This window comes from Pseudomonas nitroreducens NBRC 12694, from assembly GCF_002091755.1.
Taxonomy (GTDB): Bacteria; Pseudomonadota; Gammaproteobacteria; order Pseudomonadales; family Pseudomonadaceae; genus Pseudomonas; species Pseudomonas nitroreducens.
On sequence record NZ_BDAI01000004.1, the window covers coordinates 168,363 to 224,108 of the forward strand.

Here is a 55,746-nt window from a genome sequence, read left to right on the forward strand (position 1 = left end):
GTACCGCGAGCATGAAGATCACCGCCTTGGGGTTGCTGGCGTTGACCAGAAAGCCGCGTAGCACCAGGGTCAGCGGCCGGCCGATAGGGCGCTCGCCGCTCGCCGCCATCACCTGCGGGGCAGCGGTCCACTGGCGATAGGCGAGATAGACCAGGTAGACCACACCGAACCACTTGATCGCGCTGAAGGCCACCGCCGAAGCCGAGAGCAGCGCGCCGACGCCTGCGGCGACGATGGCGATCTGCAGGGCGAGGCCGATCTGCAGGCCCAGGGCATTCCAGTAGCCGCGCCAGAAGCCGTATTGCAGCCCACAGGACATCGAGGCGATGGCCCCTGCGCCGGGCGACAGGCTGATCACCCAGCAGGCGATGAAGAAGGCGAACCAGGTACTGGCGAGCATTGCGGACCTCACGGCGCCCAGGCAGGCGCAATAACTTGTTACGGAGGCCCAGTGTGCCTCAGTCAGGCTGCGCCGCCCAGCGTTGCCGACGAAGGTCGAGGGAGCCCTGAAGAAGCGAGCTGGATCGCAAACAGAGCCTCCAGGGGCTCCAGCGAAGAGGCGATTCGCGAGCGAGCTGGCTCCGGCGAAGAGCCAGAAGAAAGCCCGGCACGAGGCCGGGCTTTCTTCATCCGAATCGAGTGATCAGCTCGGGATGTCCCTGCGCAGCTTCACCGGCTCCTCGCCACGCTTGCGCGCCAGGGCGCCGCGCAGGCGGATGTTGATCGCCTCCACCGCCAGCGAGAAGGCCATGGCGAAGTACACATAGCCCTTGGGCACGTGGATCTCGAAGGCTTCGGCGATCAGCACGGTGCCGACCACGATGAGGAACGACAGCGCCAGCATCTTCAGCGACGGGTGCTTCTCGATGAAGGCACTGATGGTGCCGGCCGACAGCATCATCACACCCACCGAGATGACGATGGCCGCAACCATCACCGGCACGTGCTGCACCAGACCCACGGCGGTGATCACCGAGTCCAGGGAGAAGACGATGTCGATGATCGCGATCTGGATGATGATGCCCATGAAGCCGCGGGACTTGCCGCCCTGCTGGCCGCCCTCCTCCGCGCCTTCGAGGCTGTGGAAGATTTCCATGGTGCTCTTGAACAACAGGAACAGGCCGCCGAAGAACAGGATCAGGTCGCGCCCGGAAATGCCATGGTCGAACACGGTGAACAGGTCCGCGGTGAGGCGCATCACCCAGGTGATCGAGAGCAGCAGCAGGATCCGCGTGCCCATCGCCAGGGCCAGGCCAAAGAAGCGCGCCTTGGGTTGCTGCGCGGGCGGCAGGCGGCCGACCAGGATCGAGATGAAGATGATGTTATCGATGCCCAGTACGATTTCCAGGGCAGTCAGGGTCAGAAAGGCAACCCAGATCTCAGGGCTTGTGAGCCATTCCATAGTGGGAGACGTCCGTCAGGGGGTGGTGGGAAAGTTCGGCCCGCGCCAACGGCGAATGGCCTTCTGGAAGAACAGATTGTTCGGTACTTGCAGCAGTGCGCCGGGCGCACCGTCCTCGGCAACTTCTTCCAGCGTGGTGTAGAGCAGGTTGATTGCCACCACCCGGCCTTTCACACCGGGCTTGTCGGCGGACTCGATGACTTCCACGCGGTCGCCCAGGCGGAAGGGCCCCATGGTGAAGATCATCAGGGCGCAGAACAGGTTGGAGAGCACGCTCCAGATGGCGAAGAAGGCCACGGCGGCGACGGCCGCAAAGCCGGTCAGCGCAGCCCACAGCACGTCCGCAGACACACCCAGGCGCTCCAGCACCAGCATTACCGCCGAGCCCATGATCAGCCAGCGCAGGCTGCCGCGCAGGGGCAGCAGCAGTTCCGGCGGCATCGGATAGCGCTCGCCGAGGCGGCTGATGGCGCGCGTCACGATGCGCTGCACCACCCAGGCCAGCAGCAGGATGAGGATGATCTGCCCGCCACGCAGCAGTGGTTCGCTCCACGCCACCAGCAGGTTCACGTCACCCATCACTCACTGGCCTCAAGTTGGCGCTGCAGTTCTTCGAGGGTTTCCAGGGCCATCAGCCAGGATTCTTCCAGCTCGCTTTCGCGGGTCTTTAGAGTTGCCTGGCGAGCCAGCAGGTCACGCAGTTCGTCCTTGCGCGCAGCTTCGTAGAGGGCGCTGTCGCCCAGGCGCTCCTCCAGTTCGGCGAGCTGCTCGTGGACCTTGCCCAGCTCTTTTTCCAGCTTGTCGGCTTCGCGCTTGTGCGGGGCGAGTTGCTGGCGCAGCGCAGCGGCCGCCTGGCGCTGAGCGCGCTTGTCGGTCTTGTCGCCGGCGGGAGCCGCGGGTGAGGACGGCGTCTGGCGGGCGCGGAAGTCCACCAGCCAGCGCGCGTAATCGTCGAGGTCGCCATCGAACTCGCGGATGCGCCCGTCGGCCACCAGCAGGAACTCATCGGTGGTGCTCTTGAGCAGGTGACGATCGTGCGACACCACCACCACGGCGCCGGAGAACTCCTGCAGCGCCAGGGTCAGCGCCAGGCGCATTTCCAGGTCGAGGTGGTTGGTCGGTTCATCGAGCAGCAGCAGGTTGGGCTTCTGCCAGGCGATCAACGCCAGCGCCAGGCGTGCCTTCTCGCCACCGGAGAAGTTCAGCACCGGTTCGTCGCAACGCTCGCCGCGGAAATCGAAGCCACCGAGGAAGTCGCGCAGGGTCTGCTCACGCTCGGCCGGCGCGATGCGCGCCAGGTGCAGCAGCGGGCTGGCCTTGGGGTCCAGCGAGTCGAGCTGATGCTGGGCGAAGTAGCCGATGGCGAGGTTCTCGCCACGGGCGAGCTCGCCGGACAGCAGCGACAGGTCGCCGGAGAGGGTCTTGATCAGCGTGGACTTGCCAGCGCCATTGGGGCCGAGCAGACCGATGCGCGCGCCGGGCACCAGTTGCAGCTTGACCTTCTCCAGCACGGTCTTGTCGCCGTAGCCCAGGCGGGCCTCGGAGAGGTTGAGCAACGGGCTGGAGATCTTGTCGGACTCGCGGAAGGCGAAGTCGAACGGCGAATCGACGTGGGCCGGCGCCAGCTCTTCCAGGCGTTCCAGCGCCTTGATCCGGCTCTGCGCCTGGCGAGCCTTGGTGGCCTGGGCGCGGAAGCGGGCAATGTACTTTTCCATGTGCGCGCGCTGCGCCTGCTGCTTCTCGTACGCCTGTTGCTGCTGGGCAAGGCGTTCGGCGCGGGTACGCTCGAAGGCCGAGTAGCCGCCGCGGTAAAGGGTCAGCTTGCGCTGTTCGAGGTGGGCGATGTTGTCCACCACGGCATCGAGGAAATCGCGGTCGTGGGAGATCAGCAGCAACGTGCCCGGATAGCCCTTGAGCCACTCTTCCAGCCAGAGGATGGCGTCGAGGTCCAGGTGGTTGGTCGGTTCGTCGAGCAGCAGCAGTTCGGACGGGCACATCAGCGCCTGCGCCAGGTTCAGGCGCATCCGCCAGCCACCGGAGAAGTCGCCGACGCGGCGGTCCATCTGCTCGGGCGTGAAGCCCAGGCCGGCCAGCAGCTTGCGCGCGCGGGCGTCCGCGGTGTATCCGTCAGCGCTGTCCAGTTCGCTGTGCAGGCGCGCCAGGGCAGTGCCGTCGTGGGCGTCTTCCGCCGCGGCCAGATCCGCCTGGATCTTGCGCAGGTGCACGTCGCCGTCGAGCACGTAATCGACGGCGAGGCGGTCGAGGGTATCGACCTCCTGGCGCATGTGTGCGATGCGCCAGTCCGCAGGCAGGTAGCAGTCGCCGGCGTCCTGGCCGAGCTGGCCGCGCAGCAGGGCGAACAGGCTCGACTTGCCGGCGCCGTTGGCGCCGATCAGGCCGACTTTCTGTCCGGCGTGCAGGGTGAGTTCGGCACCTTCCAGCAAGCGCTGGGGGCCACGCTGTAGCGTAAGATTTTGTAGTCGAATCATGGCGGCGGAGTTTATCAGCTTCGCCTGGCAATCGCTGTGGGTGCTCTATGTCTGATGATGTCTGGTCGTATGCGCTGAAACTCTACGCCTGCCCTGGGGTTGAGCCGGCTTGCCTGGCCCTGCAGGAAGGCGGTGCGGATGTCTGCCTGCTGCTCGCTTCGGCCTGGCTGGGAAGCACTGGCGTGACCTTCTCGCCATCGCGGATGAGCGCGCTGGAATGTGCTGCGCGGGAGTGGCGCGAGGAAGTGATAGTGCCGCTACGTTCGCTGCGTCAGCGCTGGCGCGATCCGGCGAAGCAGGATGCTGGGCTGGCGCCGCTGCGGGAGCGGATCAAGCAGGTCGAACTGGAAGCGGAAAAGGTGCTGCTGGGAAGACTGGAGGCGGTGGCAAGGGGTTGGCCACGAGGTGAAGCGCAGGAACTGGTGTACTGGCTGGAAGCTGCAGCCGGTGAAGCGGGCGGCTTGCGCCGCGATGCGCAGGAAACCCTGCGCATCGCGGCGAGCCTCTCCTGAGCCTCAGGAAGCGCTGGATGAGGTGCTGCTGACCGGCGTCGCCGGCGCCGCAGTAGCGCTGGAAACCGGGGTGGCGGCCGGAGTGCTCGGCTGGGCAGCCGATGCGCTCGGGGCAGCCGGAGCGGCCGGCTTGGCAGCGGCGGCGGGCTTGGGCGCAGCAGGCTTGGCGGCCGGCTTTGCGGCTGGCTTGGCAGCGGCTTTCACCGCAGGCTTGGCAGCTGGTTTCGCGGCGGGCTTGGCAGCGGCGGCAGGCTTGGCAACCGGTTTCGCGGCGGGCTTCGCGGCAGGTTTGGCAGCAGCGGGCTTGGCGGCAGCAGGCTTCGCAGCGGCTTTCGCGGCGGGCTTGGCGGCTGGTTTGGCAGCGGCTTTCGCAGCAGGCTTGGCAGCCGGTTTCGCGGCTGGTTTGGCAGCAGGCTTGGCGGCAGCAGCGGCAGGCTTAGCAGCGGGTTTGGCTGCCGGCTTGGCGACAGCTTTCGCAGCAGGCTTGGCGGCTGGCTTCGCGGCAGCTTTGGCAGCCGGCTTGGCAGCAGCGGGTTTTGCAGCGGCAGTTTTCGCAGCCGGTTTGGCAGCGGTTTTAGCGGCAGGCTTGGCGGCGGGTTTCGCAGCAGGCTTGGCAGCGGCTTTGGCAGCAACAGGCTTGGCAGCGGCAACCTTGGCAGCCGGTTTCGCAGCAGGCTTGGCAGCGGCTTTCACGGCAGGCTTGGCGGCGGATTTGGCAGCGGCTTTAGCGGCCGGTCGGGCGGCGGCCTTGGCAACCGGCTTGGCAGCGGCAGCGACCGGCTTGCGGGTAGCGAGGGACTTGCCAGCGGCTTCCTTCACCTTGGTCACGCCCTGGGCGAGCTTCAGGCTCTCCTGCACATCACGCTTGAGATTGGCGATGTAGGCACGGGTTTCGGTCTGACGGGTCTTCAGGACATCCAGGGCGCCATCGATATCGGCGATGGTCGACTTGGCTTTTGCCTGCGCCTTCGCCTTGCCGGCCTTGGTCGCGTCCTGCAGTTTGGCGCGAGCCTTGTGCAGCTTCTCCTGTGCCTTGCCGCGTTGTTTCTCGAGCTTGGCGAGCAGCTTTTCGGAATCGACCAGCGCCTGCTTGCAGGCACCTTCGAGGTGTTCGATCAGACTGTTGGACAACTGGTGCAGCAGATGCAACGGAGTGGTGACGGGTTTCTTGTTGGCCGACATGACGTGCCTCCTGGCGGACGTGGTTGCGCCCATACTAGCCCCGCTGATGGCCTCTCGCCAATGTCCCGATTGTGCTGCAGGCCGCAGCGGGCATCGGCTTCAGAGGTTTTCAGCAGTGCGCGAAGGCGCGTTTTCTCACTCACCCAGTGACGCTGCAACTTACACTTGGTTCCCTGGAGTGCGTGCTTCGCTGCGCGCAAAGCCGCATGGCGCTTGAGCTTGAGTGCAGAAAAAATATTTTCTGCACACGCTGCAAAAGCCCATTGCAGAGCCTCCCACGCTACCACGCAGAAGACAGCCAGGCTCGCTCGAAAAGTCGCATCACCTGCCACGATGCAGCGCCAGATGATCGCGCGTGAAGCAGCGAATCGGTGTTCGCTCCCTCTTTGTACGCCGGCGGAAACCAGCCAGCGCGAGCGTCGACTTCACCCCAAAAAAACCATGCATCACCCTCTTCGGGAGCCGCCGGACGGCAGGAGTTTTCGTTGCGGTGCGCGCACTCCGAATCACAGCCTGAAGCTCGAGAACATCGCTGGCAGAAACCGCCCTTGCAGGAGAGACAAGCACCGCATGGAAGCAGCTCCGTTCGCGATTGCCCGGAGCCGCGCGAGCCCAACACCCAAACGAAAACGGCGCCAGTGCCTGAAGCACTCGCGCCGTTGTCGGACTTCCCTTCGCTCAGGCCAGGACGGCTTTCTGCTCGTGGGCGTTGTGCAGTACTTCGATCAGGCAGTCTTCCAGTTCGAAGCGTTCGTGCAGTTGCTGGCGCAGACTCTTCAGTTCGCTGGTCAGGCAGGTGCCTTCGCGGCAGTCGCCATTGTCGCAACGATCATTGAAGTTCAGCGCGTTGGCGGTGATGGTTTCCAGGCGCGGGTAGATCTGCTTGGCCAGTTCCAGGCCCCGCGTATCGCCGAAGGCCTGCGCCTCGTTCATCAGCTGTTCGTAGACTTCGAAGTGGCCCGCCGACACGTAGTCGAGCAGGAGCTGACAGAAGTTCTGGAGATTCTCGGCGTTGGTCTTCGGCGCCTGGACACCGTCCAGGGAATCGAATGCCCGGACCAACTCATGTCGATCCCGCAACCAGCGGTCGATCAGCTGGTGTACGCCTCCCCAACGTTCCTGGGCATTACGGCAGCTCTCGAGCATGTTGTCCTCACTTCCCTTTTCGCCGTCCCGGCAAGGTCCGCCCCGGGACAATATTCTGTCGAATCTCGACATCCGCGATGTGTGAAGCTTGTTCGGCGGCGGCTTTCCGACGGAGTGGAAATCCAGAGTATGCCCCCCCGTTATCGCCTTCAAGACACCGGTAACGGGAAAATTCATACGAGCGTTTAATCGACAGGCCCCGACGCCTCTGGCCTGCGCCGATGCGGCGCAGGCCATGGCGATTTGAGATGCGACGCTCAGCCGCGGCGGCGGAAGAACTGCACGATGGCGAACAGGGCGAAGCCGATGAAGGCCAGCAGGCTCCACTCCGGGATGCTCATGCCGAGCAGGGTCCAGGAGACTTCGGCGCAGTCGGCCGAACCGTGGAACATGGTCCAGATGATGTCGGCGTAGGGCATGCTCTCCATCATGTATTCCAGCGGCGGCAGGCAGGACGGCAACTGGTCCGGCGGCAGAGTCTGCAGCCAGACCTGACGGCCTGCGGTGCCGGCGCCACCCAGGGCGCAGAGCAGGATCAGCACCGAGTACAGCCGCGGAGCACGGCCATGCAGCGCGGCGATCAGCGAGAACAACCCGCAGCCGGCAAAGAAGATGCGCTGCAGAATGCACAGCGGGCAGGGCTCCAGCCCGATCATGTATTGCAGGTAGAAGCCCGTGCCGAGCATGGCGACGCAAGCGAGGAAAGCGAGGAAGAACAGGGACCGAGGGCTGGCCAGATTCATGGCGGCTCCGCTGAAAAGCGCTGTTGCAGGAAAGGCCGCTACGGTAGAGGAAACACCGCGATCAGTTCAAGGCAAGTGTCTAGACTGGCCGTGGCACTCATCCGGGAATCCATGCCATGCGTCGTCATTTCCTGCTTTGCTCGCTGCTTTCCCTGACAACAGTTCCAGCCATCGCCGCCACAGACCTCAGCCACATCCGCTTGCCTGAGGGCTTCCATATCAGCCTGCTGACCGACCAGGTTCCCGGCGCGCGCGCCATGGCCTGGGGTGACAAGGGCACGCTGTTCGTGGGCAGTCGCTCCTCCGACAAGGTCTACGCGGTGAAGCCCGACGGCCAGGTGAAGGTGCTCGCCGATGGCCTGCAGATGCCCGTAGGCGTGACCTTCCATAAGGGCGACCTGTACGTGTCCTCGCTCAGCCGCATCGTCGTGCTGCGCGATATCGAGGCACATCTCGATGCTCCCCCAAAGGCTGAGGAGCTGCGCGCACAGTTTCCGAAAGAGACTGCGCACGGCTGGAAGTTCATCGCCTTCGGCCCGGACGACAAGCTCTATGTGCCGGTCGGTGCGCCGTGCAACATCTGCCGCCCGGATCGCGAGCAGTACGCCAACCTGCAACGCATGAACGCCGATGGCAGCGCGCGGGAGGTGGTCGCCTACGGCATTCGCAACACCGTCGGTTTCACCTGGCACCCGCAGACGAAGCAGCTGTGGTTCACCGACAATGGGCGCGACCTGCTGGGCGATGACAAGCCCGACGACGAGTTGAACAAGGTCAGCACGATGGGCGAGGATTTCGGCTATCCCGACTGTCATCAGGGCGACATCGCCGACCCGGAGGAAGGCAGGAAACCCTGCTCCGCCTTCACCCCGCCAGTGGCCAGACTCGGCCCGCACGTGGCCGCGCTGGGGCTGCGTTTCTACACCGGCGAACAGTTCCCGGCCGAGTACCGCAACAACCTGTTCATCGCCGAACACGGCTCGTGGAACCGCACGCAGAAGATCGGCTACCGCGTGGCGCGGGTCGAACTCAACGAAGACGGCACGCTGAAGCGCCAGGGCGTCTTCGCCGAAGGATGGCTCGACAAGGACGGCGAGGTGCACGGGCGGCCGGCGGACGTCTTGGTAGCGCCGGACGGCTCGCTGCTGGTCAGCGACGATCAGAATGGCGCGATATACCGCATTCGCTACGGCAACCCCTGAAAACGAAAACGGCGCCCTCGGGCGCCGTTTTCACCGCAGGCGGCGGGATCAGGCACGCACCGCCAGCGCCGACGAAGTCGGCGGGGCCAGCAACCCCAGGCCTTCCTGGAACAGCTGGTTGCTGCGCTCTACTTCACCAAGCTGCGCCAACAGGCGCGCCAGTTCGGCGCAGGTTTCCGCGCTGCGCTGGCGGTCCAGGCTGGCTTCCAGGTATTCGCGCGCCTTGCCCCACAACTTGTTCTGCAGGCAGAGGCGACCAAGGGTGAGCAGCAGCTCCGGATCGTCGCCGTGCTGCTTCAGCCAGCCTTCGGCGGTCTTCAGCTGGTGGGCACCATCACGGCCACGGGCACGGCCATAGAGGTGCACCAGACGGCTGTCGTAGCCCTCCTTGAGCGCCTTGCGCAGTACTTCCTCGGCCTCTTCCGGCGCCCCCAGGCGCAGCAACTGATCGGCGTATGCGGCCACCAGCGGCGGTTGCGCACGAAGGTTGGTCGGCACGTTCTGCCAGCGCTGGGTCAGCGGCTGCAGGCTGCCTTCGCCCTGGCCAACGCCCTGCTCGCCCGCCTCCCCCAGCGCGGCCATCCAGGTACGGCGCTCCAGATCGGCCAACTCGGCGTTCTGCAGCACGCGCTCCTTGCGCAGCTCGGGCAGCAACACGCACAGCGCCTGCCACTCGTGGAGGCTGACGTACAACTGCTGGAGCAGGCGCAGCACAGTCGGGTGACGCGGGTGATCCTGGTGCAGCTTGTCCAGCACCACGCGGGCGCGGGCGAAATCGCCCCGGTTGATCAGCAGCTGCGCGCGGGTCAAGCCCACGGCGAGCTCGGTGCCGGGCTCGCGCTCCTGCGCGCGGTCCAGCAATTCGTCGCATTCTTCGGTCTTGCCCAGCTCGTTGGCCGCGCGGGCGGCGCCCAGGTAATGCGGCAGTGGGCGATCGCTCAGCTCCGCGGCACGACGCAGGTGACGCAGCGCCTGCGCCCAGTGGCCTTCAGCGAGATCACGCTGGCCATGCTCCTCGGCCAGCTGCGAGCGGCGGCGGCGATTGAAGCGCGACCAGGGATTCACCACCCGCCCGGACACGCCCAGCAAGCGCAGTACCAGACGCACGGCGAGATAGATCACCCAGAGCACCACCAGCAGCGCGAGGAAGGTCCACAGGCTGGATTCGTAGCGGAAGCTCTTGTAGGCGATCAGCACGTAACCCGACTGCTCGGCGATAGCCAACCCGACCAAGGTGGCCGCCAGGACCACGGCGAGGATCAGGACATAGACGCGGCTCATGGCTGGGTCCCCGCGTCCGGCGCCACCGCCTCCTGCTGCTGCACCGCGCTTTCGCGGCGCGACAGGTAGGCCTGCAGCGAACTCAGGGCCGGGCCGAGGTCCGGCGTCTGCACGGTGACGGCCTGGCCGCTGAGCTCATCCAGGCGCGCAATCAGCGCACGGCTGTCGGCGAGGTCAGCGTTGAAGAAGTCGCCGACGATCTGCTTGGCCTGCTTCAGTGCCTGCTCGTAGACGTCCTGCTTGCCATTCAAAGCGGCCCACTGCGCCTGTTCCAGGGCGAGGCTCAGAGCCAGGCGCACACGGTCCAGTTGCTGGCCGGAGAGCAGCGGGCGGATGTCCTGGCCGGCGTTGAAATCGATGCGCACATAGCGAGAGATGCGTTCCCACCACTGGTCCCAGGTGCTGCTGCCATCACCCCAGGCGGTGCTCGGGCCGGTGCCGCCCTCGGAGGGCTTGAACGCCGGATTCAGCGGTTGCAGCTGGGCAGCCTGGTCACGCAGCGCGCCCAGTTGCAGGAACAGCCCGGTGCGGTCCGGGCGCGGCAGGGCGCGCAGCGCTTCGAGGCTCTTGGCCAGTTGCGCACGAGCGGCGAAGGCGCCCGGATCATTGTTCACGCGAAGAATGTCGTCCGCGCCCTGGACCAGCTCGGTCGCGCTGTCGATGTCCTGCAGCGCGGAGAGGCGCAGCGCGGCCAGACGCAACAGGTGCTCCGATTCGGCCAGTCGCCACTGCTGGCGGCTCTGCCCCAGCACCTGCTTGACCTGCTTGGCCAACTGCTGCTGGTCGCCCTGCAGCTCCACCACCAGGCGGCGACGGGCTTCCAGCTCATCGGCGTTGGGCAGGGTGTCCAGGCGCTTGCTCAAGTCCGCGTTGGCACTCTGCACACCCTGCGCCTGGGCGCGGGCATCTTCCAGTTGCGCAGCGCGCTGCTGCTCGGCGCCTTTGAGCTGCTGGACCTGCCAGATGCCCCAGCCGCCTGCGGCGAGGCCAGCGGCGCCGACCAGCAGGGCCAGCAGCGCGATACCCGTGCCACCCTTGCGCGGGGCCGGCGCGGGGGCCGGACTGGGCGATGTTGGTGAAGTCTCTTGGGGAGTGACGGCTTCGCTCACAGATCCATCCTTCGCTCAGAAATTATTCTATTCGGCGCTTCTCAGCGCCTCCATCAGTGCCACAGCGCTGGCGCCCCGACAATCGATCACTCGCTGCGCACCCATCTCCCGCGCCTGCTCAGCCACACGCGGGCTGGGCACGAACAACGGCATCGCACTCACCTGCGGCCAATCCTGTGCGGCGAGCAGCTGCAGATGTTCCAGCCCCTGCCCACTACTGACCGCGATGGCATTCAAACGCTCCCGCTGAATTCGCCGCAGCAATTCGCCTTCGGGGTAGCACGGCATTTCGCGCCGGTAGAGTTCCAGATAGTCCACCGCCACGCCTTGGCCGCGCAGGCGCTCGGCAAGGAATTCTCGGCCACTCTCGCCACGCATGATCAATACCTTCGGATCATGCACCTGCAGGGCCTGCTCGAACGCTGGCAGGGCCAGCAGGGCTTCACTGTCGTCACCGCCCTGCGGGCAGACCACATCCAGGCCGTAGTCTTCGAGGATAGCCGCCGTGGCCGCGCCCACGGTAAACCAGCGCTGGGTCAGCGGCGGTTGCGGCCAGTAGCGGTCGAGCCGCTCCAGGCCCAGGCGCGCCGCGGGCTTGCTGACCACGATAACCGCGCAGTAGCGGTCCAGGTCAAGGATCAGGCTGCGTTCGGCGGGTGTCTCTTCGCGAGGCGTGATCGTCAGCAAGGGCAGGCAGTCGCCGTGGATACCGTACTCGGCGAGGGTGGCGGCAAGTGCCGCGCAGTCCTCTTCGGGACGGGTCAGCAGCAGCCGCCAGCGGCTCACGGGTGACCGGCCTCGCCGTAGACCGCGGTGAGGATTTCCTCGGCGCCCTGACCCAGCAGGTCTTCCGCGACCTTCACGCCGAGGGTTTCGGCTTCGGCCAGCGGGGCGCGAGCTTCGGCGCGCAGCAACTGGCTGCCGTCGGGCTGGCCGACCAGACCGCGCAGCCACAGTTGCTCGCCTTCGAGGATGGCGTAGCAGGCGATAGGCACCTGGCAACCACCGTTCAGGCGCTTGTTCAGCGCGCGCTCGGCAGTGACGCGCAAGGCCGTCTCACGGTGATGCAGCGGCTGCAGCAGGGCGTGTATTTCCGCGTCGGCAGCGCGGCACTCGATGCCCACCGCACCCTGGCCGCCGGCCGGCAGGCTGGCTTCGACGCTGATGGAGGAGCGGATGCGGTCTTCGAAACCGAGGCGGATCAGACCGGCGGCGGCAAGGATGATGGCGTCGTATTCGCCGGCATCGAGCTTGGCCAGTCGGGTATTGACGTTGCCGCGCAGGAAGCGGATCTGCAGGTCCGGGCGGCTGGCCAGCAGTTGGGCCTGGCGGCGCAGGCTGGAGGTGCCGACCACGCTGCCGGCGGGCAGGTCGTCGAGGCTGGCATAGGTGTTGGAGACGAAGGCGTCGCGCGGGTCTTCACGTTCGCAGATGCAGTACAGGCCCAGGCCTTCGGGGAAATCCATCGGCACGTCCTTCATGGAGTGCACGGCGATGTCCGCGTCGTTCTCCAGCAGGGCGGTTTCCAGCTCCTTGACGAACAGGCCCTTGCCACCGATTTTCGCCAGTGGCGCATCCAGCAGCTTGTCGCCGCGGCTGGTCATCGGCAGGAGGGTCACGGTCAGGCCGGGGTGGGCCTGCTCCAGGCGGGCCTTGACGTATTCGGCCTGCCAGAGTGCCAGGGCGCTCTGGCGCGTGGCGATACGGATTTCGCGAGACATGGGCATTTCCAGGCAAAGGAAGCGTGCAAGAAAGTGCCCGCATGATAACAGCTCACGCAAACGAAAAGCCCGGGGGGCGCCCCCCGGGCTTCAGGCGCTGCGGCACTGTGTCGCTACAGGTTGTGCATGAGCCGCCGGACACCGGCGACATGACGGCGGCTGACAGTCAGCGCATCGCCGTTGAGTCCTTTCAGGTACAGCTGGAAGTGCCCCAGCGGGGTGCGCTGCAGGCGCTCGATACGTTCGCGGGAAACCAGCGCGTTGCGGTGGATGCGCACGAAGCGATCACCGAACTCGTCTTCCAAGGCTTTCAGCGGCTCGTCCAGCAGCACTTCGCCGCCAGCGTGGCGCAGGGTCACGTACTTGTGGTCGGCGATGAAGAAGATCACGTCTTCCAGCGGAATCAGCTCGATGCCCTTGCGGGTCCGCGCGCTGATATGGCTGCGCGGGCCGGGGCCGCCGGCCGCCGGGGGCTTGGTCAGCGCCGCCAATTGCACGCGATTGGGCCGCGAGGCCTTCTTCAGGGCCTCGGCCAGGTCCTCGCTGCGGACCGGCTTGACCAGGTAGCCGACCGCACTGACCTGGAACGCCTCCAAGGCGAATTCATCATGGGCGGTGCAGAAGATCACCGCCGGCGGGGCTTCGCGCTCGCACAGCTTGGCGGCGACCTGAAGCCCGTCCAGGCCGGGCATGCGGATATCCAGCAGGACAATATCCGGCTTCAGGCTGTCGATCAGCGTCAGCGCTTCTTCACCATTGCTGGCGGAGGGCTCGAGGACACGATAGCCGTCCAGTTGCCCCACCAGCCGGGCCAGGCGCTCTCGCGCCAGGGGTTCGTCATCGACGATCAGGACATTCATAAGATCAGGCTTCCTGCATGAGACGCGCACATGGATAGCGTAGACAGGTGAAGTGCCGTCCGTCACGGCGCTCGACGCTGAGACTAGCTTTTGGCCCGAAAAGTGCCGCAAGTCGCGCTGCAATATTTTGCAGGGCCTGCTTGGTCCCCTTCGTGGGCAGCGTCTCGGTCGATTCGTCGTACGGGTTGCTCACGCAGAGCTGGAACACACCGTCACGGTAGTCCGCCTCAACTTTCACCAGCCCGCCTTCGATGCGCGGCTGGATGCCATAAATCAATGAGTTCTCGAGCAATGGCTGCAGCGTCAGCTGGGGAATCGGCACGCCGTCGGGCACACCGCTCACCTGCCAGTCCATTTGCAGCCGGTCGCCAAGACGGAACTGCTCAATGGAAAGATAGCGTCTGGCCAGCTCAAGTTCCTCTCCCCATGAAATTAATGTTCCAGGTTTGGCCAGGCTGGCGCGAAAAAGATCCGAAAGATTCAGCACCGCCAGCTCGGCCTTGGCCGGATCGATTTCGATCAGGCTGGCGATGCTGTTCAGGCTGTTGAACAGGAAGTGCGGACGGATGCGCGCCTGCAGCGACTCGATCCGCGCCCGCAGTTCGGCCTGTTCCTGCCGCCGCCACTGGCTCTGGAGATAAAAGTAGCGTAGCAAGAGCGTGGACATGATGAGCGCAATCAACGCGTGGCGCAGGTAGAGGTTGACTTCGCCGGTGCGCGACATGGGGCCGCCGAGGGAGAAATAATCCGCCACCGCCGTGCAGCCCAGCGTCAGCAGGACCACCAGGGCGCAGCTGAGCAACCCGGAGAACCACGCCGGCCAGCGCGCCATCAACGGGCGCAACTGGCACAGCAGGCCGGCCGAGAGCAGCACGATCCACTGCACGAACAGCGAAGACAGCGCCAGGCGCACCCAGTTGAAGCTGGGGGTCATCGGCTCGGCGAGCACCAGCACGAGTACCAGCAGCTCGGCGAGCAGCACGAGGCTGAACAGCGCTTCGGGCTGACAGAGTTCGGGGATGAAGAAGTCTTCGTTGGGCGCCGGCTGGTCGCCGGTCTTCGTCAGTCTGGGCATCGACGCAGTTTCCGTAAGCGCCTGCACGGCGGCAAGCACCGCATGCGACCAAAAGCCTGGAATTGTCGGCCAGCGCAAGGATCGGCGACCGACCCCGCGGCAATTCGCCGCCGCTAGCCTGCCGCAACCCGCCAAAGCGCCGCCGGTTTTGTCCCTCAGCCTGCTATTATCGTCGCACTTTGCCCTTCATGCAGGCCGCGCGCCGCGCCTGCCCGTTTCAGCGAGAGAGATTCATGAGCGTAGAGAAGACCAACCAGTCCTGGGGCGGCCGCTTCAGCGAACCCGTCGATGCCTTTGTCGCCCGCTTCACCGCTTCCGTCGACTTCGACAAGCGCCTCTACCGCCACGACATCATGGGCTCCATGGCCCACGCCACCATGCTCGCCAAGGTCGGCGTGCTGACCGACGCCGAGCGCGACACCATCATCGATGGCCTCAAGCAGATCCAGAGCGAAATCGAGGCCGGCACCTTCGACTGGCGCGTCGACCTGGAAGACGTGCACATGAACATCGAAGCGCGCCTGACCGACCGCATCGGCATCACCGGCAAGAAACTGCACACCGGCCGTTCGCGCAACGACCAGGTGGCCACCGACATCCGCCTGTGGCTGCGCGACGAGATCGACCTGATCCTCGCCGAAATCACCCGCCTGCAGCAGGGCCTGCTGGGCCTTGCAGACGCCGAAGCGGACACCATCATGCCCGGCTTCACCCACCTGCAGACCGCGCAACCAGTGACCTTTGGCCACCACCTGCTGGCCTGGTTCGAAATGCTCAGCCGCGACTACGAGCGCCTGGTGGACTGCCGCAAGCGCGCCAACCGCATGCCCCTGGGCAGCGCCGCGCTGGCCGGCACCACCTACCCGATCGACCGGACCATCACCTGCGAACTGCTGGGATTCGAAGCGATCTCCGGCAACTCGCTGGACGGCGTATCCGACCGTGACTTCGCCATCGAATTCTGCGCCGCGGCCGCCGTGGCGATGATGCACCTGTCGCGCTTCTCCGAAGAACTGGTGCTCTGGACCAGTGCCCAGTTCCAGTTCATCGACCTGCCCGACCGCTTCTGCACCGGCTCCTCGATCATGCCGCAGAAGAAGAACCCGGACGTACCAGAGCTGGTGCGCGGCAAATCCGGCCGCGTGTTCGGCCACCTCGCCGGCCTGCTGACCCTGATGAAGGGCCAGCCGCTGGCGTACAACAAGGACAACCAGGAAGACAAGGAGCCGCTGTTCGACGCTGCCGACACCCTGCGCGACAGCCTGCGCGCCTTCGCCGACATGGTTCCGGCGATCAAGCCCAAGCGCGAGATCATGCGTGAAGCGGCCCGCCGTGGCTTCTCCACCGCCACCGACCTCGCCGACTACCTGGTACGCCGCGGCCTGCCGTTCCGTGACTGCCACGAGATCGTCGGCCACGCCGTGAAATACGGCGTGGACAGCGGCAAGGACCTCGCCGAGATGAGCCTGGACGAGCTGCGCCAGTTCAGTGACCAGATCGACGACGACGTGTTCGCCGTGCTGACTCTGGAAGGTTCGGTGAATGCCCGCGATCACATTGGCGGCACCGCGCCGAACCAGGTCCGCGCCGCTGTCGTGCGCGGCAAGGAACTGCTGGCTTCGCGCTGATCGCGCTACTCGCCAGAAGCAAAGGCCGCGTCAATCGACGCGGCCTTTTTCGTTTCAGCTTCTGCCTAGAAAGCCCAGCTGCGCCGGCGTCAGCCGCAACATCCGCGCCGCCTTGTGTTCGGTCAGCGTCGGCAATTCATCCTCTGGCAAGCGCGCTGCGCTGGAAGCCAGGTTGACGATCAGCGCCTCGCGGCTGAACACGCCGTTGTCGATGGCGTAGGCCGCGGCGATCAGGTTGCGCAGTTCCAATGGCAGGCGCCAGCGGGTGCGCAGGGCGGAGCCAAAGCTCGCGCCGTGCTCCTTCAGAGACTTCTCCACCTCCGCCTCGCTCAGCGCGCCACCGGCGCTGTGCCAATCCTGCAGGCTGCGCAGCAGCGCGAGGTCCCCCAGGCAATGCAACAGCCCGGCGGTGAAGCAGCGGTCGGCATCGGCCCCCAGGGACTCGGCCAGGGCGAAGGCGCCATCGGCAGTGTGCCGCGACAGCTCCCAGAAGCGCTCGGCGCGCTCTTTCAGCAACGGGTCGGCCAGTGTCGCGGCGCGCTGCAACGCGACCGCCAGCATGAGGTTCAACGCCTGCGCCACACCCAGGCGCGACAGTGCCTGCATCAGCGTCTGGCAGGGCATGCCGACATGCCGTGCAGCGCTGTTGGCGGCAGAGATCAGGCACGCGGTGATCTGCGGATCATGGCCGAACTCCTGTTCGAGCATTTCCAGGTTGATGTCACTGGCTTCCATGCAGCGATTCACCGCTGCACCGACCTCGCCCATCAGCGGAGCGCCCTCGGTGGCGTCCCGTTCGGTTTGCAGGAAGCGCTCCAGCGACAGGCTCTGCTCCAGCGTGGGCAGCTCGCAGACGACATTCTCGCCCGGCGCCAGCAGCAGCGAGCGCAACCGCTCGCGCAGGTTCTCGGCGTTGAAAGGTTTGACCAGGTAGGCCGTAGGCGCCAACGGCAAGGCAGCACGCACGCTGGCGGCATCGGCCTTGGAGCTGATCAGGATGAAAGGCTGGGCAACCGGCCCGCGGCGGCGCAAGCGCACATGACGCAGCAGCTCCAGCCCGTCGCTGCCGGGCAGCTCGCGCTCGGCCAGGATCAAGGCGAAGGGATGGCGGCGACAGGCCTCGATGGCCGTGTCACCGTCTTCGCAGAATTCGACGTTCGCATCGCAGCGCACGCTCAGCACCAGCTGGCCGAGCAGCTCGCGGCTCCAGGGATCGCTGGCAGCCACCAGCACGCCGGGAGAAACGCTCATGGATCACACCTCGTTCGGGACGAATGCCGTCGCGGGCGGAAACAACCGATCCAGAGCCTCCCCTGCCGAGTGCCCGGTCCTTCGGATGCCGCCGGCCAGCGGCCTACGGATACTGCGCAGCGTAGTCCAAAGCCCTCAGGCTTCCCATGCGCGCCATCAACTTCGGAGGACAATTCTCACAAAAAAAAGCGCACAAAAAGAAAGGCCCGCTTGCGCGGGCCTTTCTCCTGAACGGCTAGGGCGATGAAGCTCAGGCCAGTTCGTCGAAGCACTCGGCCAGGATGGCCAGGCCTTTGTCCAGCTGCGCGTCCGGGATGGTGACGGGCATCAGGAAGCGGATCACGTTGTAGTAGGTACCGCAGGAGAGCAGGATCAGACCTTTCTCACGGGCACGAACCACGATCTTGCTGACCAGTTCAGCGGCCGGCTTGTTGTGATCGCCGCCTTCGAACAGTTCGATGGCGATCATCGAACCCAGGCCACGAACGTCGCCGATCACCTTGTGCTTGGCCTGGATGTCGCGCAGGCCAGTCTTCAGGCGCTCGCCAACGGCTTGCGAACGGTCCAGCAGCTTCTCTTCGTCGAACACTTTCAGCACGGCCAGGGCCGCGGCGCAAGCGATCGGGCTACCGGCGTAGGTGCCGCCCAGGCCGCCCGGAGCGATGGCGTCCATGATCTCGGCCTTGCCAGCAACGCCGGAGATCGGGAAGCCGCCGCCAACGGATTTGGCGAAGGTGGTCAGGTCCGGGACGATACCCAGTTGCTCGGTAGCGAAGAAGGTGCCGGTACGGCCAGCGCCGGTCTGCACTTCGTCAGCGATCAGCAGGATGCCGTGCTCGTCGCACAGGGCGCGCAGGCGCTGCATGAAGGCCTTGGAGTTGACGTAGAAGCCACCCTCGCCCTGAACCGGCTCGATGATGATGGCAGCGATGTCGCGCGGCTGAGCGTCGTTCTTGAAGATGCGCTCGATGCTGGCGATCGACTCGTCTTCGCTTACGCCGTGCAGTTCGCACGGAGCCAGGGCGCGGAAGATGCCGCCCGGCATCAGGCCCATGCCAGCGGAGTACGGAACGACCTTGCCGGTCAGGCCCAGGGTCATCATGGTACGGCCGTGGTAGGCACCGGTGAAGGCGATCACGCCAGCGCGGCCGGTAGCGGCACGGGCGATCTTGACGGCGTTCTCAACGGCTTCGGAGCCGGAGGTGACCAGCAGGGTCTTCTTCGGGAAGTTGCCCGGAACGCGCTTGGCGATTTCTTCAGCCAGCTCGATGTAGGGCTCGTACGCCAGCACCTGGAAGCAGGTGTGGGACAGCTTGGTCAGTTGCTCCTGAACGGCAGCGATCACTTTCGGGTGCAGGTGACCGGTGTTCAGTACGGCAATGCCGCCGGCGAAGTCGATGTATTCACGACCTTCGACGTCCCACACGGTGGAGTTCTCGGCGCGCTCGGCGACGACCGGGTGGATCTGGCCTACACCGCGCGGTACGGCGGCCTGACGACGTTGCAGCAGGGATTCGTTGGTTTTGCTCATAGCTTCCTCAGTGGCCGCTCATCGGGCGACCGGATCAAAGGATGAAAGCGGGGGAGAAGCCTCACGCGACAGCATACGATGATCGACTGTCGTGGAACTTGCGGCCCGCCAGACGGGTTGTCCGGTGCTACCACCGGAAAACGCCGACGCGAAGGTGGCTGTCAGCTCTTGCCTGCCACCTCGCGCCCACGGAAAAAACGGATCAGATACCGCCGAGGCAGAGGTATTTGACTTCGAGGTAGTCCTCGATGCCGTACTTCGAACCTTCGCGGCCCAGGCCGGATGCCTTGATGCCGCCGAACGGCGCCACTTCGTTGGAGATCAGGCCGGTGTTGATACCCACCATGCCGTATTCCAGCTGCTCGGCAACGCGGAATACGCGGGCCAGGTCGCGGGCGTAGAAGTACGAAGCCAGGCCGAACTCGGTGTCGTTGGACATGGCGATGACTTCTGCCTCGTCCTTGAAGCGGAACACCGGCGCCAGCGGGCCGAAGGTTTCGTCCTTGGAGACCAGAGCGGACTTCGGTACGTCGACCAGGATGGTCGGTTCGAAGAAGGTGCCGCCCAGGCTGTGCGGCTTGCCGCCAGTGAGGACTTTGGCGCCCTTGGAAACGGCGTCGGCAATGTGCTCTTCGACCTTGGCAACAGCCTTGGAATCGATCAGCGGGCCGGTGGTGACGCCCTGCTCCAGGCCGTTGCCGATGTTCAGCTTGGCCACGGCGACCTTCAGCTTCTCGACGAAGGCGTCGTACACGCCGTCCTGTACGTACAGGCGGTTGGCGCAGACGCAGGTCTGGCCGTTGTTGCGGTACTTGGAGATCAGCGCGCCTTCGACGGCGGCGTCCAGGTCGGCATCGTCGAACACGATGAACGGAGCGTTGCCGCCCAGCTCCAGGGACACTTTCTTGATGTCCTTGGCGCATTCGGCCATCAGCTGGCGACCGATCTCGGTGGAACCGGTGAAGGTCAGCTTGCGCACGATCGGGTTGCTGGTCAGCTCGCCGCCGACTTCGCCGGCGCTGCCGGTAACCACGCTGAACACGCCTTTCGGAATGCCGGCGCGCTCGGCCAGCTCGGCCAGGGCCAGGGCGGAGTACGGAGTCTGCGAAGCAGGCTTGAGCACCATGGTGCAGCCAGCGGCCAGGGCCGGACCGGCTTTACGGGTGATCATCGCGGACGGGAAGTTCCACGGGGTGATAGCCGCGGTCACGCCGATCGGCTGCTTGATCACGATGATGCGCTTGTCGGGCTGGTGACCCGGAATGGTGTCGCCGTAGATGCGCTTGGCTTCTTCGCCGAACCACTCGAGGAAGGAGGCGGCGTAGGCGATTTCGCCCTTGGCTTCAGCCAGCGGCTTGCCCTGCTCGATGGTCATCAGGCGAGCCAGGTCGTCCTGGTTGGCGATCATCAGGTCGAACCACTTGCGCAGCTTGTTGGCGCGCTCCTTGGCGGTCAGCGCGCGCCAGGCCGGCAGGGCCTTGTCGGCGGCTTCGATGGCGCGACGGGTTTCGTCGGCACCCATCTTCGGCACGGTGCCGATGATCTCGTTGGTGGCCGGGTTGTTCACGCTGATGGTCTTGCCGTTGTCGGCATCGACCCAGGAACCGTCAATGTAAGCCTGTTGGCGGAACAGCTTGGGATCATTGAGTTGCATGACCTGTCTCCTTTCGAGGAAAGCCTGTGGACGGCGGGTCTACCTGGAGTCCCGCCTGCCTTGTTGTCTGGATAGGAGAGACCGCAGTCTCTGCCGTTCATTCGCCCCGGCCGAGCATTATCGCCGCCAGATGCGAATGTCGCCCTGCGAACGGGGCGACGCCAGGCGAACGGCTCTTAGTTCGCTCGGCATGCGGACACGAAAAAACGCAGGCCGGGGTCATTGCCCGGTCTGGTTGAACTCGTTCACGCACAGGTTCCCAGGCTCGGCCCAGGAGTACGACTGCCCTACAACCTTCCGGTACGCTGATCGACGGAAGCCGCACGGAGACCTGCCACAAGGGACATGCGGTGGGTGCAACGGAAGACTGTCATCCCGCAGGCTGATGGCCGGCTGGTGCGATGCCAATGCTCCGGTCTCCTGTTGTTGTGATGGGGAGGCGTTTGAAATCTCAAACGAATCCTAGGGCCCCCGACTGCAAAGGGCAATAGCTCGTTCGACAAAACCAACGAAGGTATCAGATTGAAGCGGGTTTTCGAGGTACCTCTACCGACAAGCGGCTGTTTTCGTTCGATATCATGAACGAGCGTACCCGCATTGGACGCCCGCGAAGGAGATGCGTATGATTGCCGCCTGCCGCGCCAGCCGCGGCATACGCACCAGTAGCTCAGCTGGATAGAGTACTGCCCTCCGAAGGCAGGGGTCGTGGGTTCGAATCCCGCCTGGTGCGCCATCTGCCTTGTTTCGAGTTGCCTCCGGCAATCTGCGAAACCGCCTGAAAGGCCCGCTCTTAGCGGGCTTTTTAGTTTCTGCCTGTAAAGCCTTGCGCCGCTTGCCGGCGCCCCACTGTGCGAACCGGGCATCCCGGCAGGCCCGGAGGCGAGGGTTATCCTCCGCGCCCGACGATTCCTCTTCACCACCCAAGGTTGTATAAGCCTTGCGCCATCGCGCGCGAAAAGGACAAACCGCCCCATGCTCCGGCTTCTGCTGCCAGCCCTCCTCCTGGCCCTTTCCGGGTGCGCCACACAACCGCCGGCGCACCCCGAGAACCTCTGCGAGATCTTTCGCGAAAAGCCGAAATGGCACGAAGCGGCGCTGAAGGTGCAGAAGCGCTGGGGCGGGACGATCCAGGTGCCGATGGCGATGATGTACCAGGAGTCTTCCTTCAGGCACGACGCCCTGCCACCGCGCTATTACTTCCTCGGCTTCATTCCCTGGGGCCGGGTCAGTTCCGCCTACGGCTACGCCCAGGCCAAGGACGAGACCTGGGCGGACTACAAGAAGGAAGCGGGAGGCTGGGGCGCCGACCGCGACGACTTCGCCGATGCGCTGGACTTCATGGGCTGGTACATGAACAAGACCTACAGCGTGAACCGGGTCTCCAAGTGGGACGCCTATGCCCAGTACCTGAACTACCACGAGGGCTGGGGCGGCTATCGCCAGCGCAGCTATGACGCGAAGCCCTGGCTGAAGGCGACGTCACAGAAGGTCCAGGCTCGCGCCTCGCTATACGGCGCCCAGTACAAGAGCTGTGAACAGGAACTGTCGAACAGCGGCTGGTTCTAGCAACCCCGAATGTTCGCGCGACGGTGCAGGGGCGCTCAGCGCCCCATGATCCGCTGATATTCGTCGCGGTATTCCTCGTATGGCAGGTTGCGCCGCTGCAGCTCCATCAGGCGCTGCTCCTTGGTCAATGGCTGGGAGACATGGGCGACCGTTTCCGCCGCGGTGGGCGAAACCGGCTGCGGCACGGCCTCCGGCGGCTGCGCCGGCGTGCGGGCAGGCAGGCTGCGCGACGGGCGGGCGACCAGCAGGGCTCCGGTGATCTCTTCGACTATCTGCTCGGACACGGCGCCGACTTCGGACGAACTCATGGAACGGAACAGATCACCATCGGCTTCGCTTTCGTAGCGCCGCGAGGCGAGCAACTGGCCGGTCAGGCCATCGTGATAACGCACGGTGGAGGTGATCCACTCCTCACCGTCGCTGCTCGTGCGGTTGTTGGCGCTATGACCGGCGCCCACTTCGATCACCACCAGGGTGGACAGGGTATCGGTGGCGCGCGGTTCGCCATCCTGCTCGGTGAGCTGGTAGTCCGCCGAATCCGCCTCGTCACGCAGCGCCTCGCGCCAACTGGCTTTCAGCGCTCCCCAGCGCGGGTTGGCCGCTACCGTGGCGTCGGGCTGGAAATTCACCACCATCACATGGCGGGTGTCTCGATAGAGGGAGATGGGCGCGGTGCGGTCATCCCGGCGGACGTCCGAGGAACATCCGCAAAGCAGGGAGACGGCCAGGGCGAGCGTGACGTAGCGCATGGTGCTTTCTCTTTATTGTCTGGCCGGCATTCTGCCAGCCAATCATGACGCCCGGATATCGTCCGGAGGTCGGTCCTCTACCAGTCCTCGTCATCCAGGCCCGACTGATACTCGTCCGCTTCCTCGTCGCCGTCCTCATGATCGTCGGGCTGATCCTCGAAGAACGCCGCGTCCTCCTCCAGCAGGCCGTCGAGGTCGTCGTCGAGGTCCAGAAGATGGTCGTGTTCGGGCTCGTGGAGGTCGAGATCGTCGTCAGTCATGGCCGGTCTTTCGTGGGGGGAAACGGGGAAGGGAATCACAGTATAAGTCGCGTCGCGGGCGGATGACGCTGTCGTGACGGCGGACGCCGCTTTGCGGCCTTGCCGGATCGCGATTCGTCCACGATTCTCTATGAACCACGGGCATCGCGCCGTGAACGACGAACAGGGGGTAGGAATGAAGACTGTGGCTCAGCTGTTGAACGCCAAGGCGGACCAGCAGGTTTACACCATCGCCCCGGACGCGATGGTGGTCGACGCGTTGCGCCTGATGGCGGAGAAGAACCTCGGCGGCCTGCCGGTGGTGGAGGCCAACCAGCTGGTCGGCTTCTTCAGCGAGCGCGACTACGCCCGCCGCCTGGCACTCAAGGGGCGCAACTCGGAAGACACGCCGATCAGCGCAGTAATGACCGCGCCGGTGATCACCGTGGACACCCACCTGAACGTCGACAAGTGCATGGGCATCATGACCGAGCGCCACCTGCGCCACCTGCCGGTGGTCGAGAACGGCGAACTGCTCGGGCTGCTGTCCATCGGCGACCTGGTGAAGGCCGCCATCGCGGAACAGGCCGAGCTGATCCAGCAACTGGAACAGTACATCCGCGGCGAGTGATCGCCCGGCGGTCGCTCAGCGTGCGGCCGCCGTTTCCACGTCACCACTGCGCATGTCGACGATGCTCAGGCACCCGTCGGTATAGCCGCTGCCCGTGTCGATGTAGTGGGTGTTGCCCAGCGAGCGTACGGCACTTTGCGCGGTATGGCCGACGTACAGGCGCTCCAGCCCGGCGATGGCAGTCGCGTCCTCTTTCTCGATCCGCGTACGCGCCCACATTGCCAGGCCAACGGCGTTGCGCCGGGCGCTGTCGCCCAGTTCGCCGGCCAGCGCGGCAACGCCGCTGCTCCAATCCGGGAAGGCCGGCGAAACCGGCGCCTCCGCGTGGACGATGCCGATACGCTGGCCTTCGTCCAGCTCGACCTCGATCACCAGTGGCAATTGCAACAGACGCCGGGCGATGCGCTCGCGGGTCACCGGCGTGAGCTTGTACAGCCAGGCGCCACCGTTACGGAAATGCAGGTCGCGGTCCTCGCCAGCCAGCACCACGTCGATCACCAGTTGTTCGTGGTTGCCGCGTACCGAGGCGAACCAGGGCTTGGCCAGCCAGTCGAGCACCTGCGGCGAATAGGGACCGCGGTCCACCAGGTCGCCGGCGGCAAACAGGCGGTCGGCGGATGGATCGAATCCGACCCGGTCGAGCAAACGCTGCAGCAGTTCGAAATGGCCGTGCACATCCCCCACCACGAAATCGCGCCCCAGCTGGTTACGCGGGAAGCGTTGCAGAGGCTGCTCCGGCAAATGCGTGTTCATTGCCAACTCCAGGGCTTTCGAGAGACCAGCTTATCAGCTGCAAATGGCGTTCCCGATATCGTTCGACGAAAGCCTCAAGCGCCTGCTGACTCGCTGTTGCCCAGGCAGCGGCGGCCCAGCATGCACTGCTGCCACAGCAGCACAGCCGCCGCAACGATCTATAAAAATACTTATATATCAGTACTTTAATATTCAATCAGAAAGCGGTACGGATGTTGCGATGTCCCCAGCAGCCTTCCGGCCTTCATCACGCGTGAGCCAGCACAAGAGCAACGCAATAACAGCTTCATGCCTTGCGGCGACGACCGAGCACCACAGAGCCAGCCGTCCTTTCGCCGCCCTCCTGGGGACACCATGTTCAAACGCAATACCCTTTCCCTCGCCATCCTGGCGAGCCTCGCCAGCATCACCGTGCAGGCTGCCGACGGCGATACGCAGAACAAAGAAGACAGCGGCGCCGCAACGACTCTCGGCAAAGTGGTGGTGACTGCACAGAAACGCGAAGAGTCGGTACAGGAAGTGCCGGCGCCGATCACCGTGCTGAGCGGCGAAAAGATCCGCGATTCGTCCCTGCAATCGGCCAACGAAGTCACCCGCTATACCCCCAACGCCTCCGCCGGCACCACCGACGGCCACGGCCGCCCGCGCTGGTGGATTCGCGGCCTGGGCACCGGCGACCAGGGCGCTAACACGGTGAGTCCGATCGGCATCTACGTCGACGACGTCTACATCGCCAACATCAGCGCCACCGGTTTCCCGCTGTTCGACCAGGAACGCGTGGAAGTGCTGCGCGGCCCGCAGGGCACGCTGTGGGGCAAGAACACCACCGGCGGCGCGATCAACTTCATCTCGCGCAAGCCGACCTTCAGCCCCGAGGGCTACTTCAAGGTCGACATGGGCAATTACGCCAACCGCATCGTCGAAGGTGCGGTGAGCGATGCGCTGGTGGACGACAAGCTGGCCGGCCGTGTGTCCTTCCATCACCAGGGCCGCGACGGCTACACCGAGAACAAGAACGACGGCAACGACCAGGGTGCGCTGGAAGACGACGCCGTGCGCCTGCAACTGGCCGCGCGGGTGAATGACAACCTGGACGCCAACCTCAACGTCCACGCCCGCCACTACCACGACACCGCCAGCTACAACACCGTGAGCTACGGCACCCGTCCGGACGGCACCAACCAGTTCGGCTACTCCATCGACCCGAAACTGGGCAAGGCCAACTTCAACGCCAAGTACCAGGCCGAAATCGACCAGGCCGGCAGCAACCTCAACCTGGTCTGGCAGCTGGGCGAGCTGGAGCTGACCTCCATCACCGCCTTCGAACACTTCACCCGCGACGGCTGGACCGACAGCGACAACACCCCGCTGGAACTGCAGCGCAGCTACAGCTATGCCGACAGCCAGCAATGGTCGCAGGAACTGCGCCTGGCCTCGCCACGCAGCGACCGGCTGAACTGGGTACTGGGCTTCCACTACTTCAACGAGGACCTGGAGTCGAAGAACGCCAACGCGGCGCTGCCCAACGTCTACGTGCCCAGTTACTACAACAACGTCAGCTACGACCAGAAGACCGAGAGCTACGCCATCTTCGGCAGCACCACCTACAACTTCACCGACGACTTCAGCCTCACCGCCGGCCTGCGCTGGACCCGTGAAACCAAGGACATCGACCTCGAGCGCCTGGTCAACCGCGGCACGGCGAGCTTCGGCGATGGCCACTGGTGGCAGCCGGGCAACGTCGACTCGCCGCTGATCGTCAACGCCACCCAGGACGAGAGCAACACCTGGAGCGACTACAGCTGGGACCTGACGCCGGAATACCGGATCTCCGACAACGCCCGCGCCTACTTCCGCTATGCCCGTGGCTTCCGCTCCGGCGGCTACAACGCTGGCGTCACCAGCCAGGCCACCGTGGCCAAGGTCGATCCGGAATACCTCACCTCCTACGAGCTGGGCTTGAAGTCGGAATGGTTCGACGGCCGCCTGAACGCCAACGCCAGCGTCTTCTACTACGACTACAAGGACATCCAGCTCAACATCGTCACCGCGGTGAACAACCAGACCGTCTCGCGCCTGGCCAACGGCGCCCAGGGCGAGGCCTACGGCGCCGAGTTCGAGCTCGAAGCCATCCCGGTGCAGAACCTGCACGTCAACTTCGGCCTGGGCCTGCTGCACACCGAGTTCACCGACTACACCTCCGGCCCGAACGATTACTCCGGCAACCACTTCGTCCGCGCACCGAACGTTTCTGCAGTCATCGGCGCCGACTACCGCATCCCGCTCAACGTCGGCGGCGCGGTGGTACTGGGCACCGACTGGAACACCCGCAGCCGCCAGTACTTCTTCACCAACGACCAGAGCCAGAACATGCGCACCGGTGGCTACACCCTGGGCAACGCGCGGGTGACCTACGAACTGCCAGGCGAGACCACCCGCGTCACCGCCTACGTGAACAACCTCACCGACAAGGAGTACCGCAACCACACCCTGCCCACCGGCTACCAGACCGCCGCAGTCATGTTCGGTGATCCGCGCACCTTTGGCGTCTCGGTCACCACCGACTTCTGAGTGAGGACAAGACCATGAACCTTCTGCATCGCGCGCTGCGCCGGCTGCTGCCGGCCGCCGCCGTGCTGCTCGCAGGCTACGCCCTGGCCGTCGAGCAGCCCACTACCCTGCGCATCGCCACCGTGGCCTACGCCAACGCCGGGCAAATCACCTTCAACGGCCCGGCCGCCGTCATCGACCGCGACAAGTGGCTGGAACAGCAACTGGCCCAGCGCAACATCAAGCTCGAGTGGGTGCCCGCGACCACCGGCTCGGTGGGTACCTTCGTCAACGAAGAGTTTGCCAACAAGCGCATCGACTTCGCCTTCTATGGCGACCTGCCGTCGATCATCGCCAACGCCTCGGGCGTACGGACCCAACTGATCGTCCCCGGCGGCATCGGCAACAACGTCTACCTCGTGGTGCCGCCGGGCTCCACCGCGAAATCCATCGCCGACCTCAAAGGCAAGCGCATCGCCCTGCACCGGGGCCGGCCGTGGGAGCTGTCGTTCGCCAAGCTGCTGGAGGCCAACCACCTGGGCTTCGAGGACTTCCGCATCTTCAACCTCAACCCGCAGGCCGGCGCCGCCGCGCTGAGCGCCGGGCGGGTGGATGCCTTCTTCACCCTCAGCGATGCCTTCCTGCTGGAAGACAAGCAGGTCGGCCACATCATCTGGTCGAGCAAGGAGGCCCCGGCCGACTGGAAGATGCGCGCCGAAGTCTGGGGCGCACGGGACTTCGTCAAGGATCATCCGGACCTCACCCAGTTGGTGGTGGACGCCTACCTGAAAGCTGCCTGGTGGGTCTCCCAGGACGCCAACCAGGCGGCCTACCAGGAAGCGCAGTCGCGCTCCGGCGTGCCGCTGAGCGTGCTGCAGCGCGAGGTCTCCGGCGAACCCTGGCCCGCGCATTTCTCGCCACTGTACGACGACGCCTTGCGCCAGCATTACACCGACGGCATCGCCTATAGCCTCAAGGCAAAACTGATCCGCAACGAGGTGAAGGTGGATGACCTGCTGGAACCGAAGTTCGTCGAGCAGGGTTTGAAGAATCAGCAGCTCGAGGGATTCTGGAAAGAGCAGGCAAAAACCGTCGCCAGCCAGCCCTGATATTCCTGAAGCCACTCCAAACAATAAGGCCCCGTTATCGGGGCCTTATTGTTTTTAGAAAACTTCCAGGAACAACTGTTCATAACAAGTAGTTGCTCCAGCACCACGTTATACGCAGTTGCTGCAGCAACAGCAGAAAAACACCCAGAAACTGGCTTAAACCCCTCTAAAACGTATGGCACAGAGCTTGCTCAAGATTGCTCACAACGTATTTAAATCCCCGAGCGACCGCCATGAAGCATGCAAGAGAGTTCCGTTTCAAACCGCTGGCCATAACATTATCCAGCGCTCTGTTATTAAACGCGGAAGTTGCACTTTCCGATAATTCGAAATCCCCGGAAGGCGTCACATTGAGTACCGTGACCGTCCAGGGACAAAGCCAGGAAACCCAGGTCGGCGATGCCCGCAAGGAAGTCGCCCCAGTCTCCAAGGGCACCCTCACCAAATCCCAGCTGGAAAAGTTCGTCGGCCTCGACAGCGCCGTCACCGGCGCCCTCAAATACCTGCCCGGCGTGCACGTCAGCGGCGGTGACAACAGCGGCATCACCGAAGGCGGATTGAACATCCGCGGCTTCTCCCAGGACCAGATCGGTTTCGTCCGCGACGGCATCCCGCTCAACGACCCGCAGTTCCTCACGCCCCACGCCGATTTCATGGGCGACCCGGAAAACTACGAGTCGGTGTCGGTGCTTTACGGCTCCTCCTCGATCAACGCCCCGACCCTTACCGCCAGTGGCGGCAGCGTGCTGATCAAGTCCGTCGCGCCGACCAGGGAAAGCGGTTTGCTGGTGAAGCAGAACGTCGGCAGCGACAGCCTGTTCCGCACCTTCGCGCGGGTCAATACCGGCGAGGTGAACGGCTTCTCCGCCTGGCTCTCGGCCTCGCGCACCACCGCCGACCTGTGGGACAACAGCGGCGGCGAGCTGTCCTCCAACCGTTACGAAGGCAACCTGCAGTACGAGTGGGACGGCAACCGCATCAACGGCATCTTCTCCAGCTTCCTGATGCGCACCAACAGCTACAACCACCCGACGCTCGCCGAGTACCGCGCCAACAAGTACGACCAGGGCTACCCGCGCGACATTTACCCCACCAAGGGCAACGGCACCAACGGCGTACCCGACGTCACCGTGCCGGGCCAGAGCGCGGCGGCCTCGCGCGCGGACTTCAAGATCCAGACGTATGCGCTCAATGGCCTGTTCAACCTCTCCGACAAGGTCCAGCTGAAGGTCGACCCGTACTTCGTTCGCGTCACCGACGGCACCGCCGCCGTGGCTGTGGTGCCGGTCAATGAGAACAAGGTCAACGCCGATCTCAACGGCGACGGCGACCGCATCGATCCCCTGGTGACCGGCGCGCTGAGCGTCTACCCGACGCAGTACCGCATCGGCTCCACCAACACCCTGGACTTCCTGGTCAACGACGATCACACCCTGCAACTGGGCCTGTGGACCGACTACACCCACGCGCGCAACCAGTTCCCGGTGGTCGAGATCAAGGGTAACGGCAAACCCGCCGGCATCGACGGCAGCCACAAGCTGCGTGACGGCAATGGCAATGCCATCTACTTCACCGACCAGCGCAACGAGATCACCACGCAGAAGCTCTGGGTGCAGGACACCTGGGACATCACCTCGCAGCTCGTCCTCACCGGCGGCCTGGCCTGGCAACACACACAGAACAAGGGCGACAACCGCCTCAGCGGCTTCAGCGACAGCGCCGACTACTACCGCTTCCTCCCAAGCCTGAGCCTGGCCTACCAGCTCGACCCGCAACAGCAGCTCTACTACAACACCACCTCGAACATGCGCACCCCGGCGGTGGCGGCGGTGTACGGCCAGGCTAACGGCGGCGACAAGCAGAAACCGGAAGTCACCTGGAACCAGGAGATCGGCTGGCGCTACAGCACCGACGACGTACTGCTCAGCGCCGCACTGTTCTACGACAAGTTCAAGGATCGCCAGGCGGCGTTCGAGGAAGTCTCCGGCGTCACCTCCTACTTCAACGCCGGCGACGTCACCACCAAGGGCCTGGAGCTGTCGCTCAACGGCCTGCTGCCGGCGAACTTCAACTACTTCGCCTCCTGGACCTACCTGCGTTCCACCCAGGACGACGACTACAGCGCCGGCGGCGCCAGCCTCGACACCCAGGGCAACCAGCTCTACGACACCCCGCGCAACCTGTTCAGCGCCGGCATCGGCTACGACAACCAGACCTTCTACGCCAACTTCCTCGGCCGCCATACCGGCAGCTTCTACGGCGACCTGGCGAACAACGAGAAGATCGGCGGCTACACCGTGTTCGACGCCAACCTGGGCTACCGCCTCAAGGACCTGGGCAGCGCGCTGAAGGAAACCACCCTGACGCTCAACCTCAACAACGTCTTCGACAAGCACTACCTGTCGGGCGTGAACTCGGGAACGGTCTCCGCCGACCCGGCCGACGGCGACTTCTATGGAGCGCCGAAGTACTACAAGGGCGCCCCGCGCGCTCTGGTCGCCGGCATCTCCGTCGGCTTCTGATCACCCTGCACGCGCCCGGTGCGGGAGCGCCGGGCCGGGAGGCGACATGACCACTCCTCGCTACGACCACATCATCGTCGGCGGCGGCAGCGCCGGCAGCGTGCTTGCCAGCCGCCTCAGCGCCGACCCGCAACGCCACGTCCTGCTCATCGAAGCCGGCCCGGACACCCCACCCCACGCCACGCCGGCGGAAATCCTCGACGGCCACAACCCCTTCCGCCTGCGCCTGGAACTGCGCGATCGCTATTTCTGGCCGGACCTGAGCGTCCGCCACGGTGCGCAGCCCGAAGGCATCGAGCGCCCCGAGCGCTATCTCGAGCAGGCCCGCTTGCTCGGCGGCGGCTCCAGCGTCAACGTGCTGGTGGCCAACCGCGGTCTGCCGCGCGACTACGACCAGTGGGCAGCGCTGGGTGCCGAAGGCTGGGGCTGGGACGACGTGCTGCCGTACTTCCGCAAGCTCGAACGCGACACCGACTACGCCGGCCCGCTGCACGGGCATGACGGGCCGATCCCGATCAGCCGCGTCTCCACCCGCGACTGGACGCCCTTCACCCGCTCCGTGGTCTCGGCGCTGCAAGCCGAAGGCCTGCGCGACATCGGCGACCAGAACGGCGTGTTCGACGACGGCTACTTCGCCCCCGCGGTAAACCTGGAGCATGGCCAGCGCGTGTCCGCCGCCCGCGGCTACCTCGATGAAGCAGTGCGCGCACGGCCCAACCTGACGCTGTGGACCGACAGCCAGGTACTCGGCCTGCAACGCGAGGGCACGCGCATCACCGGCGTCGAACTGCAACGTAACGGTGAGCACGTCACCGTGGGGGCTGGCGAAGTCATCCTCGCCGCCGGAGCGCTGCAATCGCCGGCCTTCCTGCTGCGTAGCGGCATCGGCCCGGCCAGCCAGTTGCAGGAGCTGGGCATCGAGGTGATCGTCGACCGCCCCGGCGTCGGCGGCAACCTGTGGGAGCACAGCTCGCTGGGCACCCTCGCCACCCTGGGCGATGCCGCCCGCTCGGACGCCGTGCTGGCACGGCCCGGCACCTCGCACCAACTGGGTATCCGGGTGTCCTCGGGCGTCGATCCGGACACGCCCTCGGACCTCTACCTGGCCATCGGCGCGGACGCCGAGCGCGGCGTGGCCCACGCGCTGTTCTGGATCAACAAACCCAGCTCCAGTGGCCGCCTGACCTTGCGCGATCGCGACCCGGCAAGCCCGCCGCACGTCGATTTCAACCTGCTCTCCGACCCTCGCGATCTGCAACGCGCCCGTGTGGCGCTGCGCACCATCCAGCGCCTGTTCAAGCACCCGGTCCTGGCGCGCTACGAACTGCAATTGGCGCTTACCCCCTTCGCCGTGCCGCAACCGGGCGGGCCGAAGCTGGAAACCCTGCTGGCCGACGACACGGCGCTGGAAGCCTACCTGCGCCGGCACATAGGCGGCGTCTGGCACCCCAGCGGTACCTGCCGCATCGGCACCGCCGATGACCCGCAGGCCGTGGTCGACAGCGCCGGTCGCGTCCATGGCGTGGAAGGCCTGCGTGTCGCCGACGCCTCGATCATCCCGGTGATCCCCACCGCCAACACCAACCTGCCGACCCTGATGCTCGCCGAGAAAATCGCCGACGCCATCCTGGGCGGTGCCTGAGGAACTCGCCATGTCACGCTATGAACTGCTGATCGATGGTCGCCTGCAGGCGGCCGAGCACTACGACCGGGTGATCGACCCGGCCAGCGAAGAAATCGTTGGCGAAGCCGCCCGCGCCAGCCTGGAGCAGGTCGACGCGGCGGTGGATGCCGCACACCGCGCCTTCCCGGCCTGGGCCACCGATCTCGACGTCCGCCGCCAGAGCCTGGCCCGAGCCGCCGAACGAGTACGCGAGAATGCCCAGGCGCTGGCCGAGCTGATCACCCGCGAACAGGGTCGCCCACTGCGCTCGACCCTGGAGGAAGTGGCTGGCGTCGCCGCCACTTTCGAGCACCACGCGCAGCTGGAGCTACCCGCCGACACCCAGTTGCGCGACGACGGCGAGCGCCTGGTGCGCATCACCCGCAAACCGCTGGGGGTGGTCGCCGCGATCACCCCGTGGAACGTCCCGCTGATCCTGCTGGTATTGAAGATCGCGCCTGCCCTGCACGCCGGCAACACCGTGGCGGCCAAGCCCTCGGAGCACACGCCGCTGTCTACCCTGCTGCTGGCGCGACTGCTGGGCGATGTGTTCCCCGCTGGCGTGTTCAACGTGGTTGCCGGTGCGGGCGAGGTTGGCGAACACCTGGTACGTCATCCGCGAGTGCGCCACGTGACCTTCACCGGCAGCGTCGCCACCGGCAAGCGCCTGTATGCCGGCGCGGGGGACGACCTCAAGCGTCTTACCCTGGAACTGGGCGGCAACGACGCCGCGCTGGTACTGGAAGACGCCGACCTCGACGCCATCGTCGAACCGCTGTTCTGGGGCGCCTTCTGGAACAGCGGCCAGGTGTGCTTTGCGATCAAGCGCCTGTACGTGCATGACAGCCTGTTCGAACCGCTACTGGCGAAACTCGCCGAGCGCGCCCAGCGCACCCGCCTCGGTCATGGGCTCGACCCGCAGACGGAACTGGGGCCGCTGACCAACGCACAGCAACTGGAACGGGTCATCGCTCTGGTGGAAGACGCCAAGGCTCACGGAGCACGCATCCGCAGCGGCGGCGTACGGCCCGACGGTCCCGGCTACTTCTACCCGCCGACCCTGGTCAGCGGCGTGACGGCCGGCGTCGCGCTGGTGGACGAGGAACAGTTCGGCCCGGTGTTGCCGGTGATCTCCTTCCGCAACGAAGAGGACGCCATTACCCAGGCCAACGCCAGCCACTACGGCCTCGGCGCCTCGGTGTGGACCCGCGACCTGGCGCGCGGCGAAGCCATCGCCGGGCGGCTGGAGGCGGGCCTGGCCTGGGTCAACCAGCACGGCCACATCCAGCCCGGCGCGCCCAAGGGCGGGCACAAGTGGAGCGGGCTCGGCTACGAAGGCGGGCAGCGCGGCTATGAGGCCTTCAGCGAGCTGCAGGTGCTGAACATTTCGCGGCGCTGAGGCGCGGCTTATCCAGATCAAAGCCTCCTCACCCTGCCCCCTGGCTACGCGCCCCGCTCCTCAAGCGGTAAAGGGCACCGTTCGGCGCCGGATGGAACCACCGCATCAGCCGGCGCGGACCGCCCCCTCTCCTTGAGGGAGAGGGCTGGGGTGAGGGGGAAAGCGCCGGCATAGGCTTTCCCGGAAAACAGACAGCCATTCCAACCCAACTCTCAAAGAGGATTCCCCGATGCGTGCCGGAAGCTGGCCCTCGATCCTGCTCACCCTGGCCTTCGCCGTGATCATCGCGGCGTGCCACGGCAAGACCATCCTGCTGGTCGCCGACATCGCCAACGCCTTCTCGGTCAGCCCCTCGCGGGCCAGCTGGGTCGTGTCGGCGGTGGCGGTGGTCGCCGCCCTCGCCTCGCCGCTGGTCAACTGGATCGTGGCGCGGGTCGGCGAACGCCGTGCCATCGTCTTCGGCCTGTTGCTGGCGGCGGCGTGCAGCTACCTGGCGAGCCGCACTGAAGATTTCACCACGCTGATCACCCTGCGTGTCATCGAAGGCGCCGGCTACATCAGCGTGGTGCTCGCCGCACTCGCCCTGCTGGTGCACACCACCGAAGGCCATCGCCGCACCACCGCGCTGGCGTTCTGGTCGGTAGCCTCGCCCCTGGGCGGCGCCATCGCCATCTTCGCCGTGGCACCCTATGTCGGCGGCCAGCATGGCGAATGGCGCAACGCCTTCAGCGGCCACGCGCTGGTGTTGCTGGTCCTGCTGCTGGCGACGCCGCTGCTGCCATCGGTGAACCTGGCGACCCGCAGTGAGCGCCACTCCCTGCGCCAGACCTTCCGCCTGTATGCCGATCCCTCCGTGCTGCGCCTGGCCCTGGCCGTGGGCGCACCACTGACCGTGGCGCTGGGCCTGGTGACCATCACCCCCGACTATTTCATCCACAGCCTGGGCGTTGCGCCGTCGACCATCGGCGTGATCTCCACCATCGGCATCCTCTCCAGCGTGCTGGCCGGGCTGCTCGCCGGCTTCGTGCTCAACCTGCGCTTCTTCGGCCCGCTGGCCGTGGTCGGCGGCGCGTTGATCGGGGTGGTGCTGGAGGTGCTGGTGTTCATCCCCGGCATCGCGGCATCCACCGCCATCGTGGCGAAGATCGTCCAGGGCTTCGTTGGCAGCTTCGTCGTCGCCTGGGTGTTCACCAGCATCCCGCGCATGAGCCGTGGCGGCGACGTGATGGGCGCCGGCGGCGTGGCCGAGCAGGCGCTGTACCTGTCGATGTTCCTCGGCCCGGTGCTGCTGTTCCCGCTGTTCAGCCTGCCCTCGCGCCTGCCGTTCTTCGCCGTGCTGATCGTCGCCAGCCTGCTGCCGCTTTTCCTGCTCCCGCTGGGGCTGCGTTGGCGCGCTGCGGAACCGCCGGTAGCCGCCTGACCGAGTCGACATCGACAGGACGCTTCCTCTCGCGCTTTCCGTAGGATGGGTGGAGCTTGCGATACCCACCAGCCATGGTCGGGCGAACGCGATGGGTATCGCTTCGCTCCACGCCATCCTACAAAGGCGCGCCGGAAAGCCGCGAATGTGAGCTCGCTCCTACAAAAGACGCGCAATGCGCGCAGCACCCGGAAGAATCCAGGCCAAAAGAAAAGCCCTCGCAAGAGGGCTTTTTCAGTTCAGGCGAATACTCAGGCCGCCGCGCCCAGCAGCTTCTGGCCCTGCTCCCAGAGGCCGGTCATTTTCCATTGCTGCTCCAGCACGCCGGGGCCGAATTCCTGGGAGCCGCCGAGGCCTTCGGCGAGGCCCTGGAAGTAGGCGCCTTCCTCGATCAGCAGGATCAGCTTGGACGCCTTGATCAGGTCGTCGCTCCAGAAGGTCGCGCCGCCGTTGGCTTCGAGGATGGCCGGGGTGTGCGGGTTCTCGGCGATACGGTCGAGGATGAACAGTGGTTCGGGCTGGCGGCGGTCGATGTAGATCGGCAGCTCGCGGGCCAGGGTCACACGCTGGGAAGCGGCGTAGCGGATCGGCAGCACGCGATGGGCGCTGGCCCAGCCGCCGAGGTACGGCGTGTGGACGTGGATCACCACATTGATTTCCGGGCGTGCCTGGAAGATCGCCGCATAGCGCTTGCCGTTGCCACCAGCACCACGGCCACTGAGCGGAGTCGCGCCGGGGATGCTTTCGTCGAGGATCACTTCGCCGTCATAGGTCGCAACCACCGCGCGGATTTCCTGGTCGTCGGCCCAGGGGGTCGGCGCGTGGACGGCGATCACCTGATCGCTGTCCGGCACGCGCACATAGGCCTGGTAGGTGTTGGTGGCGGTGAGGGTGCGGCTCTCCTTGAGCACGCGGAAGGCCTTGGCGAAGTCGCGGCGGACCTGTTCGAGCTGGCTGGCGAGTTGCGGATCGAGAGTGGACATGGAATGCCTCCTGGCAGTCGGGGATGGATGAACCGCGTGGCGGTGTTGCAGAGACTGAGCAGGACTTGTGCCACTTAAAAATATCCATATTAATCAGGTAGTTAAGAAATAAATTCGATCACACCAGCACACTAGCCACGGCTGAGCGGGCGAAATTGCTGCCCCCCCAGCATCCCCTGCTGACCCACTGCTGCTGTACAGACAAACGCCCTGCTGCCGTAGCAGCACACCACCCTGAAAGCCTCGCCCTGCCTGGCCTGCAGCCTTTGGGCACAGCCCTTGCTGAAGACCTTGCACGAGCAGCACGACGCTGCCCCCGCAACGTAAAGGAGCAAGGCCATGAGCACCGAATTCTTCTGGCGACTGCCGCTGGGCAGCGACGGTCCCTATCTCGCCTCGGACAAGAACAACCGCGGCAGCCACATCGATCGCCCCGGCAACATCGCCCCGGGCCGCCTGCCCAACGGCGAACCGGACGGTTTCACCTACATCGACTACATCGCCCAGGTCGCCAAGGCCGCCGAGATCGCCGGCTTCGAAGGGGCGCTGTTGCCCACCGGACCGGAGCCGTGGATCGCTGCCGCCGCGCTGGCCCGCGAGACCCGCCGGATCAAGTTCCTCATTGCCTTCCAGGCCGCCTGGACCTTGCCGGCCTACGCTGCGCAGCAGGCCGCGATCCTCCAGCACCTGTCCCGCGACCGCCTGGAGTGGAACATCATCACCGGCGGCAACCCCGCCAGCCAGCGCGCCAATGGCGACTTCCTCGAGCACGACAAGCGCTACCAGCGCACCGGCGAGTTCCTCGACATCATCGACGGCCTGTGGAAGAACGAGCAGTTCTCCTACCAGGGCGATATCTACCAGCTGGAGAACGGATCACTGCCCATCGCGCTGCGCAACGTGCGCAAACCGGGCGTGTACTTCTCCGGTTTCTCCGACCCGGCACTGGACGTCGCGGCGAAGCACGCCGACGTCTACCTGAACTGGGCCGAACCCATCGACAAGCTCAAGCCGCACCTGGAGCGCGTGCGCGAGCTGGCCGACAAGCAGGGCCGCGAAATCCGCTTCGGCATCCGCATCGACCTGTTCGCCCGCGAAACCGAAGAGGCCGCCTGGAGCGAGCTGCGCCGCCAGTACGAGCGCATCGACGCGCGCACCAGCGCCTTCATCAAGAACTTCGCCACCGGCTCGGATTCCGTCGGCGCCGCGCGGCAGACCGCCTACCACCAGAACGTCGAGCGCTTCGACGACCTGATCCTGGGCCCCAACCTCTGGGCCGGCTTCGGCAAGGCCAAGCCGGGGCCGACCATCGGCCTGGTGGGCAGCCACGAGAACGTCGCCGAGCGTCTCGCCGAATACCGCGACGCCGGTTTCTCCACCTTCATCCTCGCCGGCAATCCGCACCTCGAAGAAGCCCTGCGCATCGGCCAGGAAGTGCTGCCGCTGGTGCAGGGCAAACGGGCCGACGTCCACGAACTCAAGGCCCGCGCCTGACCCACAAGGAGCTGCACATGTCCCGTCCCCTCGATACCCTCTGGTACACCCGTTGCCCGGTGCCCACCGGCCTTGGCATCGCCGTGCAGAAAGGCTGGCTGGAAGAAGCCCTTGCCGAGCAGGGCACGCAGATCAAGTCGCTGCGCGAGTCCGCCGACCAGGCAGTGCGAGAGTCGCACTTCGACCACACGCTGCAGAACTCGGTACGCCATGGCGGCAACATCCCGGCCATCTGGGCCCGCGCCAGCGGCCGCGAGACCCGAGTGATCGGCCTGTCCTGGGCCGATGAAGCGCAGCTGATCCTGACCACCGCCGAGAGCGGCATCCGTACCGTGCGCGACCTCAAGGGCCGGCGCTTCGGCCTGCCCGACTGGAGCGGCGCGCAAATCGACTTCACCCGCGCCCAGGCAATCCGCGGCCTGGAAAACGCCTTGCGCCTGGAAGGCCTGGAAGTGCGCGACCTGGAGCTGGTGGACTTCGGCCTGAAGGGCACCTTCAGCGACGAGGCGCCGAGCAACATCGTCGGCATCACGGGCCATGGCGGCAGCCGTCGGCGCAGCCAGAACCCGGAACTGGTCGGCCTGCTGCGTGGCGAAGTCGACGCGATCTTCCTCAAGGGCGCCCACGCCGTGCAGCTGGCGCAGCAGTTCGGCCTGCACACGGTGATCGACACCGGCGCGCATCCGGAGCCGCTGATCCGCGCCAACAACGGCACGCCGCGCACCCTGAGCGTCGACCTCAACCTGCTGGAGCAACACCCCGACGCCGCCACCGCGATCCTCGCCTCGGTGCTGCGCGCCGAGGACTGGGCCCACCAGCACCCGGATGACACCCGCCGCTACCTGGCGCGAGAAACCAACAGCAGCGAATTCTGGGTCGCCACCGCCTACGGCGAGGACGCCCACCTGCGCCTGCGCACCAACCTGGACGAAGGCTCGATCCTCGCCCTGCAGGACTTCACCGACTTCCTGCAACGCTGGAAATTCATCCCGGCAAGCGTCGACGTGCGCGCGTGGATCGACCCTCGCCCGCTCGAAGCCCTGCGCAGTCGCCTGGCACAGAAGACCGGCTGATCAACGTCACGAGGGCGACTCCCTCTGTTTCTCGACCTGGGCCCCCGCGCGACGGCGCGGGGGCTTTCTTACCCCGACGGACACCCATGAGCACACCGCTGGAAACCCTCTGGTACACCCACAGCCCCGTTCCCACGGGACTCGGCATCGCCGTCGAATCCGGGCGTCTGGCCCAGGCCTTCCGCCCGTTCGGCACACGCATCCAGTCGCTGCGCGAATCCTCCGAGCGTGAGGTGCGCGAGGCGCATTTCGATCACCACCTGCCCTACTCGGTACGCCAGGGCGGCAACATCCCGGCCATCTGGGCTCGCGCCAGCGGCGCGAGCACGCGGGTGATCGGGCTGTCGTGGAGCGACGAGGTGCAGCTCATCGTCAGCGCGCCGGACAGCGGCGTACGCAGCATCCGCGACCTGCGCCACCGGCGCTTCGGCCTGCCGAAGTGGGCCAACGTGCAGATCGACTTCACCCGTGCCCAGTCCCTGCGCGGCCTGGAAAACGCCCTGCGTCTGGAAGGCCTGGAAGTGCGCGACGTCGAGCTGGTGGACTACCCCTACGGCGGCACCTACAGCGACGACCCGGTGCGCCATGTGTTCGGCGCCCAGGTGGCGCTCAAGGGCAACCGTGTGGTGCAGCGCAACAACGAGCTGATCGGCCTGCTGCGCGGCGACATCGATGCCATCTTCCTCAAGGGTGCGCATGGCCTGCAGCTGGCCCATGAGTTCGGCCTGCACGTGGTGCTGGATGTCGGCTCGCACCCCGAGCCGCTGGTACGCTCGAACATCGGCACGCCACGCACCCTGACCGTCGACCAACGGTTGCTGGACGAGCATTTCGACGCCGCCGTGCGGGTGCTCGACACCATCCTGCGCGCCGAACAATGGGCCTGGGCGCACCCGGAGGAGACCCGCCGCTTCCTCGCTCGCGAGCTGAACACCAGCGAATTCTGGGTGGCCAGCGCCTATGGCGAGGACGCCCACCTGCGCCTGCAGACCAACCTTGCCGAGCGCTCGATCAACTCGCTGCGCGATCTCACCGGCTTCCTGCAACGCTGGGATTTCATCGCCCGCGACTTCTCCGTGGACGACTGGATCGACCCGCGCCCGCTGGAAGCCCTGCTGGGGAAGATCGATGTCGCCATCTGACCCGCATGGGAAGCCCGGGGCCTTCCTGCTCAACTTCATGCTGCTGGCGGCCTTCAGCGGCGCGACCATCGGCATGGCGAAGATCGTCACCACGCTCTACGCCATCAGCATCGGCGCCAACGCCATGCAGATCGGCATCATCTCGGCCATGGAAGCCCTCGGCATGGTGATCCTGACCCTGCCGGCCGGCTTCGTCATCGCCCGCTTCGGTGCGCGCCGGGTGTACTTCCTCGCCAGCCTCGGGCCGATGCTGCTGAACCTGGCCATCCCGCTGTTCGGCGGCTGGCTGTGGCTGGCGTTTGCGCGCCTGCTGATCGGCCTGTGCATCCCGTTCCGCATCGTCGCCATGAACAGTGCCTTCCTGCGCCAGCTCAAGCGCATCGGCAACGACAAGGCCGGCTGGTACCGCGGTTCGCTGACCCTAGGCATGGGCCTGCTCGGCCCGCTGCTGGGCAACTGGCTGAGCGGCGCGACGAGCTTCAGCTGGGGCTTCGCCGCCATCGGCCTGTGCTTCGGCCTGATGGCCTTCTACAGCCTCGGCTTCTGGGAAGGCGAAGCCCCCAGCGAAGACGTGCCCGTCGCGGCCGCCACCGGCGGCTTGCTGCAACAGGTCGGCGCCATGCTGGCCAATGTCGAGATCGCCGAGAGCTGCCTGATCGAACTGCTCAGCGCCGCCACCAGCGCGCTGTTCGGCACCTTCATCCTGCTGCTGGCGATGGACGTCGCTGGTCTCTCGCAAGGCCAGGCCGTGAGCCTGGTGATGATCCAGGGCCTGGCCTCGGTGCTCGGCCTGTTCGGCTTCGGCTACCTGATCGAGCGCAGCGGCCGGCGCCTTGCCTACATCGGCAGCCTCAGTGCGGCACTGCTCGCCCTGCTGCTGCTCGGCAGCGCGCACAACTATTGGCTGCTGGCCCTGGGCGGCGTGCTGCTCAGCGCCGCGGCGGCGCTCATCCACCTGGTGAACATGGCCCAGTTGGGCGAGCACGCCATGGACAAGAGCAAGATTTCCGGCCTGTTCAACCTCGCCTCGATGTCCGGCAGCTTTTCCGGCGCGCTGCTGGGCGGGGCGATCAGCCACTTCGTCGGGCTGGGCAACCTGTTCCTCTGCTGGATTCCCCTGGTGCTGCTGGCTGCGCTGTTCTGCTGGCAACGCAAGCTGCGCCGGCAAACCACCGAGCCGCTGCTCGGCCAGGAGGGCTGAATGGCCACGCGTACCCTGGATCGCCTGAGCTGGTTTGTCTCGCCGCTGCTCCTGCTGCTCGCCTGGTTCATGGCCGCGCGCGCGGGCTGGTTCCCCCCGCAACTGCTGGTGCCGCCGGCGGAAGTCTGGGCCAGCTTCAAGGACCTGCTGGCCAGCGGCGAGCTGCGCGAGCACGTGGTCAACAGCCTGTCGCGCCTGGCCATCGGCTTCAGCATCGGCGCGCTGGGCGGCCTGGTCTTCGGCACCGCCATGGCGCTGTCGAAAACCGTTGAAGCCTACTGCGCACCGTTGTTCCACACGCTGCGCCAGGTGCCGTCGATCGCGCTGATCCCGATGTTCATCCTGTTCTTCGGCGTGGAAGAAACCTTCAAGATCCTGATCGTCACCAAGGCCGCCTTCTTCCCCGTGGCGCTGGCCGCCAGCGAGGGGGTGAAGGGCATCCCGCGCGGCTACTTCGAGGTCGCCAGCGTGTACCGCCTGCCGCTGTGGAGCCTGCTGCGCGACGTCGCCTTCCCCGCCGCCGCGCCACCCATCGTCACCGGCCTGCGCATCAGCCTGAGCCGCGCCTGGATGGTACTGGTGGCCGCCGAGCTGCTCGCCGCCGACAGCGGCCTGGGGCAGATGATCGAGCTGAGCCGGCAGATGCTGCGCATCGACATCGTGATGGTCGGGGTGATCGTCACCGGCGCCATCGGCTTCATGCTCGATTTCGCCTTCCGCCTGCTGGAGAGGCACCTGCTGCGCTGGAGACCGACGCCATGACCCGCACGCTCAAATCACTGCGTGGCCTGGTGCTGCCGGCGCTGCTGATCGCCGCCTGGCACTGGCAATCGCAACAGGGCGCCAGCGCCGCCTATGCCTTCGTGCCGCTGGAGCGCATCGGCGCCGGTTTTGCCGAGCTGATCCGCACCGGCGAGCTGTGGCTGAGTGTCGCCGCCAGCCTGCAACGCACCTGCCTCGGCCTGCTGATCGGCGCGCTCGCCGGTTTCGCACTGGGCGCCGGGATGGCCTTGTCGCGCCCCGTGGAGCGGCTGTTCGCACCGCTGTACCACACGATCCGCCAGGTGCCGATCCTCGGCCTGATCCCGCTGATCGCCCTGTGGTTCGGCAGTGGCGAGCCGTCCAAGGTGCTGATCGTCAGCCTCGCCGCGTTCTACCCGATGACGCTGAACGCCTTCGAGGGCTTCCGCGACGTGGAAAAGCGCTACCGCGAGGTCGGCCGACTGTATGCCTTCGGCCCCTGGCAGCAGTTCCGCGAAGTGCTGCTGCCCGGCGCGCTGCCCAGCCTGAGCAACGGCGTACTGCACGCGCTGGCCTTCGCCTGGGTCAGCTCGGTGGGATGCGAGTTGTTCCTCTCCACCGGCATGGGCCTGGGCAACCTGATGATGAACGCCGAGACCGGCTCGCGCATGGAGATCGTGGTGATCGGCGTGCTCAGCATCGGCCTGCTCGGCTACGCCATGAACCAGCTGTTCGCCCGCCTCAGCCGCCACCTGCTGCGCTGGCGCAACCTGCGCTGACCCTATTGCCATGAGTGCCTCGATCATGAACGCGATCCTTGACCCCGCCATCCTTCCTGCCCAGCAGGCGCAATCGGGCGCGCTGGCCATCCAGGGCCTGAGCAAGGCCTATTCCATCGATGGCCGCAGCCTGCCGGTGCTGGAGAACATCGACCTCACCGTGCGCCCCGGCGAGTTCGTCAGCATCGTCGGCGCCAGCGGCTGCGGCAAATCCTCGCTGCTGCGGCTGATCGTCGGGCTGGAGAACGACTACAGCGGGCGCATCCTGCTCGACGGGAAGGCCGTTGTCGGCACCAGCCTGGAGCGCGGCATCGTGTTCCAGGACCACCGGCTGTTCCCCTGGAAGACCGTGGAAGACAACGTCGCCCTGGCGCTGAAGAACCAGAAGCTCGGCCGCGCCGAAAAGCGCGAGCGGGTCGCCGAGCACCTGGAGCTGGTCGGCCTGACCGGCTTCGAGCAGGCCTATCCGCACCAGCTTTCCGGTGGCATGGCGCAACGCGCGGCCATCGCCCGCGCGCTGATCACCCAACCCAAGGTGCTGCTGCTCGACGAACCCTTCGGCGCCCTCGACGCCCTCACCCGCGTGCGCCTGCAACACGAACTGCAACGCATCTGGGTGCAGCAGCGCAGCACCATGATCATGGTTACTCATGATGTGGAGGAAGCGCTGTACCTGGGCGACCGGGTGGTAGTGATGGACGCGCGGCCGGGGCGGATTCGCCATGAGGTGCGGGTCGACCTGCCGCATCCGCGCGAGCGAGGGGAGCCGCTGCTGACGAAGCTCAAGGAGGAACTGTTGGCGGAGCTGATGCAGGGCTGATCGTTGGGTAGGAGCGGACTCCGTCCGCGATCGGTCCGCATCGCGCCGGATTCGCGGACGGAGTCCGCTCCTACGCGATCTGTCAGCTCGCAGCGATGGCTTGCCCTCTCCCTAACCCTGGCTGCGCGCCCCGCTCCGAAGGGAGAGGGGGCTGTTCGGCTTCAAGCGAAACTCCGAGCACGCCGGTAACGCCGATCTGCTCCCTCTCCCTTCAGGGAGAGGGCTGGGGAGAGGGTGCCAAACCAACGCACCCAATCCTCCCGTTACTGATCCACACCCGCCGCCAACGCCGCCGGGAAATCCGGGTGATACCCGGTGCCAATCTCCTCCAGCACCCCGGCCTTGCGCAGCTTGCCCAGCACCCGCGCATTGGCTTCGCACAGCCGCACTTCGATACCACGGCGCTGCAGCTGCTCGATCACTTCCTGCAGGGTCTGCAGGCCGGTGATGTCCATGAACGGCACATGGCGCAGGCGGATGATCAGCACCTTCGGGTCGGTATGGGTTTTGGCCAGCGCGCGCTCGAAGGTCTCCGCCGCGCCGAAGAACAGCGGCCCCTCGATGCTGTACACCAGCACCCCCGGCGGCAGGTCGCCAAGGCCACGGCCGCGCAGCTCCACGTCCAGCTCGGGGCCGTCGTCGGCGTGGACTTCCACCGAGGACGCCATGCGCCGCAGGAAATGCAGCATGGCGAGGATCACGCCGATGTTCACCGCGATCACCAGGTCGCTGAACACCGTGAGCAGGAAGGTCACCAGCAGGATGGCCACGTCCGCACGCGGGGCGCGCTTGAGCATGAACAGGAAGTGCCTTGCCTCGCTCATGTTCCAGGCCACCACGAAGAGGATCGCCGCCAGCGCACAGAGCGGGATATTCGAGGCCAGCGGCGCGAGGAACAGCAGGATCAGCACCAGCGTGGCCGCATGGGTGATCCCGGCCAGCGGGCTGTTGCCGCCGTTGCGGATGTTGGTCGCGGTGCGGGCGATGGCGCCGGTGGCGGCGATGCCGCCGAACAGCGGGGTAACGAGGTTGGCGATGCCCTGGCCGATCAGCTCCTGGTTGGAGTCGTGGCGGGTGCCGGCCATGCCGTCGGCAACCACCGCCGAGAGCAGCGATTCGATGGCGCCGAGCATGGCGATGGCGAAGGCCGGGCCGATCAGCTCGAGCACGCGCGGCAGCGTCACTTCCGGCAGGCTGAAGCTGGGCAGGCTCTGGGGAATGCCACCGAAAGCGCTGCCGATGGTGGCCACGCCGTCGAAATGGAACAGCGACTGGATCGCCGTCACCACCACCATCGCCACCAGCGGGCCGGGCACTCGGCGCAACGCGGCGATGCGCGGGGTGAACAGCACCAGAGCCAGGCTCAGCAGCGCCAACAGGGTCGTCGCGATGTGCAGTTGCGGCAGGGCCTGGATCAGGTGCCAGAGCTTCTGGTGGAAGTGTTCGCCGGTCACCGCAGGCAAGCCGAAGAAATCCTTCCACTGGCCGACCCAGATGATCACGCCGATACCGGCGGTGAAGCCGACGATCACCGGCGCGGGGATGAAGCGGATGATGCTGCCCAGGCGACTGACGCCCAGCAGCACGAGGATCGCGCCAGCCATCAGCGTGGCGATCTGCAGGCCGTCGACGCCGTACTTGGCGGTGACCCCGGCGAGGATGACGATGAAGGCGCCGGTCGGCCCGGCGATCTGCACCCGGCTGCCGCCCAGCAGCGAGACCAGGGCGCCGGCGAAGATCGCCGTGTAGATGCCTTGCTCCGGCTTCACCCCGCTGGCGATGGCGAAGGCCATGGCCAGCGGCAGGGCGACCACCCCGACGATGACGCCAGCCACCAGGTTGCGCGTCCAATGCTCACGGCCGAAGAGTCCGGCCTTCCAGGCTTCTCGCAGGGCGATCATCACAGTCTCCGACGGGATATCGATGCTGGATGCTAACAGGCCGGAGCGGAAAACGGCCTGGCGCAGGTCATGACTGTGGCGCGCTGTCGCAGGCAAAACAAGGTGAACAAAATATTGCACAAGCCTGACGGCGCGCTGCTTCCAGCAGGCTTTTGAAATGCCGGAACATGGGCGTTTCACCGCGGAATAGAGGCCGTCGATTTGCCAGGCGACCTGAAATTTGGCACAATATGTTCATTATGTTGAACATCAAGGCTCTACCTCTCCCCACTTCCCGCCTGGTGTCGCGCGAGCGCCACTGGACCGGCGACCTCTAGCTCCTCCCTTCGGCTGCTACCTGTTGGTGGTGCCAAGCGCGGCGAACACTCATAGGTGATTGCCGCCCGAGTCGGCGCCACGAAACCCGAACCGAAACCGCCGCAAGGATGCTCTTAGCGAGACTGCGCGCGGCTGCCCGTGGGAGGGCTCCACCATGCGTTCCTGGATCTATCTGTTTGCCGCCATCGGCTTTGAAGTCGTTGGTACCACCTCGATGAAATTCACCCATGCGCTGTACCCGGTCGCGGGTCTGCTGCTGATGTACGTGATGATCGGCCTGTCGTACTACTTCCTGTCGCTGGCCATCAAGCATGTGCCGGTCGGCGTGGCCTACGCCCTGTGGGAAGGCATCGGCATCGTACTGATCACCCTGGTCAGCGCCTTCTTCCTCGGCGAGCACCTGAGCCTGGACAAGGCCCTGGGCCTGGCCGTGATGATCGCCGGTATCCTGCTGGTGAAATCCGGCACCCGCACCACCCCGCGTGAGAAGAACCTGGAGGTGGTGACATGCTGAACCATGACCTGATTCCGATGGCCTGGCTGGGCCTGGCCATCGTCCTGGAAGTGATTGCCAACCTGCTGCTGAAGTACTCCGACGGCTTCCGCAAGCGCCTGATCGGCGCGGCCTCGATCCTCTGCGTACTGGGCGCGTTCACCGCGCTGGCGCAGGCGGTACGCGGCATCGAACTGTCGGTGGCCTATGCCATCTGGGGCGGCTTCGGCATTCTCGCCACCGTCGCCATGGGTTGGGCCCTGTTCGGCCAGCGCCTGGTCTGGCGCGGCTGGGTCGGCCTGGCGATGCTGGTGCTGGGCATGGGCTTGCTGAAGCTGGCGTGATCATCGAATGTGAAATGAAAAAGGCGGAGCTGGGCTCCGCCTTTTTTGTTGTCTTGAGGAAGGTGCCGTGCGCCCTACGAAAAGCCGCCGAGGATCGTAGGGCGCATAACCTGGAACAGGTTATCCGCCGGCATGTTCGCGGCGGATAACGCTGGCGCGTTATCCGCCCTACGAAAGACCCACGCGAATCACGCCAGCAGGCTCACCACTGCGAAGCGACTGAGATTCGCCTGAGCCACCACCGTCTGCGCCGCTGCGCTGTAGTGGGTGGCACTGCGGCCCATGCGATCGAGCATCGAGGCGGCGAAGGTGTGCGCCCATTCGCGCTCATCCTCGCTGGCGTGGCGGTCGAGGAAGTCGCGGATGTCGTCCTGGCGGTGGCGCAACTGATCGCGCAGGCCGCCGATACGATCCAGCGCCGAGACCACCGAATCGAGCAACTGGCGCTGCTCACGGAAGGCATCGGTCCTGATCTCGGTGGGGAATGCCAGCAGCCCTTCTTCCTGGCTTTTCAGCCGGGTGTTCTTGCCCTTGGCGAACAGCTTGCCCTCGCCCTGCACCGCCAACTGGCCCTTGAGCTGTTGCCAGTCGGCCTCGGGCGCGGAGAATTTCAGCGCGCCGTCGCTATCGAGTTCGGCGCGGATGCCGGCCTGGCCGAGTGTCGCGTTGAAGCGGCGCAGCACCTGTTCGGTACTCATGCCGTCGTCCAGGACCACCGCCGCCGGTTCGGCGAGCTGGCGGCCAGCACTGAACAGCAGGGTTTCCTTGCCGGAGCGCTGGATCGCGTCCACCGACTCCAGCCCCTCCAGGCTGAAACGGCTGCGCACCGGTTCGTTGAGGCGCAGGCGGAAGTTGGCGTCGAGGCTGCCGTCCGAGCGCTGGGCGCGCTGCTCCAGCAGCTCGTTGACCTGCCGGGTAGCCTGGCGCACGCCTTCGCGGTCCTGGGATTGCGGCGCGCTGAGTTCGCGGCTGAGGTTGAGCTTGAGGCCGCCGAGGCGGTCCTGCAGGTCGCCCAGGTAGCTGTCGGCGGACTGCATGGACGACAACTGCTGGTTGAGCTGCAGGTTGAAGCTGCCGCTCTTCTGCGCACCGCGAGCCATCTGCGCGGCGCTCTCACCCTTGTCCTCACCCTTGCGCAGGGCATTCTGCCGCTCGCCGGCAGCCGGCAGGATGACGTCACGGCGGGCGCTCGGGTCGAAGACGGCGGCGGCCGGCAGTTGTTTGATGACCTTCATGGTGACCTCTGCACCGATGTGCCTCCGCCCGGCGCAAGGGCCGGGCGGTGGCGGGATAAAAAGTAGGGGCGATCCGCCGATTGGCGTCCAGACCTCCGTGCGGAGCCCCTACGAAGAAACTTACAGGCGGCTGAACAGCGACAGGTCGTTGAGCTTCAGGTAGGTCTTCTGCGTGGCCTGCAGCGCGAGCTGGTAGGTGTTCAGGTCGATGCTGGCGCCGGCGTAGTCCAGCTGCGACAGCTCGCCATTGATCTTCTGGTTCACCAGCGAGACTTCCTCGTTGCTCGAATTGAGCATGGTCAGGGTGTTCTGCCGACCGCCCAGTTCGGTAATCGCGCCGAGTACGCCATCGTGGGCGCTATCGAGGCTGTCGATGGTCGCGGTGATCTGCGCGTGCACCGCCGGGTCGGTGACATCCAGCGCCGGGTCCTTGAGCATCTTCACCGTGGCGTGCAGCTGGTTGAGGAAGTCCATGTTGCTGCCGAACACCCCGAGCGCGGTGACGTTCTCTTCCACCTGTACGCCGTTGGCCACGGCGGCCTGGCGCGACTTGTCGTTGCCGGTGGCGACGTAGCTGTCGGTCAGCGGTTCGTAGGTCGCGGCGGCGGTGTCGCTGAGCGTGCCGGAGAACAGGTAGCGGCCCTCTTCGTCGCGCACGTTGACGAAGCTGACGATGGTCTTCTCGATATTCTCCAGCTCGCCGGCCATGGCGTTGAGGTCGCCGCCGGTGTTGGAGCCGTTGGCCGCCCAGAGCAGCAGGTCGCGCACGTTGAGCATCGCGTCGGAGGTGGCCTGCAGGTTGGTTTCCTGGGTCGACAGGTTGCCCGAGACGTTGCCGATGTTGGTGCGGTACTGCGCCAGGCTCGCTTCCTCGCGCTGGATGCGCAGCATGCGCACGCTGGCGATGGGGTCGTCGGACGGCTGGAGGATGCGCTGGCCGCTGGACATCTGCTGCATCAGCTTGCCCAGGGCCGCCGAGTTGCTGTTCATCGAGCCGCCCATCAGCGCGGTGATCTGTGCGTTGGTAATGCGCATACTGCTTTCCTTCACAAAGGCCCTTAAGACCTGTTTACGACCTGCTGCGCGTCGACATAACTGCGTTAACAACAGGCTAAAAAATGCTCATTTACACCGCGTAAACTCCGCTTTTTTAGCCTGTTTTTGCCTTGTTCTGCTCTAGCTCGCGAGATCGTAAAAAGGTCTTAGAAGGCCGCGAGCATCGAGTCGAACAGCTCCTTGGCGGTGCTGATGACTTTCATGTTGGCCTGGTAGGCCTGCTGGTAGGTGATCAGGTTGACCGCCTCTTCATCCAGGCTGACCGCGCTGACGCTATCGCGGCTGGCTTGCGCCTGGGCCGCCACGGTGGTGGCGGTCTTCTGGTCGGCCTGGTTCTGCCGGCTGGCGCTGGCGACCTTGCCGAGCAGCCCGGCGAAGGCATCGTTGAGCGTCACCTGGCTGCCGGAGAGGGTGATGTTCCGGCCCTTGAGGTCGAGCAGCTTGAGCAGGTTGACGTTGTTGCCGGACTCGCCAGCGGTGTCGGACAGCGCCAGCTGCTCGGGCTTGAGATCGTTGAGCGAGAGCATCGCCGTGGTGCTGCCGGCGTTGTAGGTCAGCAGCGCCTGGCCGGGGTTGCCATCGAGGTCGAAGCCGGCCGCCAGGGTGTCGTTGACCATCTGCGCGAACTGGCCGGCCATCTCGTGCAGGGCAGTCTGGTTCGGGCGCAGCGAGTCGTACTCGGTGTCGTACAAGGCGCCGAGTGAGCCGCCCATGCCGTCCTGGGCCAGCGGGAAACTGGTGCCGGCGAAGGTCAGGGCGATTTCCTGCTCGCCGCTGGCGGTGCGGCTGATCGCCAGCTGGCCGGCGGAGTTGCCGGCCACCAGCGGCTGGCCATTGGCGAGCGACACGGTGAGCGAGCCGTCGGCCACTTCGTTGACGCGGATCGAGGCGTATTTGGACAGATCCGCCACCAGGCTCTCGCGGTGGTCGCGCAGCGCGGTGGTGTCGCCGCCGGAGGAGCCGACCTCGACGATCTGCTTGTTCAGCGCCGCCAGGTTGGCGGTCAGCCCGTTGATCTCCCCGACCATGGCGCCGCGCTGTTCCTGCAGGGCGCGCAGCTGGCTGTCGATGTTGCCGGACAGGCCGTTGAAGCGCTGGGCGAGGTTCTTGGTCTCGTTGATGATCTGCTGGCGCAGGGCAACCGAGCCGGGCGTGGCGGTAGCCTCGCTGAGCGCGGCGAAGAAGTTGTCGAGGCCGACGCTGATGCTCGAACCCTCGCCGCCCATCAGTCCTTCCAGCGCGGACAGGTACTGCTGGCCGCTGTCGTAGTAGCTCTGCTCGGTGGTGGCGCGCCACAGCTGCTGGTTCTGGAAGTCGTTGGCCATGCGGCGGATGCTGGTCACCACCACACCGCCGCCGACGTTCAGGCCGCCTTCACCGGCCAGCGACGCGAGGATCGGGCTCAGCCGGCTGAAGCCGGGGGTGTTGGCGTTGGCCACGTTCTGCCCGGAGGTGGCCAGGGCAATCTGCGCCGCACGCAGGCCGCTGTAGCCGATCTGGCTCAACATACTCAAGACGCACTCTCCTTCGACTCGATGCGGATCGGCTGGGCGAACGCTGCCGAGGCCGGTCGGGAAACAAATTCAGGCTGTTGCCCCTGATAGGCGACGGAATCGGCGTGGCGCTTAAATCCTTCCTGCGGCGCGTGCTTCAGGCCGCTCTCCGGCGACAGGCCGCTGCCGGGGATACGCGCCGGCGCCTGGGCCTCACGCACGCGGCGGAGTACGCCGAGGGTGTAGTCGCGGGTTTCGTCGTAGGGAATGCTGCGCACCCAGTCGGCCATGCCGATCTGCCCGCTGCGCGGGTCGCCGTTGCTCTTCAGCCACTCGTCCACCTTGCCGGGGCCGGCGTTGTAGGCGGCCAGGGCGAGCACATGCTGGCCGTCGTAGCGGTCGAGCATCTTGCCCAGGTAGGCGCTGCCCAGCGCCTTGTTGTAGGCCGGGTCGCTGGTCAGGCGCTGCTCGTCGTAGGGCAGGCCGAGTTCGCCGGCGACTTCGCGGGCGGTATCGGGCATCAGCTGCATCAGGCCGCGCGCGCCCTTGGGCGAGACGGCGGCAGCGTCGCCGCCGGACTCCTGGCCGATCACGCTGTCCACCAGCGTGCGGAAACCGGCGCTGCCCTGCTGCCAGGCGTGGGCGAGACGGTCCACCCCGCGCTGCCAGGTATCCACCAGCGGGTTGCGGCTGGACACCGAAGGCCGGCGCAGCGCCTCGCCGCCATCGGCAAGCGCGACAGGCTCGGCGCTATCGGTCGGCTCGGCGGAAAGCTGGCGCACCAGCAGGTCGGCGATGCCGGTCTGCTTGCGCGAGGCCAGGTGCTCGGCCAGCGCCTCGTCGTAGAAATCGCGCATCGTATCGAGGTCGCGGCTGCGCAGCGGGCTGCCGGCGGAGAGCACGTCGCCGGCCTTGCGCATCTGCTTGAGGATCTGTTGCAGGAACATCGCCTCGAACTGCTCGGAGGCCGCCTGCAGCTGCTCGCGGCGGATCGCCTCGGGCGACTCGCCGGGCTGGCCGGTCGGCACGATGGGACGGTTGAGCGAGGTGATGCTCATCAGATGACCACCAACTCGGCGTTCAGGGCGCCGGCCTGCTCCAGCGCCTGGAGGATGCTCATCACGTCGTCCGGCGTCGCGCCCAGGCTGTTCACCGTGTTGATGATGCTTTCCAGGCTGGTGCCTTCAGGCCACTTGAACATCGGCTTCTTGTCCTGGCTGACCGACACGTCCGACTGCGGCGTGACCGCCGTGGTGCCGTTGGAGAAGGGCCCCGGCTGGCTGACCTGGGGGTTCTCGCTGATGGTCACGGTGAGCGTGCCGTGGGCCACGGCGGCGGCCTTCACGCGCACGCCCTGGCCGACCACCACGGTGCCGGTGCGGCTGTTGAAGACGACCTTGGGCCGGGTGCGGCCTTCCTGCACCTCCATGCCTTCGAGCATGGCCATGAAGCTGGTGCGCTGGGCGCTGCTGACCGGCGCGCGCACCGACACCCTGGTGCCGTCCAGCGCAGTGGCAGTGCCGGAGCCGAAGCGCTCGTTCACCGCGTTCATCACCTGGGTGGCGGTCTGGAAACTGGGCTTGCGCACGCTGAGCATCACGTCCGGGCGCTGGGCGAAATCGCTGGGAATCATCCGCTCGATGGTCGCGCCGTTGGGGATCAGGCCGCTGTTGGCGCTGTTGATCGATACGCTGGAGCCGCTCTGCCCCTGCGCGTGCAGGCCGCCGACCACGAGATTGCCCTGGGCCAGCGCATAGACTTCGCCATCGACACCCTGCAGCGGCGTCATCAGCAGCAGGCCGCCGCGCAGGCTCTTGGCGTCGCCCAGCGAGGACACGGTGACGTCGATGGTCTGCCCGGCGCTGTAGGACGGCGGCACGCTGGCGGTGACGCTCACGGCGGCGACGTTCTTCAGTTTCGGGTCGACGTTCGGCGGCAGGTTCACGCCGAACTGCTTGAGCATGTTGGCCACCGACTGGTTGGTGAACTTCACCTGGTTCTTGTCGCCGGTGCCGTCCAGGCCGACCACCAGGCCGTAGCCGATCAGCTGGTTCTCGCGCACGCCCTCGATGTCGACCAGGTCGAGCAGCGGGATGGCCAGCGCCTCGGCCTGCCAGAACAGGCAGAGCAGCGCCATCAGGCGGGAAAGATTTCTACGCATGGAGTGCTCGCCTGCTTACATCGGGAACAGCGGATGGGTGAAGAAGCGCGTCAGCCAGCCGGCCGAGTTGCTGTCGTTGAGCACGCCGCGCCCGGCGTAGGAAATCTTGGCGTTGGCGACGTTCTGCGAAGACACCTGGTTGGCGCGGTTGATGTCGTCCAGGCGCACCAGGCCGGTGAGGCGGATGAACTCGTCGCCCTGGTTCAGGCGCAGCGATTTCTCGCCCTTCACCAGCAGCACGCCGCCGGGCAGCACCTTGTGCACGGTCACCGCGATGGAGCCGGTGAGGGTGTTCTGCTGCGAGCTTTTCGCCGAGCCATTGAAATCGCGGTTGGCCGTGGCGGAGGTTTCCAGGCCGCCGTACTCCTTGGTCAGGATGGTCGGCACCGGCACGTCCAGGCTGGATTTCTTGCCGAAGCTGGTGCCCGCGCTCTTGCTCGACTGGGTGGACTCGCTGAGTACCACGGTGACGATGTCGCCGACGCCGATGGCGCGCTTGTCGCGCAGCAGCGAGCCGCCGTAGCCGGAGCGGAACAGCCCGCCGCTGGTGGTGGGCGGCAGGCTGTAGTCCAGCTCCGGCGGCTGGTAGAGCGAGGAATCCTCGTCCGGCAGCATCTCGTTGAAGCTCTGGCAGCCGGCGAGCAGCGCCAGGGCGAGCAGCAGGGCAAGGCGCGTCATGGTCAGACCGTCTGGTTGAGGAACTGCTGCATGCCCGACGCGGCGTCGAGCACCTTGGCGTTGGCCTCGTAGGCGCGCTGGATGGCGATCATGTTCACCATCGCTTCCACCACCTGCACGTTGGAGCCTTCCAGTACGCCCTGCTTGAGCGTGCCCAGCCCCTCCTCGCCCGGCGTGCCTTCCTGCGGCTCGCCGCTGGCGGCGGTTTCCTTGTAGAGGTTGCCACCGAGGGCTTCCAGACCGGCCGGGTTGGTGAAGCTGACGAGGGTGATCTGGCCCAGCTCGGTGGGCAGCGTCTCGCCGGGGAGGATGGCGGTGACGATGCCGTCGCTGCCGACGGTGAAGCGGCTGGCGCCGGCCGGCACTTCGATGTTCGGCGTCAGCGGCAGGCCCTGGGCGTTGACCACCATGCCTTCGTTGTTCAGCTGCAGCTGGCCGTTCTCGGTGTAGTAGGTGTCGCCGTTGGGCGCCTCGACCTGGAAGAAGCCGCTGCCGACGATGGCCAGGTCCATCGGTTGCCCGGTGGTCTGCATGCTGCCTTCGGTGAACACCTTCTGCGTGCCGACGACGCGCACGCCGCTGCCCAGCTGGATGCCGGACGGCACGGTGTTGACCTGGTCAGCCTGGGCGCCGGGTTGCAGCTGCACCTGGTAGAACAGGTCCTCGAACACCGCGCGGTCGCTCTTGAAGCCGACGGTGTTGACGTTGGCCAGGTTGTTGGCCACGGTGGACATCGCGGTGTCCTGTGCCGCCAGGCCGGTCTTACTGACCCAAAGTGCCGAACTCATGTTGTACTCCTGTCTGCGCGCCGCGCGTTAGCCGCCACGGATCATGCGGTCGCCGGCCTCGGCGAGATCCGAGGCGGCCTTCATCATCTTCACCTGGGTCTCGAACCGCCGGTTCAGGCTCATGGTGCCCACCAGCTGGTCGATGGCCGAGACGTTGCTCTGCTCCAGGTGCCCGGAGACCAGGCGCACGTCGTCGCTGGCGGCGACGTTCTGGCCGTCCTTGCTGACCAGCAGGCCCTGGGCGTTCTTCACCAGCGACGCGGCCGGTGCGTCCACCAATTTGAGGCGGTCGACGTCGGTCATCATGAAATCGCCGCGCGGCATCACCGAGATGGTGCCGTCGCTGCCGATGGCGATGGCGTCGTACTCCGGCAGGGTGATCGGGCCGCCCTCGCCGAGCACGGCGCGGCCGTTGATCATCAGCTGGCGGTCGGCGTCGATCTCCAGGTTGCCCTGGCGCGTGTACGCCTCGCCGTTGCCGCTCTGCACGGCGAGCAGGCCCTGACCCTGGATGGCGACGTCGAGGTCACGCCCGGTGGCCATCAGGGTCCCGGCGCTCATGTCGACGCCGCTGCTCTCGATGCGCGCCAGGTGGCGGCTGTCGTAGCCGGCGCCGCTCACGTCCACGGCGGTGGCGTGCTCCAGGTCGGCACGGAAGCCGGGGGTGTTGACGTTGGCCAGGTTGTTGGCGCGGATGTCCAGCGCAGACATGCTGCGGCTGGCCGCCGTCATCGCGGTGTAGCCGAGACGATCCATGGGATTTCCTTAGATGGCCGAGAACAGCACTTGGGTGAGTTCCTTGTCGGTGGTCATCACCTTGGTGTTCGCCTGGTAGTTGCGCTGGCCTTCCATCAGGCCCACCAGTTGCTGGGTGATGTCGACGTTGGAGCCTTCCAGGTTGCCGGCCGAGAGCGAGCCGAACTGGCCGATGCCGGGCACGCCGATCAGCGGGGCGCCGGAGGCGGAGGTCTCGGTCCAGGCGGTGCCGCTCTGGTTCTGCAGGCCGCCGCTGTTGACGAAGTTGGCCAACGCGACCTGGCCCTGCAGCATGCGCTGGCCGTTGCTGTAGTTGACGTAGACCTTGCCGTCGTTCTCCACCGCGATGCCGGTCTGCTCGCCGGCCGCGTAGCCGGTGGTGCGGTTGGTGGTGACGACGAAGTCCGAGCCGTACTGGCTGGTGCCGGTGTAGTCGAGGGCGATGTTCATCGGGTTGACGCCCGGCAGGTTGAAGCTCACCGGCACCGCGGCGATCGGCGCGGACAGCGAGCCGTCCGGGGCGAAGGTCAGCGACTGGGTGGCGCCCACGGCATTGCCATCCACTGCGTAATGCGCGTTCCAGGTGTTGCTGCCGGTCAGCACGAAGTACTGGGTCAGGGTGTGTTCCTTGCCCTGGGAGTCGTAGATCTTGCTGGTGTAGGTGGAGTTGTAGGTCGCCACGTTCTGCGGGTCGAACGGCGCGACGGTCGGCACCTTCTCGTTGGAGTCGAGGTTGGCGACGAACTCCAGCCTGTCGGTGGCCTTGGCCGGCAGGTTGGCGGTCTTCACCTGCAGGTCGGACACGGTGCCCACCAGCAGGTTGCCGGCCGCGTCGGTCGGGTAGCCCTGCAGGCGCTGGCCGGTGGCGTTGATCAGGTAGTTGGCATTGTCCTGGCTGAACAC

Annotated in this window: 50 protein-coding genes and 1 tRNA gene (2 of these 51 running past the window's edge); 21 read left to right on the forward strand and 30 right to left on the reverse strand. The window is 65.9% G+C overall.

Translation table 11 applies throughout. The features are described 5' to 3' along the window. The 4 genes from PNI01S_RS13055 to PNI01S_RS13070 form a co-directional block, all read right to left on the reverse strand. Nucleotides 1–400, reverse strand: partial view of a LysE family transporter gene (locus tag PNI01S_RS13055; RefSeq protein ID WP_024765767.1) — the 5' portion only. Its footprint begins 230 nt before the window's first position; 400 of the gene's 630 nt are visible here — the first part of the coding sequence; the start codon lies at nucleotides 398–400; its stop codon lies off the left edge, out of view. 243 nt (nucleotides 401–643) lie between these two features. Beyond that, a complete protein-coding gene (locus PNI01S_RS13060; RefSeq protein WP_084358389.1) occupies nucleotides 644–1,402 on the reverse strand; it encodes a TerC family protein in 759 nt (252 codons plus the stop codon). 15 nt (nucleotides 1,403–1,417) lie between these two features. Continuing rightward, on the reverse strand, nucleotides 1,418–1,981 hold the full coding sequence (locus PNI01S_RS13065) for a mechanosensitive ion channel family protein (protein WP_084358390.1): 564 nt from the start codon (nucleotides 1,979–1,981) through the stop codon (nucleotides 1,418–1,420). Then, nucleotides 1,981–3,891: an ATP-binding cassette domain-containing protein gene (locus PNI01S_RS13070; RefSeq protein ID WP_024765770.1), complete on the reverse strand. Its 1,911-nt coding sequence runs from the start codon at nucleotides 3,889–3,891 to the stop codon at nucleotides 1,981–1,983. Before PNI01S_RS13070 ends, PNI01S_RS13065 begins: the two co-directional genes overlap by 1 nt. A gap of 47 nt (nucleotides 3,892–3,938) precedes the next feature. On the opposite strand from PNI01S_RS13070, the gene PNI01S_RS13075 reads away from it, so the two are divergent. Next, complete coding sequence (locus tag PNI01S_RS13075; RefSeq protein ID WP_084358391.1) at nucleotides 3,939–4,403, forward strand: TIGR02444 family protein; 465 nt, start codon at nucleotides 3,939–3,941, stop codon at nucleotides 4,401–4,403. Between the two features lie 3 nt (nucleotides 4,404–4,406). Here PNI01S_RS13075 and PNI01S_RS13080 read toward each other — a convergent pair whose 3' ends face one another. The 3 genes from PNI01S_RS13080 to PNI01S_RS13090 all read right to left on the reverse strand — a co-directional run bounded on the left by PNI01S_RS13080 (nucleotide 4,407) and on the right by PNI01S_RS13090 (nucleotide 7,474). Further along, the gene (locus tag PNI01S_RS13080) at nucleotides 4,407–5,585 is read right to left on the reverse strand and encodes an AlgP family protein (RefSeq protein WP_084358392.1); all 1,179 of its coding nucleotides are present in this window, start codon (nucleotides 5,583–5,585) and stop codon (nucleotides 4,407–4,409) included. Between the two features lie 678 nt (nucleotides 5,586–6,263). After that, nucleotides 6,264–6,731 carry an Rsd/AlgQ family anti-sigma factor gene (locus PNI01S_RS13085; protein WP_024766399.1) on the reverse strand — a complete coding sequence of 156 codons (468 nt, stop codon included), beginning with the start codon at nucleotides 6,729–6,731 and terminating at the stop codon, nucleotides 6,264–6,266. Nucleotides 6,732–6,988: 257 nt separating this feature from the next. Continuing rightward, nucleotides 6,989–7,474, reverse strand: a complete 486-nt coding sequence (locus tag PNI01S_RS13090) for a disulfide bond formation protein B (RefSeq protein WP_065086199.1) — start codon at nucleotides 7,472–7,474, stop codon at nucleotides 6,989–6,991. A 116-nt stretch (nucleotides 7,475–7,590) separates the two neighbouring features. Between PNI01S_RS13090 and PNI01S_RS13095 the strand changes: the two genes are divergently transcribed. Continuing rightward, a complete protein-coding gene (locus PNI01S_RS13095; RefSeq protein WP_065086198.1) occupies nucleotides 7,591–8,676 on the forward strand; it encodes a PQQ-dependent sugar dehydrogenase in 1,086 nt (361 codons plus the stop codon). A gap of 48 nt (nucleotides 8,677–8,724) precedes the next feature. On the opposite strand, the gene PNI01S_RS13100 is transcribed toward PNI01S_RS13095, so the two are convergent. The 6 genes from PNI01S_RS13100 to PNI01S_RS13125 all read right to left on the reverse strand — a co-directional run bounded on the left by PNI01S_RS13100 (nucleotide 8,725) and on the right by PNI01S_RS13125 (nucleotide 14,722). Next, entirely contained in the window at nucleotides 8,725–9,957 is a 1,233-nt protein-coding gene (locus PNI01S_RS13100) for a heme biosynthesis HemY N-terminal domain-containing protein (protein WP_065086197.1), read from the reverse strand. Next, nucleotides 9,954–11,066: a uroporphyrinogen-III C-methyltransferase gene (locus PNI01S_RS13105; protein WP_038803750.1), complete on the reverse strand. Its 1,113-nt coding sequence runs from the start codon at nucleotides 11,064–11,066 to the stop codon at nucleotides 9,954–9,956. Before PNI01S_RS13105 ends, PNI01S_RS13100 begins: the two co-directional genes overlap by 4 nt. Before the next feature lie 27 nt (nucleotides 11,067–11,093). Beyond that, nucleotides 11,094–11,852 (reverse strand): uroporphyrinogen-III synthase, encoded by a 759-nt coding sequence (locus PNI01S_RS13110; RefSeq protein ID WP_037014658.1) that lies wholly within the window; start codon nucleotides 11,850–11,852, stop codon nucleotides 11,094–11,096. Beyond that, the gene (hemC, locus tag PNI01S_RS13115) at nucleotides 11,849–12,787 is read right to left on the reverse strand and encodes a hydroxymethylbilane synthase (protein WP_084358393.1); all 939 of its coding nucleotides are present in this window, start codon (nucleotides 12,785–12,787) and stop codon (nucleotides 11,849–11,851) included. The genes PNI01S_RS13110 and hemC overlap by 4 nt, the downstream gene beginning before the upstream one ends. Nucleotides 12,788–12,900: 113 nt before the next feature. After that, nucleotides 12,901–13,647, reverse strand: coding sequence for an alginate biosynthesis regulator AlgR (gene algR, locus PNI01S_RS13120; protein WP_024766394.1), 747 nt, complete (start codon nucleotides 13,645–13,647; stop codon nucleotides 12,901–12,903). Between the two features lie 4 nt (nucleotides 13,648–13,651). Beyond that, nucleotides 13,652–14,722, reverse strand: coding sequence for a sensor histidine kinase (locus PNI01S_RS13125; protein ID WP_084358394.1), 1,071 nt, complete (start codon nucleotides 14,720–14,722; stop codon nucleotides 13,652–13,654). A gap of 233 nt (nucleotides 14,723–14,955) precedes the next feature. Here PNI01S_RS13125 and argH point away from each other — a divergent pair, with 233 nt between their 5' ends. Further along, complete coding sequence (argH, locus tag PNI01S_RS13130) at nucleotides 14,956–16,350, forward strand: argininosuccinate lyase (RefSeq protein WP_037014656.1); 1,395 nt, start codon at nucleotides 14,956–14,958, stop codon at nucleotides 16,348–16,350. 54 nt (nucleotides 16,351–16,404) lie between these two features. On the opposite strand, the gene PNI01S_RS13135 is transcribed toward argH, so the two are convergent. The 3 genes from PNI01S_RS13135 to gabD form a co-directional block, all read right to left on the reverse strand. Further along, on the reverse strand, nucleotides 16,405–17,601 hold the full coding sequence (locus tag PNI01S_RS13135) for an HDOD domain-containing protein (RefSeq protein ID WP_084358395.1): 1,197 nt from the start codon (nucleotides 17,599–17,601) through the stop codon (nucleotides 16,405–16,407). Between the two features lie 250 nt (nucleotides 17,602–17,851). Continuing rightward, nucleotides 17,852–19,132: a 4-aminobutyrate--2-oxoglutarate transaminase gene (gene gabT / locus PNI01S_RS13140; protein ID WP_024766390.1), complete on the reverse strand. Its 1,281-nt coding sequence runs from the start codon at nucleotides 19,130–19,132 to the stop codon at nucleotides 17,852–17,854. 202 nt (nucleotides 19,133–19,334) lie between these two features. Beyond that, nucleotides 19,335–20,786: an NADP-dependent succinate-semialdehyde dehydrogenase gene (gabD, locus tag PNI01S_RS13145; protein ID WP_024766389.1), complete on the reverse strand. Its 1,452-nt coding sequence runs from the start codon at nucleotides 20,784–20,786 to the stop codon at nucleotides 19,335–19,337. Between the two features lie 656 nt (nucleotides 20,787–21,442). Between gabD and PNI01S_RS13150 the strand changes: the two genes are divergently transcribed. Next, nucleotides 21,443–21,519 (forward strand) — tRNA-Arg (locus tag PNI01S_RS13150). 239 nt (nucleotides 21,520–21,758) lie between these two features. Next, on the forward strand, nucleotides 21,759–22,352 hold the full coding sequence (locus tag PNI01S_RS13155; RefSeq protein WP_024766388.1) for a transglycosylase SLT domain-containing protein: 594 nt from the start codon (nucleotides 21,759–21,761) through the stop codon (nucleotides 22,350–22,352). A gap of 35 nt (nucleotides 22,353–22,387) precedes the next feature. Here PNI01S_RS13155 and PNI01S_RS13160 read toward each other — a convergent pair whose 3' ends face one another. Together PNI01S_RS13160 and PNI01S_RS13165 are read right to left on the reverse strand one after the other, a co-directional pair. Further along, nucleotides 22,388–23,101, reverse strand: coding sequence for a hypothetical protein (locus tag PNI01S_RS13160; protein ID WP_037014652.1), 714 nt, complete (start codon nucleotides 23,099–23,101; stop codon nucleotides 22,388–22,390). Between the two features lie 77 nt (nucleotides 23,102–23,178). Beyond that, on the reverse strand, nucleotides 23,179–23,361 hold the full coding sequence (locus PNI01S_RS13165) for a hypothetical protein (protein WP_024766386.1): 183 nt from the start codon (nucleotides 23,359–23,361) through the stop codon (nucleotides 23,179–23,181). A 175-nt stretch (nucleotides 23,362–23,536) separates the two neighbouring features. Between PNI01S_RS13165 and PNI01S_RS13170 the strand changes: the two genes are divergently transcribed. After that, entirely contained in the window at nucleotides 23,537–23,971 is a 435-nt protein-coding gene (locus tag PNI01S_RS13170) for a CBS domain-containing protein (protein WP_024766385.1), read from the forward strand. Between the two features lie 15 nt (nucleotides 23,972–23,986). On the opposite strand, the gene PNI01S_RS13175 is transcribed toward PNI01S_RS13170, so the two are convergent. Continuing rightward, complete coding sequence (locus PNI01S_RS13175) at nucleotides 23,987–24,724, reverse strand: metallophosphoesterase (protein ID WP_024766384.1); 738 nt, start codon at nucleotides 24,722–24,724, stop codon at nucleotides 23,987–23,989. A 354-nt stretch (nucleotides 24,725–25,078) separates the two neighbouring features. Between PNI01S_RS13175 and PNI01S_RS13180 the strand changes: the two genes are divergently transcribed. The 6 genes from PNI01S_RS13180 (at nucleotide 25,079) to PNI01S_RS13205 (ending at nucleotide 35,387) form a co-directional block, all read left to right on the forward strand. Beyond that, on the forward strand, nucleotides 25,079–27,295 hold the full coding sequence (locus PNI01S_RS13180; protein ID WP_084358396.1) for a TonB-dependent receptor: 2,217 nt from the start codon (nucleotides 25,079–25,081) through the stop codon (nucleotides 27,293–27,295). A gap of 14 nt (nucleotides 27,296–27,309) precedes the next feature. Further along, nucleotides 27,310–28,383, forward strand: coding sequence for an ABC transporter substrate-binding protein (locus PNI01S_RS13185; protein ID WP_084358397.1), 1,074 nt, complete (start codon nucleotides 27,310–27,312; stop codon nucleotides 28,381–28,383). Between the two features lie 359 nt (nucleotides 28,384–28,742). After that, complete coding sequence (locus tag PNI01S_RS13190; protein ID WP_235376423.1) at nucleotides 28,743–30,905, forward strand: TonB-dependent receptor; 2,163 nt, start codon at nucleotides 28,743–28,745, stop codon at nucleotides 30,903–30,905. A gap of 46 nt (nucleotides 30,906–30,951) precedes the next feature. After that, nucleotides 30,952–32,547, forward strand: a complete 1,596-nt coding sequence (locus PNI01S_RS13195) for a GMC family oxidoreductase (protein WP_084358398.1) — start codon at nucleotides 30,952–30,954, stop codon at nucleotides 32,545–32,547. 10 nt (nucleotides 32,548–32,557) lie between these two features. Continuing rightward, nucleotides 32,558–33,967: an aldehyde dehydrogenase family protein gene (locus PNI01S_RS13200; protein WP_084358399.1), complete on the forward strand. Its 1,410-nt coding sequence runs from the start codon at nucleotides 32,558–32,560 to the stop codon at nucleotides 33,965–33,967. A 229-nt stretch (nucleotides 33,968–34,196) separates the two neighbouring features. Further along, nucleotides 34,197–35,387, forward strand: a complete 1,191-nt coding sequence (locus PNI01S_RS13205; RefSeq protein ID WP_084358400.1) for an MFS transporter — start codon at nucleotides 34,197–34,199, stop codon at nucleotides 35,385–35,387. Between the two features lie 251 nt (nucleotides 35,388–35,638). On the opposite strand, the gene PNI01S_RS13210 is transcribed toward PNI01S_RS13205, so the two are convergent. Continuing rightward, nucleotides 35,639–36,370: a class II aldolase/adducin family protein gene (locus PNI01S_RS13210; protein WP_024766378.1), complete on the reverse strand. Its 732-nt coding sequence runs from the start codon at nucleotides 36,368–36,370 to the stop codon at nucleotides 35,639–35,641. A 339-nt stretch (nucleotides 36,371–36,709) separates the two neighbouring features. Between PNI01S_RS13210 and PNI01S_RS13220 the strand changes: the two genes are divergently transcribed. The 7 genes from PNI01S_RS13220 (at nucleotide 36,710) to PNI01S_RS13250 (ending at nucleotide 43,620) form a co-directional block, all read left to right on the forward strand. Continuing rightward, nucleotides 36,710–37,864: an LLM class flavin-dependent oxidoreductase gene (locus PNI01S_RS13220; protein WP_024766376.1), complete on the forward strand. Its 1,155-nt coding sequence runs from the start codon at nucleotides 36,710–36,712 to the stop codon at nucleotides 37,862–37,864. A 17-nt stretch (nucleotides 37,865–37,881) separates the two neighbouring features. Further along, the gene (locus PNI01S_RS13225) at nucleotides 37,882–38,937 is read left to right on the forward strand and encodes an ABC transporter substrate-binding protein (protein ID WP_084358401.1); all 1,056 of its coding nucleotides are present in this window, start codon (nucleotides 37,882–37,884) and stop codon (nucleotides 38,935–38,937) included. Between the two features lie 86 nt (nucleotides 38,938–39,023). Beyond that, the gene (locus tag PNI01S_RS13230) at nucleotides 39,024–40,079 is read left to right on the forward strand and encodes an ABC transporter substrate-binding protein (protein WP_024766374.1); all 1,056 of its coding nucleotides are present in this window, start codon (nucleotides 39,024–39,026) and stop codon (nucleotides 40,077–40,079) included. Then, nucleotides 40,066–41,280, forward strand: a complete 1,215-nt coding sequence (locus tag PNI01S_RS13235) for an MFS transporter (protein WP_024766373.1) — start codon at nucleotides 40,066–40,068, stop codon at nucleotides 41,278–41,280. The genes PNI01S_RS13230 and PNI01S_RS13235 overlap by 14 nt, the downstream gene beginning before the upstream one ends. Continuing rightward, the gene (locus PNI01S_RS13240; RefSeq protein ID WP_084358402.1) at nucleotides 41,281–42,042 is read left to right on the forward strand and encodes an ABC transporter permease; all 762 of its coding nucleotides are present in this window, start codon (nucleotides 41,281–41,283) and stop codon (nucleotides 42,040–42,042) included. It begins immediately after the preceding gene. Next, the gene (locus PNI01S_RS13245) at nucleotides 42,039–42,800 is read left to right on the forward strand and encodes an ABC transporter permease (protein WP_037014639.1); all 762 of its coding nucleotides are present in this window, start codon (nucleotides 42,039–42,041) and stop codon (nucleotides 42,798–42,800) included. Before PNI01S_RS13240 ends, PNI01S_RS13245 begins: the two co-directional genes overlap by 4 nt. A 25-nt stretch (nucleotides 42,801–42,825) precedes the next feature. Continuing rightward, complete coding sequence (locus tag PNI01S_RS13250; protein ID WP_024766314.1) at nucleotides 42,826–43,620, forward strand: ABC transporter ATP-binding protein; 795 nt, start codon at nucleotides 42,826–42,828, stop codon at nucleotides 43,618–43,620. A 263-nt stretch (nucleotides 43,621–43,883) separates the two neighbouring features. On the opposite strand, the gene PNI01S_RS13255 is transcribed toward PNI01S_RS13250, so the two are convergent. Continuing rightward, on the reverse strand, nucleotides 43,884–45,521 hold the full coding sequence (locus tag PNI01S_RS13255; protein WP_084358403.1) for a SulP family inorganic anion transporter: 1,638 nt from the start codon (nucleotides 45,519–45,521) through the stop codon (nucleotides 43,884–43,886). A gap of 472 nt (nucleotides 45,522–45,993) precedes the next feature. On the opposite strand from PNI01S_RS13255, the gene PNI01S_RS13260 reads away from it, so the two are divergent. Further along, entirely contained in the window at nucleotides 45,994–46,353 is a 360-nt protein-coding gene (locus PNI01S_RS13260) for a multidrug/spermidine efflux SMR transporter subunit MdtJ (RefSeq protein ID WP_024766312.1), read from the forward strand. Beyond that, nucleotides 46,347–46,676, forward strand: coding sequence for a multidrug/spermidine efflux SMR transporter subunit MdtI (gene mdtI / locus PNI01S_RS13265; RefSeq protein WP_024766311.1), 330 nt, complete (start codon nucleotides 46,347–46,349; stop codon nucleotides 46,674–46,676). Before PNI01S_RS13260 ends, mdtI begins: the two co-directional genes overlap by 7 nt. A 188-nt stretch (nucleotides 46,677–46,864) precedes the next feature. Here mdtI and PNI01S_RS13270 read toward each other — a convergent pair whose 3' ends face one another. The 9 genes from PNI01S_RS13270 to flgE form a co-directional block, all read right to left on the reverse strand. Continuing rightward, nucleotides 46,865–47,911 (reverse strand): hypothetical protein, encoded by a 1,047-nt coding sequence (locus tag PNI01S_RS13270; RefSeq protein WP_024766310.1) that lies wholly within the window; start codon nucleotides 47,909–47,911, stop codon nucleotides 46,865–46,867. Between the two features lie 120 nt (nucleotides 47,912–48,031). Continuing rightward, nucleotides 48,032–48,946, reverse strand: a complete 915-nt coding sequence (gene flgL / locus PNI01S_RS13275; RefSeq protein WP_024766309.1) for a flagellar hook-associated protein FlgL — start codon at nucleotides 48,944–48,946, stop codon at nucleotides 48,032–48,034. A gap of 167 nt (nucleotides 48,947–49,113) precedes the next feature. Then, nucleotides 49,114–50,481, reverse strand: coding sequence for a flagellar hook-associated protein FlgK (flgK, locus tag PNI01S_RS13280; RefSeq protein WP_024766308.1), 1,368 nt, complete (start codon nucleotides 50,479–50,481; stop codon nucleotides 49,114–49,116). Then, on the reverse strand, nucleotides 50,478–51,518 hold the full coding sequence (locus tag PNI01S_RS13285) for a lytic transglycosylase domain-containing protein (RefSeq protein ID WP_084358404.1): 1,041 nt from the start codon (nucleotides 51,516–51,518) through the stop codon (nucleotides 50,478–50,480). Before PNI01S_RS13285 ends, flgK begins: the two co-directional genes overlap by 4 nt. Further along, nucleotides 51,518–52,597, reverse strand: coding sequence for a flagellar basal body P-ring protein FlgI (locus PNI01S_RS13290; protein WP_089285791.1), 1,080 nt, complete (start codon nucleotides 52,595–52,597; stop codon nucleotides 51,518–51,520). Before PNI01S_RS13290 ends, PNI01S_RS13285 begins: the two co-directional genes overlap by 1 nt. 39 nt (nucleotides 52,598–52,636) lie before the next feature. Then, nucleotides 52,637–53,299 carry a flagellar basal body L-ring protein FlgH gene (gene flgH, locus PNI01S_RS13295; protein ID WP_037016153.1) on the reverse strand — a complete coding sequence of 221 codons (663 nt, stop codon included), beginning with the start codon at nucleotides 53,297–53,299 and terminating at the stop codon, nucleotides 52,637–52,639. 2 nt (nucleotides 53,300–53,301) lie between these two features. Next, a complete protein-coding gene (gene flgG, locus PNI01S_RS13300; RefSeq protein ID WP_024766305.1) occupies nucleotides 53,302–54,087 on the reverse strand; it encodes a flagellar basal-body rod protein FlgG in 786 nt (261 codons plus the stop codon). A 27-nt stretch (nucleotides 54,088–54,114) separates the two neighbouring features. Further along, a complete protein-coding gene (locus PNI01S_RS13305) occupies nucleotides 54,115–54,843 on the reverse strand; it encodes a flagellar basal body rod protein FlgF (RefSeq protein ID WP_024766304.1) in 729 nt (242 codons plus the stop codon). Between the two features lie 9 nt (nucleotides 54,844–54,852). Next, a protein-coding gene (flgE, locus tag PNI01S_RS13310) for a flagellar hook protein FlgE (RefSeq protein ID WP_084358405.1) crosses the window boundary here: on the reverse strand, nucleotides 54,853–55,746 show its 3' portion. It continues 294 nt past the right edge of the window; 894 of the gene's 1,188 nt are visible here — the last part of the coding sequence; its start codon lies off the right edge, out of view — the gene reads right to left on this strand; its stop codon occupies nucleotides 54,853–54,855.

What these genes read in the sequence shown, in the direction of transcription:
- PNI01S_RS13165 (WP_024766386.1), bottom strand. Translation starts at nt 23,361, where the DNA reads ATGACTGACGACGATCTCGACCTCCACGAGCCCGAACACGACCATCTT.
- PNI01S_RS13285 (WP_084358404.1), bottom strand. Translation starts at nt 51,518, where the DNA reads ATGAGCATCACCTCGCTCAACCGTCCCATCGTGCCGACCGGCCAGCCC.
- PNI01S_RS13195 (WP_084358398.1), top strand. Translation starts at nt 30,952, where the DNA reads ATGACCACTCCTCGCTACGACCACATCATCGTCGGCGGCGGCAGCGCC.
- PNI01S_RS13180 (WP_084358396.1), top strand. Translation starts at nt 25,079, where the DNA reads ATGTTCAAACGCAATACCCTTTCCCTCGCCATCCTGGCGAGCCTCGCC.
- PNI01S_RS13200 (WP_084358399.1), top strand. Translation starts at nt 32,558, where the DNA reads ATGTCACGCTATGAACTGCTGATCGATGGTCGCCTGCAGGCGGCCGAG.
- PNI01S_RS13205 (WP_084358400.1), top strand. Translation starts at nt 34,197, where the DNA reads ATGCGTGCCGGAAGCTGGCCCTCGATCCTGCTCACCCTGGCCTTCGCC.
- hemC (WP_084358393.1), bottom strand. Translation starts at nt 12,787, where the DNA reads ATGTCTCGCGAAATCCGTATCGCCACGCGCCAGAGCGCCCTGGCACTC.
- PNI01S_RS13075 (WP_084358391.1), top strand. Translation starts at nt 3,939, where the DNA reads ATGTCTGATGATGTCTGGTCGTATGCGCTGAAACTCTACGCCTGCCCT.
- PNI01S_RS13160 (WP_037014652.1), bottom strand. Translation starts at nt 23,101, where the DNA reads ATGCGCTACGTCACGCTCGCCCTGGCCGTCTCCCTGCTTTGCGGATGT.
- PNI01S_RS13090 (WP_065086199.1), bottom strand. Translation starts at nt 7,474, where the DNA reads ATGAATCTGGCCAGCCCTCGGTCCCTGTTCTTCCTCGCTTTCCTCGCT.
- PNI01S_RS13175 (WP_024766384.1), bottom strand. Translation starts at nt 24,724, where the DNA reads ATGAACACGCATTTGCCGGAGCAGCCTCTGCAACGCTTCCCGCGTAAC.
- PNI01S_RS13220 (WP_024766376.1), top strand. Translation starts at nt 36,710, where the DNA reads ATGAGCACCGAATTCTTCTGGCGACTGCCGCTGGGCAGCGACGGTCCC.
- PNI01S_RS13065 (WP_084358390.1), bottom strand. Translation starts at nt 1,981, where the DNA reads ATGGGTGACGTGAACCTGCTGGTGGCGTGGAGCGAACCACTGCTGCGT.
- PNI01S_RS13240 (WP_084358402.1), top strand. Translation starts at nt 41,281, where the DNA reads ATGGCCACGCGTACCCTGGATCGCCTGAGCTGGTTTGTCTCGCCGCTG.
- PNI01S_RS13095 (WP_065086198.1), top strand. Translation starts at nt 7,591, where the DNA reads ATGCGTCGTCATTTCCTGCTTTGCTCGCTGCTTTCCCTGACAACAGTT.
- PNI01S_RS13305 (WP_024766304.1), bottom strand. Translation starts at nt 54,843, where the DNA reads ATGGATCGTCTCGGCTACACCGCGATGACGGCGGCCAGCCGCAGCATG.
- PNI01S_RS13290 (WP_089285791.1), bottom strand. Translation starts at nt 52,597, where the DNA reads ATGGCGCTGCTCTGCCTGTTCTGGCAGGCCGAGGCGCTGGCCATCCCG.
- algR (WP_024766394.1), bottom strand. Translation starts at nt 13,647, where the DNA reads ATGAATGTCCTGATCGTCGATGACGAACCCCTGGCGCGAGAGCGCCTG.
- PNI01S_RS13260 (WP_024766312.1), top strand. Translation starts at nt 45,994, where the DNA reads ATGCGTTCCTGGATCTATCTGTTTGCCGCCATCGGCTTTGAAGTCGTT.
- PNI01S_RS13080 (WP_084358392.1), bottom strand. Translation starts at nt 5,585, where the DNA reads ATGTCGGCCAACAAGAAACCCGTCACCACTCCGTTGCATCTGCTGCAC.
- PNI01S_RS13135 (WP_084358395.1), bottom strand. Translation starts at nt 17,601, where the DNA reads ATGAGCGTTTCTCCCGGCGTGCTGGTGGCTGCCAGCGATCCCTGGAGC.
- PNI01S_RS13270 (WP_024766310.1), bottom strand. Translation starts at nt 47,911, where the DNA reads ATGAAGGTCATCAAACAACTGCCGGCCGCCGCCGTCTTCGACCCGAGC.
- PNI01S_RS13100 (WP_065086197.1), bottom strand. Translation starts at nt 9,957, where the DNA reads ATGAGCCGCGTCTATGTCCTGATCCTCGCCGTGGTCCTGGCGGCCACC.
- PNI01S_RS13155 (WP_024766388.1), top strand. Translation starts at nt 21,759, where the DNA reads ATGCTCCGGCTTCTGCTGCCAGCCCTCCTCCTGGCCCTTTCCGGGTGC.
- gabT (WP_024766390.1), bottom strand. Translation starts at nt 19,132, where the DNA reads ATGAGCAAAACCAACGAATCCCTGCTGCAACGTCGTCAGGCCGCCGTA.
- PNI01S_RS13235 (WP_024766373.1), top strand. Translation starts at nt 40,066, where the DNA reads ATGTCGCCATCTGACCCGCATGGGAAGCCCGGGGCCTTCCTGCTCAAC.
- PNI01S_RS13255 (WP_084358403.1), bottom strand. Translation starts at nt 45,521, where the DNA reads ATGATCGCCCTGCGAGAAGCCTGGAAGGCCGGACTCTTCGGCCGTGAG.
- PNI01S_RS13125 (WP_084358394.1), bottom strand. Translation starts at nt 14,722, where the DNA reads ATGCCCAGACTGACGAAGACCGGCGACCAGCCGGCGCCCAACGAAGAC.
- gabD (WP_024766389.1), bottom strand. Translation starts at nt 20,786, where the DNA reads ATGCAACTCAATGATCCCAAGCTGTTCCGCCAACAGGCTTACATTGAC.
- PNI01S_RS13060 (WP_084358389.1), bottom strand. Translation starts at nt 1,402, where the DNA reads ATGGAATGGCTCACAAGCCCTGAGATCTGGGTTGCCTTTCTGACCCTG.
- PNI01S_RS13250 (WP_024766314.1), top strand. Translation starts at nt 42,826, where the DNA reads ATGAACGCGATCCTTGACCCCGCCATCCTTCCTGCCCAGCAGGCGCAA.
- PNI01S_RS13245 (WP_037014639.1), top strand. Translation starts at nt 42,039, where the DNA reads ATGACCCGCACGCTCAAATCACTGCGTGGCCTGGTGCTGCCGGCGCTG.
- PNI01S_RS13230 (WP_024766374.1), top strand. Translation starts at nt 39,024, where the DNA reads ATGAGCACACCGCTGGAAACCCTCTGGTACACCCACAGCCCCGTTCCC.
- argH (WP_037014656.1), top strand. Translation starts at nt 14,956, where the DNA reads ATGAGCGTAGAGAAGACCAACCAGTCCTGGGGCGGCCGCTTCAGCGAA.
- flgL (WP_024766309.1), bottom strand. Translation starts at nt 48,946, where the DNA reads ATGCGCATTACCAACGCACAGATCACCGCGCTGATGGGCGGCTCGATG.
- flgH (WP_037016153.1), bottom strand. Translation starts at nt 53,299, where the DNA reads ATGACGCGCCTTGCCCTGCTGCTCGCCCTGGCGCTGCTCGCCGGCTGC.
- mdtI (WP_024766311.1), top strand. Translation starts at nt 46,347, where the DNA reads ATGCTGAACCATGACCTGATTCCGATGGCCTGGCTGGGCCTGGCCATC.
- PNI01S_RS13225 (WP_084358401.1), top strand. Translation starts at nt 37,882, where the DNA reads ATGTCCCGTCCCCTCGATACCCTCTGGTACACCCGTTGCCCGGTGCCC.
- PNI01S_RS13185 (WP_084358397.1), top strand. Translation starts at nt 27,310, where the DNA reads ATGAACCTTCTGCATCGCGCGCTGCGCCGGCTGCTGCCGGCCGCCGCC.
- PNI01S_RS13210 (WP_024766378.1), bottom strand. Translation starts at nt 36,370, where the DNA reads ATGTCCACTCTCGATCCGCAACTCGCCAGCCAGCTCGAACAGGTCCGC.
- PNI01S_RS13070 (WP_024765770.1), bottom strand. Translation starts at nt 3,891, where the DNA reads ATGATTCGACTACAAAATCTTACGCTACAGCGTGGCCCCCAGCGCTTG.
- PNI01S_RS13085 (WP_024766399.1), bottom strand. Translation starts at nt 6,731, where the DNA reads ATGCTCGAGAGCTGCCGTAATGCCCAGGAACGTTGGGGAGGCGTACAC.
- flgG (WP_024766305.1), bottom strand. Translation starts at nt 54,087, where the DNA reads ATGAGTTCGGCACTTTGGGTCAGTAAGACCGGCCTGGCGGCACAGGAC.
- PNI01S_RS13170 (WP_024766385.1), top strand. Translation starts at nt 23,537, where the DNA reads ATGAAGACTGTGGCTCAGCTGTTGAACGCCAAGGCGGACCAGCAGGTT.